At 49.7% G+C, this 53,466-nt stretch carries 61 protein-coding genes (1 of these 61 cut by a window edge); 43 read left to right on the top strand and 18 right to left on the bottom strand.

The genetic code is table 11. The features are described 5' to 3' along the window. The first annotated feature begins 357 nt into the window (after positions 1-357). The 3 genes from BCM14_RS15395 to BCM14_RS14600 all read left to right on the top strand — a co-directional run bounded on the left by BCM14_RS15395 (position 358) and on the right by BCM14_RS14600 (position 2,279). A complete protein-coding gene (locus tag BCM14_RS15395) occupies positions 358-798 on the top strand; it encodes an MFS transporter (protein ID WP_311042737.1) in 441 nt (146 codons plus the stop codon). Next, positions 702-1,595: an MFS transporter gene (locus tag BCM14_RS14605; protein ID WP_311042736.1), complete on the top strand. Its 894-nt coding sequence runs from the start codon at positions 702-704 to the stop codon at positions 1,593-1,595. Before BCM14_RS15395 ends, BCM14_RS14605 begins: the two co-directional genes overlap by 97 nt. Before the next feature lie 99 nt (positions 1,596-1,694). Further along, the gene (locus BCM14_RS14600; RefSeq protein ID WP_106228781.1) at positions 1,695-2,279 is read left to right on the top strand and encodes a uracil-DNA glycosylase family protein; all 585 of its coding nucleotides are present in this window, start codon (positions 1,695-1,697) and stop codon (positions 2,277-2,279) included. Positions 2,280-2,353: 74 nt separating this feature from the next. Here BCM14_RS14600 and BCM14_RS14595 read toward each other — a convergent pair whose 3' ends face one another. After that, positions 2,354-3,352, bottom strand: a complete 999-nt coding sequence (locus BCM14_RS14595) for a Bug family tripartite tricarboxylate transporter substrate binding protein (protein ID WP_106228780.1) — start codon at positions 3,350-3,352, stop codon at positions 2,354-2,356. A 308-nt stretch (positions 3,353-3,660) separates the two neighbouring features. Between BCM14_RS14595 and BCM14_RS15370 the strand changes: the two genes are divergently transcribed. The 4 genes from BCM14_RS15370 to BCM14_RS14580 all read left to right on the top strand — a co-directional run bounded on the left by BCM14_RS15370 (position 3,661) and on the right by BCM14_RS14580 (position 6,007). Next, the gene (locus tag BCM14_RS15370) at positions 3,661-3,801 is read left to right on the top strand and encodes a pyridoxamine 5'-phosphate oxidase family protein (protein WP_259673653.1); all 141 of its coding nucleotides are present in this window, start codon (positions 3,661-3,663) and stop codon (positions 3,799-3,801) included. Between the two features lie 181 nt (positions 3,802-3,982). After that, positions 3,983-4,489 carry an HPP family protein gene (locus BCM14_RS14590; RefSeq protein WP_106228779.1) on the top strand — a complete coding sequence of 169 codons (507 nt, stop codon included), beginning with the start codon at positions 3,983-3,985 and terminating at the stop codon, positions 4,487-4,489. A 144-nt stretch (positions 4,490-4,633) separates the two neighbouring features. After that, on the top strand, positions 4,634-5,197 hold the full coding sequence (locus tag BCM14_RS14585) for a DUF427 domain-containing protein (RefSeq protein WP_259673652.1): 564 nt from the start codon (positions 4,634-4,636) through the stop codon (positions 5,195-5,197). A gap of 54 nt (positions 5,198-5,251) precedes the next feature. Continuing rightward, a complete protein-coding gene (locus tag BCM14_RS14580; protein WP_106228778.1) occupies positions 5,252-6,007 on the top strand; it encodes a hypothetical protein in 756 nt (251 codons plus the stop codon). Between the two features lie 66 nt (positions 6,008-6,073). Here BCM14_RS14580 and BCM14_RS14575 read toward each other — a convergent pair whose 3' ends face one another. Then, a complete protein-coding gene (locus BCM14_RS14575) occupies positions 6,074-6,760 on the bottom strand; it encodes a glutathione S-transferase family protein (protein ID WP_106228777.1) in 687 nt (228 codons plus the stop codon). A gap of 368 nt (positions 6,761-7,128) precedes the next feature. On the opposite strand from BCM14_RS14575, the gene BCM14_RS14565 reads away from it, so the two are divergent. Both BCM14_RS14565 and BCM14_RS14560 read left to right on the top strand, forming a co-directional pair. Beyond that, positions 7,129-7,983: a hypothetical protein gene (locus BCM14_RS14565; RefSeq protein WP_106228776.1), complete on the top strand. Its 855-nt coding sequence runs from the start codon at positions 7,129-7,131 to the stop codon at positions 7,981-7,983. A 46-nt stretch (positions 7,984-8,029) separates the two neighbouring features. Next, the gene (locus BCM14_RS14560; RefSeq protein WP_259673651.1) at positions 8,030-8,620 is read left to right on the top strand and encodes a DNA-3-methyladenine glycosylase I; all 591 of its coding nucleotides are present in this window, start codon (positions 8,030-8,032) and stop codon (positions 8,618-8,620) included. Between the two features lie 7 nt (positions 8,621-8,627). Here the strand turns inward: BCM14_RS14560 and BCM14_RS14555 are convergent, their stop codons facing one another. After that, positions 8,628-9,206 (bottom strand): TMEM165/GDT1 family protein, encoded by a 579-nt coding sequence (locus BCM14_RS14555; RefSeq protein WP_106228775.1) that lies wholly within the window; start codon positions 9,204-9,206, stop codon positions 8,628-8,630. Between the two features lie 84 nt (positions 9,207-9,290). Then, the gene (locus BCM14_RS14550) at positions 9,291-9,857 is read right to left on the bottom strand and encodes a phosphorylase family protein (protein ID WP_106228774.1); all 567 of its coding nucleotides are present in this window, start codon (positions 9,855-9,857) and stop codon (positions 9,291-9,293) included. A 5-nt stretch (positions 9,858-9,862) separates the two neighbouring features. Between BCM14_RS14550 and BCM14_RS14545 the strand changes: the two genes are divergently transcribed. From BCM14_RS14545 to BCM14_RS14535, 3 genes are all read left to right on the top strand, one after another. Beyond that, positions 9,863-10,381, top strand: a complete 519-nt coding sequence (locus BCM14_RS14545; RefSeq protein ID WP_106228773.1) for an adenine phosphoribosyltransferase — start codon at positions 9,863-9,865, stop codon at positions 10,379-10,381. A gap of 87 nt (positions 10,382-10,468) precedes the next feature. Next, positions 10,469-11,635 (top strand): mandelate racemase/muconate lactonizing enzyme family protein, encoded by a 1,167-nt coding sequence (locus BCM14_RS14540; protein WP_106228772.1) that lies wholly within the window; start codon positions 10,469-10,471, stop codon positions 11,633-11,635. A 36-nt stretch (positions 11,636-11,671) separates the two neighbouring features. Further along, the gene (locus BCM14_RS14535) at positions 11,672-12,046 is read left to right on the top strand and encodes an MAPEG family protein (RefSeq protein WP_106228771.1); all 375 of its coding nucleotides are present in this window, start codon (positions 11,672-11,674) and stop codon (positions 12,044-12,046) included. Positions 12,047-12,073: 27 nt separating this feature from the next. Here BCM14_RS14535 and BCM14_RS14530 read toward each other — a convergent pair whose 3' ends face one another. Further along, positions 12,074-13,612, bottom strand: coding sequence for a hypothetical protein (locus BCM14_RS14530; protein WP_106228770.1), 1,539 nt, complete (start codon positions 13,610-13,612; stop codon positions 12,074-12,076). 97 nt (positions 13,613-13,709) lie between these two features. Then, the gene (locus BCM14_RS14525; protein ID WP_106228791.1) at positions 13,710-14,669 is read right to left on the bottom strand and encodes a sodium-dependent bicarbonate transport family permease; all 960 of its coding nucleotides are present in this window, start codon (positions 14,667-14,669) and stop codon (positions 13,710-13,712) included. 84 nt (positions 14,670-14,753) lie between these two features. Between BCM14_RS14525 and BCM14_RS14520 the strand changes: the two genes are divergently transcribed. Beyond that, a complete protein-coding gene (locus BCM14_RS14520; protein ID WP_106228769.1) occupies positions 14,754-15,650 on the top strand; it encodes a LysR family transcriptional regulator in 897 nt (298 codons plus the stop codon). Positions 15,651-15,694: 44 nt separating this feature from the next. Next, the gene (locus tag BCM14_RS14515) at positions 15,695-16,225 is read left to right on the top strand and encodes a cytochrome b (protein ID WP_106228768.1); all 531 of its coding nucleotides are present in this window, start codon (positions 15,695-15,697) and stop codon (positions 16,223-16,225) included. Between the two features lie 11 nt (positions 16,226-16,236). On the opposite strand, the gene BCM14_RS14510 is transcribed toward BCM14_RS14515, so the two are convergent. The 3 genes from BCM14_RS14510 to BCM14_RS14500 all read right to left on the bottom strand — a co-directional run bounded on the left by BCM14_RS14510 (position 16,237) and on the right by BCM14_RS14500 (position 18,734). Next, the gene (locus BCM14_RS14510; RefSeq protein WP_106228767.1) at positions 16,237-17,409 is read right to left on the bottom strand and encodes a hypothetical protein; all 1,173 of its coding nucleotides are present in this window, start codon (positions 17,407-17,409) and stop codon (positions 16,237-16,239) included. A 214-nt stretch (positions 17,410-17,623) separates the two neighbouring features. After that, positions 17,624-18,493, bottom strand: coding sequence for a BON domain-containing protein (locus BCM14_RS14505; RefSeq protein WP_106228766.1), 870 nt, complete (start codon positions 18,491-18,493; stop codon positions 17,624-17,626). A gap of 13 nt (positions 18,494-18,506) precedes the next feature. Next, a complete protein-coding gene (locus tag BCM14_RS14500; RefSeq protein WP_106228765.1) occupies positions 18,507-18,734 on the bottom strand; it encodes a CsbD family protein in 228 nt (75 codons plus the stop codon). A gap of 160 nt (positions 18,735-18,894) precedes the next feature. Between BCM14_RS14500 and BCM14_RS14495 the strand changes: the two genes are divergently transcribed. The 3 genes from BCM14_RS14495 to BCM14_RS14485 are packed head-to-tail and all read left to right on the top strand — an operon-like array spanning position 18,895 to position 19,965. After that, on the top strand, positions 18,895-19,209 hold the full coding sequence (locus tag BCM14_RS14495) for a hypothetical protein (protein ID WP_146129790.1): 315 nt from the start codon (positions 18,895-18,897) through the stop codon (positions 19,207-19,209). A 36-nt stretch (positions 19,210-19,245) separates the two neighbouring features. Beyond that, entirely contained in the window at positions 19,246-19,647 is a 402-nt protein-coding gene (locus BCM14_RS14490; protein ID WP_106228763.1) for a Rap1a/Tai family immunity protein, read from the top strand. 18 nt (positions 19,648-19,665) lie between these two features. Further along, the gene (locus BCM14_RS14485) at positions 19,666-19,965 is read left to right on the top strand and encodes a YMGG-like glycine zipper-containing protein (RefSeq protein ID WP_106228762.1); all 300 of its coding nucleotides are present in this window, start codon (positions 19,666-19,668) and stop codon (positions 19,963-19,965) included. A gap of 57 nt (positions 19,966-20,022) precedes the next feature. On the opposite strand, the gene BCM14_RS14480 is transcribed toward BCM14_RS14485, so the two are convergent. Beyond that, positions 20,023-20,178 carry a DUF3309 family protein gene (locus BCM14_RS14480; RefSeq protein ID WP_106228790.1) on the bottom strand — a complete coding sequence of 52 codons (156 nt, stop codon included), beginning with the start codon at positions 20,176-20,178 and terminating at the stop codon, positions 20,023-20,025. Between the two features lie 86 nt (positions 20,179-20,264). Between BCM14_RS14480 and BCM14_RS14475 the strand changes: the two genes are divergently transcribed. From BCM14_RS14475 to BCM14_RS14460, 4 genes are all read left to right on the top strand, one after another. Continuing rightward, positions 20,265-21,275, top strand: coding sequence for an HD domain-containing phosphohydrolase (locus BCM14_RS14475; RefSeq protein WP_106228761.1), 1,011 nt, complete (start codon positions 20,265-20,267; stop codon positions 21,273-21,275). Between the two features lie 93 nt (positions 21,276-21,368). Beyond that, positions 21,369-21,755: a eukaryotic release factor 1 family protein gene (locus BCM14_RS14470; RefSeq protein ID WP_106228789.1), complete on the top strand. Its 387-nt coding sequence runs from the start codon at positions 21,369-21,371 to the stop codon at positions 21,753-21,755. 58 nt (positions 21,756-21,813) lie between these two features. Beyond that, positions 21,814-22,623 carry an SDR family NAD(P)-dependent oxidoreductase gene (locus BCM14_RS14465; protein WP_106228760.1) on the top strand — a complete coding sequence of 270 codons (810 nt, stop codon included), beginning with the start codon at positions 21,814-21,816 and terminating at the stop codon, positions 22,621-22,623. Positions 22,624-22,672: 49 nt separating this feature from the next. Next, complete coding sequence (locus BCM14_RS14460) at positions 22,673-23,716, top strand: alpha/beta hydrolase (protein WP_106228788.1); 1,044 nt, start codon at positions 22,673-22,675, stop codon at positions 23,714-23,716. Positions 23,717-23,769: 53 nt separating this feature from the next. On the opposite strand, the gene egtB is transcribed toward BCM14_RS14460, so the two are convergent. Beyond that, a complete protein-coding gene (egtB, locus tag BCM14_RS14455; protein ID WP_106228787.1) occupies positions 23,770-24,987 on the bottom strand; it encodes an ergothioneine biosynthesis protein EgtB in 1,218 nt (405 codons plus the stop codon). A 10-nt stretch (positions 24,988-24,997) separates the two neighbouring features. Next, on the bottom strand, positions 24,998-25,948 hold the full coding sequence (gene egtD, locus BCM14_RS14450; RefSeq protein WP_106228759.1) for an L-histidine N(alpha)-methyltransferase: 951 nt from the start codon (positions 25,946-25,948) through the stop codon (positions 24,998-25,000). Between the two features lie 93 nt (positions 25,949-26,041). Between egtD and BCM14_RS14445 the strand changes: the two genes are divergently transcribed. The 11 genes from BCM14_RS14445 to BCM14_RS14395 all read left to right on the top strand — a co-directional run bounded on the left by BCM14_RS14445 (position 26,042) and on the right by BCM14_RS14395 (position 36,705). After that, positions 26,042-26,326 carry a DUF427 domain-containing protein gene (locus BCM14_RS14445; RefSeq protein ID WP_106228758.1) on the top strand — a complete coding sequence of 95 codons (285 nt, stop codon included), beginning with the start codon at positions 26,042-26,044 and terminating at the stop codon, positions 26,324-26,326. Between the two features lie 97 nt (positions 26,327-26,423). Beyond that, a complete protein-coding gene (locus BCM14_RS14440; protein ID WP_106228757.1) occupies positions 26,424-28,025 on the top strand; it encodes an ABC transporter substrate-binding protein in 1,602 nt (533 codons plus the stop codon). Next, positions 28,026-28,967, top strand: coding sequence for an ABC transporter permease (locus BCM14_RS14435; RefSeq protein ID WP_106228756.1), 942 nt, complete (start codon positions 28,026-28,028; stop codon positions 28,965-28,967). It begins immediately after the preceding gene. Continuing rightward, the gene (locus tag BCM14_RS14430) at positions 28,967-29,857 is read left to right on the top strand and encodes an ABC transporter permease (RefSeq protein WP_106228755.1); all 891 of its coding nucleotides are present in this window, start codon (positions 28,967-28,969) and stop codon (positions 29,855-29,857) included. The genes BCM14_RS14435 and BCM14_RS14430 overlap by 1 nt, the downstream gene beginning before the upstream one ends. Positions 29,858-29,871: 14 nt before the next feature. After that, on the top strand, positions 29,872-30,864 hold the full coding sequence (locus BCM14_RS14425) for an ABC transporter ATP-binding protein (protein ID WP_106228754.1): 993 nt from the start codon (positions 29,872-29,874) through the stop codon (positions 30,862-30,864). Then, a complete protein-coding gene (locus BCM14_RS14420; protein ID WP_106228753.1) occupies positions 30,857-31,867 on the top strand; it encodes an ABC transporter ATP-binding protein in 1,011 nt (336 codons plus the stop codon). Before BCM14_RS14425 ends, BCM14_RS14420 begins: the two co-directional genes overlap by 8 nt. Positions 31,868-32,011: 144 nt before the next feature. Continuing rightward, entirely contained in the window at positions 32,012-32,395 is a 384-nt protein-coding gene (locus tag BCM14_RS14415) for a VOC family protein (protein ID WP_106228752.1), read from the top strand. A 57-nt stretch (positions 32,396-32,452) separates the two neighbouring features. Further along, positions 32,453-33,508, top strand: coding sequence for a hypothetical protein (locus BCM14_RS14410; RefSeq protein WP_106228751.1), 1,056 nt, complete (start codon positions 32,453-32,455; stop codon positions 33,506-33,508). Next, positions 33,490-34,776 (top strand): MFS transporter, encoded by a 1,287-nt coding sequence (locus BCM14_RS14405; protein ID WP_106228750.1) that lies wholly within the window; start codon positions 33,490-33,492, stop codon positions 34,774-34,776. The genes BCM14_RS14410 and BCM14_RS14405 overlap by 19 nt, the downstream gene beginning before the upstream one ends. Before the next feature lie 43 nt (positions 34,777-34,819). Continuing rightward, a complete protein-coding gene (locus BCM14_RS14400; protein ID WP_106228749.1) occupies positions 34,820-35,830 on the top strand; it encodes a CorA family divalent cation transporter in 1,011 nt (336 codons plus the stop codon). 11 nt (positions 35,831-35,841) lie between these two features. Next, positions 35,842-36,705, top strand: a complete 864-nt coding sequence (locus BCM14_RS14395) for an ion channel (RefSeq protein WP_106228748.1) — start codon at positions 35,842-35,844, stop codon at positions 36,703-36,705. A gap of 21 nt (positions 36,706-36,726) precedes the next feature. Here the strand turns inward: BCM14_RS14395 and BCM14_RS14390 are convergent, their stop codons facing one another. The 4 genes from BCM14_RS14390 to BCM14_RS14375 all read right to left on the bottom strand — a co-directional run bounded on the left by BCM14_RS14390 (position 36,727) and on the right by BCM14_RS14375 (position 40,327). After that, positions 36,727-37,815 (bottom strand): YeiH family protein, encoded by a 1,089-nt coding sequence (locus BCM14_RS14390; protein WP_106228747.1) that lies wholly within the window; start codon positions 37,813-37,815, stop codon positions 36,727-36,729. A gap of 147 nt (positions 37,816-37,962) precedes the next feature. Beyond that, entirely contained in the window at positions 37,963-39,138 is a 1,176-nt protein-coding gene (locus tag BCM14_RS14385; protein ID WP_106228746.1) for a UxaA family hydrolase, read from the bottom strand. 15 nt (positions 39,139-39,153) lie between these two features. After that, positions 39,154-39,435 (bottom strand): UxaA family hydrolase, encoded by a 282-nt coding sequence (locus BCM14_RS14380; protein WP_106228745.1) that lies wholly within the window; start codon positions 39,433-39,435, stop codon positions 39,154-39,156. Between the two features lie 91 nt (positions 39,436-39,526). Continuing rightward, on the bottom strand, positions 39,527-40,327 hold the full coding sequence (locus BCM14_RS14375) for an inositol monophosphatase family protein (protein WP_106228744.1): 801 nt from the start codon (positions 40,325-40,327) through the stop codon (positions 39,527-39,529). A gap of 184 nt (positions 40,328-40,511) precedes the next feature. On the opposite strand from BCM14_RS14375, the gene BCM14_RS14370 reads away from it, so the two are divergent. The 4 genes from BCM14_RS14370 (at position 40,512) to BCM14_RS14355 (ending at position 46,197) form a co-directional block, all read left to right on the top strand. Then, positions 40,512-42,581, top strand: coding sequence for an O-linked N-acetylglucosamine transferase, SPINDLY family protein (locus BCM14_RS14370; protein WP_106228743.1), 2,070 nt, complete (start codon positions 40,512-40,514; stop codon positions 42,579-42,581). 63 nt (positions 42,582-42,644) lie between these two features. Further along, positions 42,645-43,769 carry a DUF3095 family protein gene (locus tag BCM14_RS14365; RefSeq protein ID WP_106228742.1) on the top strand — a complete coding sequence of 375 codons (1,125 nt, stop codon included), beginning with the start codon at positions 42,645-42,647 and terminating at the stop codon, positions 43,767-43,769. A 76-nt stretch (positions 43,770-43,845) separates the two neighbouring features. Further along, complete coding sequence (locus BCM14_RS14360; RefSeq protein ID WP_106228741.1) at positions 43,846-45,195, top strand: 2-hydroxycarboxylate transporter family protein; 1,350 nt, start codon at positions 43,846-43,848, stop codon at positions 45,193-45,195. 21 nt (positions 45,196-45,216) lie between these two features. Next, positions 45,217-46,197 carry a Bug family tripartite tricarboxylate transporter substrate binding protein gene (locus BCM14_RS14355; protein WP_106228740.1) on the top strand — a complete coding sequence of 327 codons (981 nt, stop codon included), beginning with the start codon at positions 45,217-45,219 and terminating at the stop codon, positions 46,195-46,197. A 29-nt stretch (positions 46,198-46,226) separates the two neighbouring features. On the opposite strand, the gene BCM14_RS14350 is transcribed toward BCM14_RS14355, so the two are convergent. Beyond that, positions 46,227-47,249 (bottom strand): alpha/beta fold hydrolase, encoded by a 1,023-nt coding sequence (locus tag BCM14_RS14350; protein ID WP_106228739.1) that lies wholly within the window; start codon positions 47,247-47,249, stop codon positions 46,227-46,229. Positions 47,250-47,398: 149 nt separating this feature from the next. On the opposite strand from BCM14_RS14350, the gene BCM14_RS14345 reads away from it, so the two are divergent. Both BCM14_RS14345 and BCM14_RS14340 read left to right on the top strand, forming a co-directional pair. Next, entirely contained in the window at positions 47,399-48,151 is a 753-nt protein-coding gene (locus tag BCM14_RS14345) for an alpha/beta fold hydrolase (RefSeq protein ID WP_146129789.1), read from the top strand. 13 nt (positions 48,152-48,164) lie between these two features. Continuing rightward, positions 48,165-48,677, top strand: a complete 513-nt coding sequence (locus BCM14_RS14340) for a GNAT family N-acetyltransferase (protein WP_106228737.1) — start codon at positions 48,165-48,167, stop codon at positions 48,675-48,677. A gap of 3 nt (positions 48,678-48,680) precedes the next feature. Here the strand turns inward: BCM14_RS14340 and BCM14_RS14335 are convergent, their stop codons facing one another. Next, positions 48,681-49,556 carry an alpha/beta fold hydrolase gene (locus tag BCM14_RS14335; protein ID WP_106228736.1) on the bottom strand — a complete coding sequence of 292 codons (876 nt, stop codon included), beginning with the start codon at positions 49,554-49,556 and terminating at the stop codon, positions 48,681-48,683. A 149-nt stretch (positions 49,557-49,705) separates the two neighbouring features. On the opposite strand from BCM14_RS14335, the gene BCM14_RS14330 reads away from it, so the two are divergent. The 5 genes from BCM14_RS14330 to BCM14_RS14310 all read left to right on the top strand — a co-directional run. Beyond that, positions 49,706-50,209: a cupin domain-containing protein gene (locus BCM14_RS14330; RefSeq protein ID WP_106228735.1), complete on the top strand. Its 504-nt coding sequence runs from the start codon at positions 49,706-49,708 to the stop codon at positions 50,207-50,209. Beyond that, positions 50,206-51,576 (top strand): MATE family efflux transporter, encoded by a 1,371-nt coding sequence (locus tag BCM14_RS14325; protein ID WP_311042735.1) that lies wholly within the window; start codon positions 50,206-50,208, stop codon positions 51,574-51,576. The genes BCM14_RS14330 and BCM14_RS14325 overlap by 4 nt, the downstream gene beginning before the upstream one ends. A gap of 5 nt (positions 51,577-51,581) precedes the next feature. Next, complete coding sequence (locus BCM14_RS14320) at positions 51,582-52,451, top strand: DMT family transporter (RefSeq protein ID WP_106228733.1); 870 nt, start codon at positions 51,582-51,584, stop codon at positions 52,449-52,451. A gap of 119 nt (positions 52,452-52,570) precedes the next feature. After that, positions 52,571-53,431 (top strand): methylated-DNA--[protein]-cysteine S-methyltransferase, encoded by an 861-nt coding sequence (locus BCM14_RS14315; protein ID WP_106228732.1) that lies wholly within the window; start codon positions 52,571-52,573, stop codon positions 53,429-53,431. 34 nt (positions 53,432-53,465) lie between these two features. Then, on the top strand, position 53,466 holds a 1-nt sliver of the coding sequence (locus BCM14_RS14310; RefSeq protein WP_106228731.1) for a substrate-binding domain-containing protein. Its footprint extends 788 nt past the window's final position; only 1 of the gene's 789 nt is visible here; only part of the start codon is in view: it crosses the right edge, with 1 base visible at position 53,466; its stop codon lies beyond the right edge, outside the window.

The raw sequence follows: 53,466 nt of genomic DNA, 5'->3' as shown, positions 1-53,466 counted from the left end.
CGCTGCTGTTGACCATGAGACATCAGCTCAAATTTGTACGCTTGCAATCGCTTCATGCTGTGATTATATACAGCAGTCTGTGTATTCACAAGATATCAACATCTAGGACAGCTACGCTGTCCGTGCTATTCATCCTCGCCCTGAACGCCGAGGTTTTCCGCACAATTTGATAAAAGACGATAGTTACGTTGGCAAGAAGCGTCGGAGTGATAAAAAGAGGAGGAATATATTTGTTTGGGAAACGATGGGAAATATATAAATGGCAATAATCACAACCACAGACCAATTGCGTGCCATCTACAAAGCACTCTTAGCAGGCTTGAAAGGCTCCCCCGGCAAAACCAAAGAGGCGCAGCGTTGAGCGTTCAGGGGCAAGTGCCCAGCAGCATTCACGACCCACTCCCGCCAGCTTTTCACAAGCTGGCGATCTCGAATTTATTGGCTCAATCTGCAGAGCAGTTGACCTTGGCTGCTGTGCCCATTGTGGCTGTGCTCATGCTTCAGGCAGGTCCCGGACAAATTGGTGTGCTTGCCGCAGTCCAGTCATTGCCTTTTTTGCTGCTCTCCATGCCAATGGGTTTGTTGGCCGATAGCATGTCGCGCAAAAAGCTCATGCTCTTCTCCGAAATACTTCGGGTGCTGGCCTGCTGCTGGATCAAATCAGTGTCGCCTTGTTGGCGACTGTCGGATTTTTTGCGGCTGTGGGAACGGTTGGTTTCAGTGTCAGTGCACCTTCCTTGGTGCCAGCATTGGTTAACAGAGCACATTTGGCCAAAGCCAATGGGCGCCTGGAGTTAGCAAGGAGCATGGCATTTGCGGGTGGCCCAGCCTTGGCGGGGGCCCTCATCGCTTGGATGGGCGCTTCGACGTCCTTCGTTTTGTCTTTCATGCTCTCTCTGGCTGCCGTAGGTTTCTTAAATCAAATCAAGGAACCCGCAAGACAAGCAGCGCCAGACAGACATCCTTGGCTAGAGCTCAAAGACGGGGCGCACTTTGTTTGGACTCATGAATTTTTACGACCCATTTTGTTCACTTCTGTGGCGTGGAATATCTCTTGGTTCGTGTTGCAAGCCATCTATGTTCCGTATGCCATTCGCACCTTGGGTATGAGTTCGAGTGCGGTGGGCCTCACCCTTGCTTGTTATGGCGCTGGCATGATTTTCGGATCACTCCTGGCGTCCAAAATTGTGGCGCGCATGGCATTTGGCAATGCCATATTGCTGGGGCCTTTTTTCTCGGTTTTGGCAGCTGCTGTCATGGCGGCTACTCATTTTTGGCCAGCGTCTGCAGTGGCTGGCTTGTCATATTTTCTTTTCGGATTCGGCCCAATCATCTGGACCATCACTTCCACCACACTCCGCCAGAGTGTCACCCCAAACACCTTGATGGGGCGAGTCACCGCCATCAACATCGTGGCGGGCACAGGCGCTCGCCCGATAGGCGCTTTGCTGGGTGGCTTAGTAGGCGAGACTTTTTCAGATTTAGCCAGCTTGCTGGTCGTCGTCGCAGGCTTTTCTGTTCAGGCAATTATCATCAGCCTTTCTAGAGTCAGGTCCCTTCAATCCTTAAGTGAACTACAAGAAAGATCAAACTAAGCGTGTGAGTGCAATTGAATTGACTGCTTAAATGAAATTTTCAGCAATGAATTTGAGGTCTTCTTACAATGCTCTTGAGTTCATCACCATTTATCTGACATGACCCAATCTCTCGCAAGGCTCGTTAAAGAAATTCGCTCTTGTACCTTGTGTACAGAGTATTTACCACTGGGGCCAAGACCCATTATTCAGGTTAGTAGCACGGCAAAAATTCTCATAGTTGGCCAAGCCCCCGGTAGCCGAGTTCATGAAACCGGAATTCCATTTAACGATCCTAGTGGCGATCGTCTTAGAGAGTGGATGGGTATCGATAAAGAAATTTTTTATGATGACAAGGAAATTGCTCTGGTGCCAATGGGTTTCTGTTTTCCCGGAACAGGTAAATCAGGCGATCTACCTCCAAGACCGGAATGTGCTGCTACGTGGCGAGTCCAACTATTAGAGCAACTACCCAATATCAAGTTAACCATTGTTGTTGGTCAATATGCTCAAGCATGGCATTTAGACCAAGGCAACAAAGCAAATTTGACTGAAACCGTCGTGGCATGGAAGAGCTATTGGCCTAAGGCAATTCCTTTGCCACATCCAAGTCCCAGAAACAATATTTGGTTAAAGAAAAATCCTTGGTTTGAGGAAGAGGTTTTGCCTTCACTCAGAAGGAAGGTGAAAGCTGTATTGAAGTAGGATCAGACATCTTCGGCGCGGGTCGATTCCGCCCCGGGCCACCCTATTATTTGTTATGTTGCCTGGGATTCCTTTCACTCCAGTTCAATATGGCGATCTTTGGCTACCTTGGTCCAGCGCGCAATGTCCTCTTTAATATAGGCATCAAATTGTTGTGGTGTCATGGGCATGAGCGTCATGGCCTCACTTGACATTTTTTCTGCGAACTCTGGGCTGGACAGTACTTTATTTAACGCTGCATTCAGCTTAATGACGATTGGCTCTGGGATATTCGCAGGGCCCGCAATGCCATACCATTGCTGTCCATTAAAGCCTGAGAAGCCTAATTCGTTGAACGTTGGAATGTTCGGTTCTGCAGGACTGCGCTGCTGACCAGTGACGGCCAAAGCACGAACACGATCTGACTTGAGATAAGGAATCGCAGCAAACAAAGTGGGGAGCATGGCGTCGGTTTGTCCACCAATCAAATCAGTAAAGGCTGGTGCAATACCGCGATAAGGCAGATGAACCATCAAGACATCAGCAGCCATCTTAAATTGTTCCATCCCAAGATGCGTGAGTGTGCCGGGACCTGAACTGCCGTAGCTCAGCTTGTCTGGATTCTTTTGGGCATAGCCAACGAACTCAGCCAAATTTTTCGCAGGTAACTTGGTATTTACAATCAATACATTTGGTGTGGCACCAATCATACCGATGGGTGTGAAATCTTTTGACGCGTCATAGTTAAGTTTACGAACGGCAGGATTGGTTCCGTGAGTGCCTGCATAGGCAATCATGAGTGTGTAGCCATCTGGGCTTGCTTTTGCAGTTGTAATAGAAGCAATAGCACCACCGGCACCGGATAAGTTTTCTACAATGACGCTTTGGCCAAGATTCTTAGAGAGGCGTTCCGCGACTGCTCGAGCGATATTATCGAGCCCACCCCCCGCAGCGACAGGCGCTATGAGCCTGATCGGTCTTACTGGGTAAGTATTAGCAGTTTGAGCATAAACGCTTAGGCTCAGCGTCAAGCTAAACATAGCGACGAATGCTGACAAAAAAATCGGCATTGGCTTGTTAATAGATGCAGACATGTCTTAGGTCCGAACAAGGATTATGTATTAATGTGGGCCGCCTTCAAAAGGCCTGAGGCAACAGTGTAATTGGATAGGGCGTGGTTATTGCCATCACCGGCTCCCAGCTAAAGAAAATTAAGAATTGAAGGTCTGTTCAGTAGCCCAAAGCCATATCACTTCAAATACCCAGCGCCAAAAGTTGGATGAAGTAAGCGACTTTGCTCAACGATGTGTTGGGCAGCGCACGGACGATGTGACGGCGCATCAGTAAAGTAAGCGATTGAGCACAACTTTCCCCATTTTCAGGGACCACGGAGCCAGCGGCCATGAACACAAACAACAGCAAGAAAAATTTATATGATGTAGTGAATGACTTTGATGTCGCGATGCTCGTGACACACACCGCCAACACAATCCACGCACGGCCAATGGCCATTGCGCAGATAGACGATGACATGAACGTATAGTGGTGCTAAGCGTGCCGCAGCAGTAATCAGACGCTGACAGTGCGAGTTCGCTTTCAGGGGCTCACTACACCACCACTGAATCCCAAAGCCTTAGCGTATCTTCGCTGGTTTTTTTTCTTTCACGGTCTTTGACTGATGGTGTGGCCTTTCGAAAGGACAGGACTGGCATTATCATTCTCGAATGAAAACCACACTACTTCGATTGATTTGGGTCTCCATCGGCGCGGGTGTAGCCATCACGCTAACTCTGCTCGCAACTAAAGCCACAAGCCCTCTGTTGCTCGCCTCGCTTGGCGGGACAACATTATTCCTGTTTGGCTTATCCACAACACCAGCGGCTCAGCCAAGAGCCGTTTGGGGTGGACACCTATTCAGCAGTTTGATTGGAATTATTTGTGTGCAATGCTTAGGAGATGCCACTTGGGTATCGGTCACAGCAGTCGTCATTACGATTTGTGTCTTACTCCTCACCCGTACCGTGCATCCCCCGGCAGGCGCCAATCCCTTGATTATGATTCAGGCGCACGCCAGCTTTAGCCACATCGGATTAACAGTGTTGCTGGGGATTAGTATCATTTCCGCTGTCGCCTGGATTTGGAGCCGCCTAGGTTTTGGTACAAAGAAATATCCGGTGTCATGGAGTCAACCATCTCCACCGACGATGAACTGGAGTATTTGGGGCGACTAGCAGCTAGCATTCTCAGACCATAGGTTGGACTTCATTCGTTTAAGTGAAAGCCGGATTGAAACGCTTCGACTCATGTTTGAAATGACCGTTAGTCATTATTGCTGTCGCTATCACTATGAATAAAACTTTTACGAACCGGGGCTAATGATGCAAACGAACGAGATCCCTTCATGGCTTCAAGCCGCTCGTGACGCTTGGCAGTGGCGCGGTTCAAGCAGGCCTGATTTTGCGCAATTACCTAAACCGGGCCAAGTATCCGTTTGGGACTTTCCGCGTCCACCTCAGCTGGTTCTGGATCAGCGCGAAGTGATTGTTGTCTGGGGCAATGTGGAAGTCGCTCGAACAAATCGTGCAGTGATGGCACTTGAGACAGCGCACCCACCTACCTTCTATTTACCCTGGGCAGACGTCAAGCAAAACCTATTCGAGTCAGCAGGTGGGGGTTCCGTTTGTGAATGGAAAGGGCCAGCTCAATACTGGTCTTTAGTTGATGGTTCGCGTTCTTTAGTCAAGGTCGCATGGAGTTATCCGCGCCCCTTGCCTGGCGCAGAGCAATTAAAAGATTGTGTGGCACTTTACGCAACGTCGCTGCAATGTACGGTTGGAGGTCAACCAGTAACCCCTCAGCCAGGTGGATTTTATGGTGGCTGGATTACGCCGGAACTTGTTGGCCCATTTAAGGGGGATCCAGGAAGCTCTGGCTGGTAATGAACGCATCTAAAAATCTTATCAATAGGAAGCAAATATTTTTAAGGATCTTAAATGATGCACCTGTTTATTTTGACTGCCTTGATTTTTGGTTTTTCATCAGCCCACGCCCAAACTGAGAGCGGCGCGAAAGATTCACTAATAGAAACAGCTCATTACAAGAATGGCGATATCGCGCCCTATGCCTTAACCACAATCGGGATTGCCAACCCAAAGTATGTTGTCATCTTGATGCCTGGCGGCGATGGAAAGCTTACCCCTAGAGTCTCACCAGATGGCCAAGGGGTGCTTTTTTTGAAACCGGGTAATTTTGCGATTCGTATTAGAACGCTCATTGCTGATCATGAATTTGTCACCGCAGAAACAGATTCAACTGTTTCCATTCCTTCAATAGAGCGTGTCAAAGTAATTATCGAAGACCTTCAATCTAAGTTTCCCAACGCAAAGATATATGTGCTTAGCACCAGTAGGGGTTCCCAATCAATTCAAGACTTGTCTATAGCAATGGACGGAAAGATCGCGGGGTTTATAAATACCTCATCGCTTGCAAGCGTCAATCATGAGTTGGACACTAGAGGTCGGAAAAGCAGATATCTATTGGTTCATCATAGATATGACAGCTGTAAATCAACAGGCTATGAAGGGGCTGTCTATAACCACAAAACGTATGGCACTGACCTGATTACGATGGAGGGTGGAACGATTGCCGGTAACGTTTGCGGCCCCCAGGCACATCATGGATATTTGGGCATTGAGAGCGAGACAGTGTTGAGGATCAAGGCTTGGATAAAACAAGACAAGCAGGATTAAACAGCCAAGGCGCTTGCAGTGCTTGCCCGGAGAAAGTGTCAGCTTTATGACAAAAAGCCAGTACCCTTATATCGTAGCTCGATAGTCGTTAATGACGGTACCCATGGTCAACACATCTGACTCGTGCGCGGCGTCACGCTGGGTTTCTGAAAGAGCCTCTTGTTCCCACTGCAGCATGGCCGGATGGGCCAACAATCGATCAACATAAGCCCGAGACTGCTCATTCAACGCGATATCGTAGGTGCGAAATCTGAACGCGACGGGGCCAAAGAAGGCATCTACCGCACTGAACTGCTCTCCGGCGAGCCAAGGCCCATGAAACCGCGCGAACCCATCCGCCCACAACTGCTCAATGCGCGCCAAATCGGCTAGCAAGGCGCTACTCGGTTCATGCAGACGCACGCGAACACCAAGACTCATTGAGCACTCGTTTCTGAGAGCGTGAAAGCTTGAATGCATCTCGGCGCAGGCGCTTCTAGCCCAGGCACGATTCGCTTTATCACCGGGCCAAACAGTTTCGTACCGCTCGGCTAAAAATTCAGTAATAGCGAGCGAATCCCAGACATGCAGCTCATTCTCAACAAGAACGGGCACTCTTGCACTGGGTGAGAATTGTTGAAACTTATTGGCGGTTTCTTTTCCATCAAAAAAGACCAGGTGTTCAACGAAGGGGATATCTAGTGCCTTCATTAGAAACCAGGGACGCAACGACCACGACGAATAGTTTTTATTGGCAATGTAGAGGTTCAGCATAGGGTACGCAGTCTCATTTTCAGTGAATAACGGTTATTTGGTTGTCACATCCCGTCTAAAACACAAGATAGCATTGCGAAAAAGAATTCGTCAATGCCTCGAGAAACAAGTAAACAAGCGTAAAGTCACTAGAGAAAGCCCTGGTGGCTGACATGGCACCTAAAGGATTAGCCGGCACAGCGTTTGGCTGGTTTAATTTAGTTACCGGTCTAATGCTCTTTCCTGCTTCTTTTATCTTTGGATGGATCTACGAGTCGATCGCACCACTCTATGCCTTCTTATTTTCCGGGAGCTGTGCCTTAGTGGCCTTTACCTTAATGGCGTTATGGGTTTACCAACGCTCGAGCGATTAGTCGTTAAGATATCGAATGCTTAAAAAATACTTCCCTCACATCATTGCAATGCTGTGCAGTGTGCACCCATTGGGCGCAAGCGCTCATGGTATTGCGGGCGATCGCTACTTCCCTCCAACCATTTCCGTTGATGACCCCTACGCAGCAGATGAGGTTCATGCAGTTGTTGGCAAAACACCCAAGGCGGGTGCTAACAATTCTTCGGACAACGCTAGCAATTTCTTGTTGATGGGTGGTGGCATAGAGCCGTTCAAGGGCTTTGGTATTGCCGTTGACGGTCTATACCGCAATCCCAATGCCAATCTCGCGCCACAAACAACCGGCTTTGACAACCTTTATTACACCGTCAAAAAAGAACTGATGATTAACGATGAACATGAGTTCGCGATTACGATCGGTATGAACGGACAAATTGGTGGAACAGGCGGGCCCGGTGCCGTCAACTACACCACCTACGCCCCAACTCTTTTTTACGCGAAAGGCTTTGGTGATTTACCTGACTCACTGAGCTTTTTAAAACCTTTAGCGATGACTGGCGTGTTGGGGTACCAGCTGCCTACCGATCAGGCTCAGCCTAAAACGTTGAACTGGGGTTTTACGCTTCAATACAGTTTTATGTATTTAAACGATCACGTTCAAAAAACTGGCTGGGGCGAGCCATTCAACCACCTGATTCCCGTTGTCGAATTCCCACTACAAACGTGTATGACTGGTTCTTGTAGTGGTCAGATTACGGGGTCGGTTAATCCGGGAGTCGTCTGGGTTGGACCAGAATTTAATCTCTCAGTCGAAGCCGTTTTGCCTATCAACAATCAATCCGGACAGGGAGTTGGAGCCTTGTTTCAGATTCATAAGTTCTTAGGTAACTAGCGTTAGATATTATCGACTTTCGTCGATACAGGCTAAAGTAACCGTGATGACAAACGAGACAACGACAGAACCTTCAATTAAACGTTGCCCCTGGTGCGAAGGTTTTGAGCTTTACCGTCATTATCACGATACCGAGTGGGGTGTCCCTATAAGGGATGACAGGACTTTGTTCGAACTTCTGATCCTTGAAGGCGCTCAGGCTGGGCTTTCGTGGGCAACAGTTTTAAAGAAACGCGAAAACTATCGTCAGGCTTTTGATGGCTTTGTGCCAGAAATTATCGCCAAATATGACGAAAATAAAATTGCTGAGCTCTTGAGTAACCCCGGCATTATTAGAAACAAATTAAAGATTGTCTCGACCATCACGAATGCGCGGTCTTATCTCAATCTGCAGTTGCAAGGCCAGTCATTTAGTCATTTCGTCTGGCAGTTTGTGAAGCACGAGACCTTTCAAAACAAACGCACTCTCATGACTGACGTGCCTGCTAAAACGGCTGAATCCGACGCAATGAGCAAAGCATTACTGGACGTCGGATTCAAATTCGTCGGTTCAACGATTTGTTATGCCTTTATGCAAGCATCCGGGATGGTTAATGACCATCTGGTCGATTGCCATCGCCACTCTGTCGGTCGGTAGCAGGCATTTAAAACAGCTTGTCAATCTTAAATAAAGTAAGCACACCCATCACTGCGAAAATCGCAGCCGCAATCGAGTGAACCAGCTTCATCGGGATTTTGTCAGCAAATTTGTCGGCGATAAAGACAGCGGGGACATCTGCGATCAACATGCCGAGCGTTGTGCCAACCACGACCAGCAATGGCGTGCCGTAACTTGCAGCTAAAGCAACGGTTGCGATCTGTGTTTTGTCGCCCATTTCAGCCAAGAAGAAGGTAATCAAAGTGGCGCCAAACACGCCATATTTGTTACCCATTGTCGTTTCTTCTTCTTCGATCTTGTCTGGGATCAGTGTCCAGATTGCCATGCCAATAAACGAGATGCCCAGTACCCAACGAAGGATCTCAGGACTCACTGCCGTGGTGATCCAGGCACCTAGGGCGCCAGCCAAACCATGATTGATGACCGTTGCAACCAAGATGCCCAAGACGATGGGTACGGGCTTTTTAAACCTCGCAGCAAGAATAAAAGCCAAGAGCTGTGTTTTATCGCCAATCTCTGCGAGCGCTACCACCCCGGTGGATACAATTAAAGCGTCGAGTGCCATAGGATGTTTCTAAACCTAAAAGTGTCAATAGTAACCAACTGTATCTGAATACTGATTTAATAGCTTCGCGTTCAATTTAGGCTGTTATGTTTGTTCGAGATGCATTTGCAACTTTTCTAAAAACAGGCTTTGCCCTTGACTTACTTGTTTTGTCCATTCATGACCAGATGACTCGTTGGCATCATCAGAGATGAACTTATAAGACACCCAGTCGACTTGATGTTCATGGGCTACCGAAGCGATTGCAAAGAGTTCCATGTCGACCACATCGATACCTTTTTGGATCAGCCACAGATCCTGTGTTGTCACGAAACTGTCCCCAGTGCCACAAACATATCCGCTGGCAATTGATCGCAGCTGATCGGGCTTTTTAGAAAAGGGCACAGACCCCCTTGGTGCCAAAGGCTCGGCAATCATGTCGCGCTGCACCACGGCGCCAATTTGTATTAAGCCGTTGAGGTGAGGTGTGATTTTCCCAACAGTGCCGAAATTAATAATTAAACTGGGGTCATATTCCTTGATCGCTTTAAATGTAGCAATCGTGGCGTTTATTTTGCCAATTCCTGAATAGATGATCGGGATATGCGAAGATAGTATCCCTTGATCAAGCTCGTCTTCGAGCGCAACGATTAACACTAAAGAATTTTTCATCACAAATGAATCTATTAGATTATTTACCTACGGTTCCCGATTTTCCGAAACCAGGGATTATGTTCAAAGACATTTCGCCATTGCTGGCGGATCACAAGGCCTTTGCTTATGCCATAGAGCAATTGTATGACCTCAGTCGAGGTTATAAGTTTGACTATCTGCTGGGGATAGAAGCGAGGGGCTTCATCTTCGCCACGGCTCTGGCTCAAGCAACAAAAAAAGGCTTGGTCTTAGCCCGTAAGCCCAACAAATTACCCAAACAGGTTTTCTCCAAAGCCTACGGCTTAGAGTATGGCCAGGATGCGCTGCAATTACAGCAAGATATATTGCCGCGGGATGCCAAAGTGCTTGTCATTGACGACGTCTTGGCGACGGGTGGGACGCTAATCGCTGCAGCAAATTTAGTTGAACAAGCTGGCGGGCACGTCGCGGGTGCAGTTGTTCTCCTAGAAATCTCAGATCTTCTGGGCTCTGCTAAATTAACCAGCGCCAATATCCAGTCTAAGTCTTTAATTAAAATTTAAACCGCGATAACGAAAGATCCACCTAAAACCAAAGAAAACCTAACAAAAATACTCGCCTACTCGCCTACTCGCAAAGATACAAAGCCTATGAGAATCACAGAAATCCGCGAAGTCACGCTACCGATCAGCTCATCTATTCGAAACGCCTATATCGACTTCAGCAAAATGACGCTAAGCCTGGTGGCTGTTATGACCGACGTCCTTCGTGACGGCAAACCAGTCATTGGCTATGGCTTTAACTCAAACGGTCGCTATGGCCAGGGCAAGTTAATGCGCGAACGCTTCATCCCAAGAGTGACAGAAGCAAATCCTGAATCATTGCTCGACGATAGTGGGCACAACCTTGATCCACATAAGATTTGGGCCACTTTGTACACCAACGAAAAACCTGGCGGCCATGGTGAGCGTTCAGTCGCAATCGGTACGATTGACATGGCAGTCTGGGATGCGGTCGCCAAAATTGAAGGCAAGCCACTGTTTCAGTTGCTCGCTGATCGCTATGGCGATGGCAAGCCAAATCGAAAAGTTTTCGTTTACGCAGCCGGGGGCTATTACTACCCCGGCCAAGATCATGAAAAATTAAAAGATGAGATGCGCAGTTACATCGATCGTGGTTACACCGTGGTTAAAAAGAAAATTGGTGGTGCCTCGCTTGATGAAGACTTGCGCCGTATTGATTCTGTTTTAAGTGTGCTGCAAGATGGCCAAAAATTGTGCGTTGATGCGAATGGCCGCTTTGACCGCGATACCTCGGTGGCTTATGCGAAAGCCCTGTCGCAGTACGATTTGTTCTGGTATGAAGAAGCCGGGGATCCGCTTGACTACGACCTTCAGGCAAACCTGCGCAACTACTACAAGAATCCGATGGCCACCGGTGAAAACTTATTCTCCATGCAGGATGCACGCAACTTGATTCGTTACGGTGGCATGCGCCCCGACCGGGACTATCTGCAATTTGACTGTGCCTTAAGTTATGGTTTGGTTGAATATCTGCGAACCCTTGAAATGCTTAAAGAGCATGGCTGGTCTGCCAGTCGTTGCGTACCTCACGGAGGACATCAAATGTCACTCAACATTGCAGCAGGCTTGGGCTTAGGTGGCAACGAAAGCTATCCAGACTTGTTTCAGCCTTTCGGCGGTTTCCCCGATGGCGTTAAAGTTGAAAATAGCCACATCACCATGCCGGATCTGCCAGGTATTGGTTTTGAAGGTAAATCCGATTTAATTAAAGTCATGCGTGAGCTCTCGGCTTAATTCAAATCGGTTTTTTTAATATACAAGGGCTTAGCTATGCTTTTAATTACCTCAATCGTCGCATCTGTTTTAACAATCATCTTTGTGAGACTTTCGTTAGCCGTTATTGGTTTGCGACGTAAAAACAAGGTGAGTCTAGGTAACGGCGGCCACGACGACCTCGAGAGAGCGATTCGTGCTCAAGGCAATTTTGCTGAGTATGTGCCGTTTGGTGTCATATTGATTGCTTGCTTAGAGGCCAATGGTGCGCCTGCGTTGCTCGTTGCTTTGCCGGGCATCAGCCTGATCGTCGGACGACTAATCCACGCTCAGGGCATCAAGATTGCACCGCCTGAGTTCAGCAAACGGATACTCGGGATGAAGCTCACGTTCTGGACGTTAATCGCCCTGGTCTTTCTAAACCTGAGTTGATCCTTATACAAGCTGGCAGCAGCTTCTTTAGGGCTTTAGCCCGTTTTTCGTGAAGACATAGACGGTTCGGGATCCGCAGCGCTTGACGAGCGTGGGCTCGCCACCTTTTCGAACCAGAGCATCAGGTGGGATTTGCCACGCATCATTTACGTTGCGCGAGCTGATAGCAAAGTCGTAGCGAGGCCTAAAAGACTTTGTTGAAGTAAAAAAATCGATCGGTTGAAGATCGACCGTGTATTGTGCAACACTTATTTTGAGCTTGCTAAACGTTTGCACATAGCGGGCATCCCAATACTGAGCTAACCCGTGGCGAGCATCCGTATCTTTTAGCGTTTCATCGATACAGGCGATATCACTCGAATACCCTGTCACAGGCGCTTGGCTTGACTGAACTAAATGATACGAGTCGATGCTCAAGCGCAACATCAAAAAAATAGATAAGGCCACGGCACACGGGGTAAACCAACCCTTGACGTCGTTGGTGAAGAATAAGAGCACGACAATCACCGGCCAGAAGAAGACGGGCAGCAAATAACGTGCGCCGATTTCAGGGATGTTGGTCAGTAGTGCCAAGGCGGTCACAGTTGATAAGACAGACAACAGCGAGAATACCGCTAGCCAAGTGAGCTTACTGGCATTGTCTGGTGATTTCAAAAAGCGAAACGCAGACGTGATCACAACAATGATGTACGACAAAAACACCAAGATAAAGATTGGATAAGTAGTGATCACCGATATGAAAATACTTGCCATCGCTTCAAGTCTTTTTTCACTGCCCGCTAGTCCCAAACTCGGGCTTGGCCGTGTGATCGTTGCAAGCAATAAGTCATTGCTAAAAAAGCCGGCTACTGAAGCCAATAAAGCGACAAGTAAAGGTATCACCTTGAGCCGCCAGGGCTTGCGTCGTTTCAACACAAACTGACTCAAAACCATCACAATTAACGGACTGATTGTTTGCGTCATAAAAAAACTATCCGAGCTGGTAGCTAAAAACGATAGTAAAGCCAGTAACGAGATCTTGAGATACCGCTGATCAGGCTTACTCAGGGCGTCTGTCGCTTTTAGCCACAACGGCAAGAAAATCAGTGTGCTTAAGAAGGCGCCGAAATGAAACACACTCACCAACAAGAGCACAAAGGGGCCGCCAGATATAAAGTCAAAGGGTTTGTTGTTTGCGAGCGCCAAATAGCTAAGTACTGCCAAAATGAACGTTGCAGCAAAAAACGGCCTGCGTATTGAAGTCTCCTTAGCAAGCGATCTCATTGCGATAAAAACGAGACCAAGCTGAACCAGTGCAACGCCAAGCAATTGAAGATCAGCACCCAAACCGGCAAGATACCCCAGCGTGAATGCAACCAGATCAGGAAAGAAATAGGGCGCCGCGGGAAGCGACCAGTCCGAAAAATGCCCTGTTCCCGCAAACACATCAGACAACAAAGCGGGATAAAAAAGCGTGTCGGAGTTCAAGATATGGCTTCGGATCTCTCCGCCACACAGGTATTGAACGAGGACGTTGAAAACGCAAATTACTAAGGTCGCGCAGGCAACAAGGTTTAAGCGTTTCATCACAGGTTATCGACTGGTTTCGTTGAATTGAGACGTCACTCATCCCAATTGACGGTATGCAATCATATCTTGCCAAAGGCCGCGACAATAGAAAATACTAAGCCATCGCTTTGGCAATGAAGATGTAGCTGGGGATACCCAAGATAATATTCAGAGGGAAAGTAATGCCCAGAGACATGCCCATATACAAGGCAGGCGTGACCTCAGGCATCGCGTGCCTGAGAACCGCAGGTACCGCAATATAAGATGCGCTGGCTGCCAAGATCATCAGAAGCACAGTGTCCCCAAGGGGCACGTACAACAGATGACATAAACCAAGCGCCAGCAGCGCGTGAAATGGCGGGGCGATTAATCCGTATAGATAGGTGACGGGAGGTTGATTTTTTAGATCACCAATACTTCTGGCTGCTACGAGGCCCATATCCAATAAGAAAAATGCTAACAAGCCTTTAAAGATATCGATAGAAAACGGGGCCATTACCTTATGGCCTGCGTCGCCAGAAATCAGCCCCACCACTAATGAACCCAATAACAAAAGCTGACCGCCATCGGTAAAAGATTCGTGGAGCACCTTACCTAAGGAGGTCCTGGGTGTCTCGCTACCGGAGCGCTGTTGGCGAATACGGTTTGCGAGCAAAATGGCGATGATGATGGCGGGCGACTCCATAAGAGCCATCGCAGCGGCCATGTGGCCACCATAAACGATACTGCCTTGATCCAAGACTTGTGTCGCGGTAATGAACGTGACAGCACTGATCGAGCCATACGTGGCGGCAATTGCAGCGGCGTCCAGTTTATTCAACTTCCACTTCAGCAGCTGATAGCCTATAAGGGGAATCGCAATCGCCAAGGTAATCGCAATCCCCAAGCTGATCGCAATTTCTGGCGTAAAGCCTGATTTATTTAAGGCGAACCCCCCTTTCAACCCTAACGCCATTAACAAATAAAGCGATAAGAAGCGCGAAATCGGCGCCGGGATTTCGAGGTTGGATTTGATTAAGCCGGCAAAGATACCGAACATAAAAAACAGGATAGACGGATCGAGTAGGTTAGTCATGAAGTGCTCCTTTGAGATCATCTTAAGAACATCAACATATAAAGTAAAATCGAATTTCTTATATTGATACATAGATAAATATCTATGAATATTACTTTCAGACAGTTGCGGCTGTTTCTTGCACTGGCAGAGACGGGTAGCGTGACAGCAGCCGCTCGAATGGTTCATGTCACACAACCTACTGCGTCGATGCAGTTAAAAGAGATGACGGACGCGGTCGGTGCCCCACTCTACGAAGTGATTGCCAGAAAGGTTCACCTGACACAGCTGGGGAACGACTTAGCAAACACCGCTAGACAGATTTCCAGTCAATGGGAGACGTTTGAACAACAGGTCAATGGCTTGAAGGGATTGACTCGGGGGAAGCTCAAAGTGGCCGTGGTGAGTACCGCTGAGTACTTTGTCCCGAGAATACTGGGTACGTTTTGCGCCAAGTATCCACAAATAGACATCACATTAGAGGTTCTAAATAGAGACGGTGTGGTCAAGCGCCTTGAAAGCAACCTGGACGACCTTTACATCATGTCACAGCCTCCCCTAAATCTGGACATTGACGACGAAGTCTTCATGCCGAATCCTTTGCTCTTGGTCGCATCAAAGCAACATATCCTTGCACAGAGAAAGCGCTTCGACCTCACGTCTTTAAAAAACGAGAAGTTCATTTTTAGAGAAAAAGGCTCAGGCACGCGCATGGCGACTGACGCCTACTTTAAAAAATTAAAATTTAAACCTGACGTGCGACTAGAGCTAGGCAGCAATGAGGCAATCAAACAAGCCGTCATCGGCGGACTAGGTTTGGCAGTCTTATCCAAATATTCTCTCGGCGATCAAGTTGAGAACAACGATGTGGCCATCCTGAAATGCAGTGGGTTTCCAATCGCATCGCGATGGCACATCGTTAGTCCGAAAGGTAAGAAATTGTCGCCAATTGCGATGATCTTCAAAGAACACCTATCGGCGCAGGCAGCAGAACAGACCTGACATATTAAATACTGTATAAAGTGACGATAGCCCAAGGAGCTAGCATGAATACAACCACCGTTTATGATTCGAAAGCGATTTTCTATCACTGGGTCAGTGCTGCCCTGATTTTGACGCTTTGGTTGCTTGGCGAAAATCTTGACTTTTTTGCTAAGGGCGACCCAAGGGTCTTTGCACGAAGTACTCACATTGCGCTGGGCTTTGTTCTTGCCATCATTTTGGCCCTTAGACTCAAATGGAAGATTGGCGGTGCGACCAAACTACCTCAAGCAGTGCCAGGCTTGATCGGCAAGTTAGCCGTTGGCACACATCACATCTTCTATTTGCTGATCGCTTGTATCATCGCCGTTGGTGTTGCGGCGGTCTGGGTGCGGGGCGATAACATTTTTAACTTGTTCAAGGTGCCGGCGTTTGATCCAAGCAATAAGCAGCTTAGAGAAGAAGTCGTTGACCTACACGGGCTGCTGGCTAACGCGTTGCTAATCTTAGCCGCAGGGCATTCGTTACTTGCAATCTGGCATCATGTCATTCTCAAGGACGGCGTTTTAAAAAGAATGTGGCCAAATTTAAAGTAGCGCCAAGTCCGTTAATGCAATTGAAATCCCACCACACAACAATGTGGGATTCTTGTCAGTCTCGCGATGAGTGCTACCGAAACAATCGATACAAGCAACAAAAATATTGATCGAAGGCTAAAGAGCTCATGTTCATGTTCATGAACTTGCCCGACCATTTGATTTTTAGCTTGATTTTTCAAAGGTAGCGCGAAATACGCAATCGTCAACAGGCTCGCGTTGATATAGATCCAGCGCCCCCAATCCGTTGCCATGACATATAGCGGCAATTGAGATAGCAATCCGATCAAAATAGGCACACCGAATTGACGCTCTATCTGGATGGCCAATGTCCGTCGTATTACCCAGTAGAGGGGTGCAAGCGACATCACCCAGCCTATCAGTAAGGAGGCGATTGCCCACCTGTCAACCAGCACCCCTACGTTGGCTACGCCCTGCCTCAAGGTATAGCGTAACGTCTCAATAGCGCCACTATCCCATTGAACGAAGTCTGTCGGACTGATGGCTTTAGCGATCGCGATCAGCATATTGTCAGTCACGGGAGGCTGCCAGATAACAATGCCTAAAAGTAGCAAGGCAGAGGGCAGGAGAATCAGACTCATCTGCAAGAAGCTATAGGGCTTTCGCCCAAACAGCAAAGCAACCAAGGCGAGCATTAAGGGATAAAAAAAGAACAGCCCTTCGTGCATCGGAGTAAGCAAGAAGAATGTCAGGCTTAGCCAGATCGACCTAGGCGCGGTTTTGCCATTTCTGGCAAGCAGTGCCCAAACGGTCAGGATTGCTAGAAGCAGGATTTCTTTGCGCCCCCCTCCCCATCGATCCAAAGCAGGAAAAAGAAAGGTACACGGCGATAGAAGCAATATCCAATCAAACCAAGGCCCGACCGTTCGACTTTGCAGTAAAACTGCCATGCCAATATAAACAACGCCAAAGCAGCTTATCTTTACGAAAAAGACCATGAGCTCAGGCGATAAACCAAGCAGATTGGCTGCATGGATCAATAGAAATCCATCAAGACCACGACGAGTCAAACCCCCGCCGTAATTGATGAGCCATTCGCCGACGGTGTATGAATCGAACTTAAAGGGCAAGCTTTGTTGCCAGGCAATCACGCTCAGATACCCGAAAGCCAGTACTAGCGCAATCTGTAATGCTGATTTTGAAAGTGGTGTGCTGCTTGGCATCGAAAGCGAACCCCTGTTAGGGAAGCAATTTTGCCACAGACAAAAATTCTTAAAGTTATTTTTCTGTCAGCGGGCAATTAAGATGCCCGATTTTAACGTAGATTAATGCGCCCTCACTCTTTATGAATGGGGCATGCGTTGAATATTAAACCAGTGGCGCGCCTCAGTGTCCTACACTGAGCGCGACACCCTAAAATCTTGAATCCGCGCTGACTTAAAACTTCAAAGCTGTCGAGTTGACGGCTTTTACACCGCGCACATTTTTAGCTAATTCAATGGCGAGTGAACGCTCGGCGCCGCTGCTGACTTTTCCATCTAAAGATACGACCCCCATCTTAGTTGTGACGGCGATATCGGATCCCACTACGTTGCTTGAGTACAGCAACGTCGATTTCACTTTAGTCGTAATCCAACTATCAGACACGGCTTGCTCAGCGTTCATTACCGCCGGAACAGGCTTAGCACTATCCATACTGCCGGCACGAGCCCCACTAACTTGCATGGCAACTACTTTAGGCGGACTAACAACCAAGCGATTGCTAACAGAGACAACCCCGCGCGTATTTGCAGCCAAACGCCCTGCCAACTCTTTTGCAGCGCCGCTGTCAGCGGTACCGGTCAACGTCACCCGACCCGCTTTGGTATCGACTTGCGTATTGAGTGCACTCGTGTATTTGCTCCACAGCAACTTTGAGGTTACGGCCAGCGTCGTCGTCACATCGTCAACAACCTCGCCATAATTTTGCATCGCCGTTGCATGCGATGCGAGCTCGTCTCCGTCGACGGTAATTTGATTATCGACTTCTTTGATGCCCTCAACACCAAGGGCAATGGCCTTGGCCAGGGCTTTATCTACTCCTTCAGGCACACTACCGGTCAGCGTTGCTTTACCGTCTTTAACACTGGCTTTTAAACCGCTCATGCGTAAATACGGATTCAATGTGTAGGTAGTCCAGATTTGAGCTTCTTGTCTGACATCTGTCATATTCTGCTCGAGCGTTTCAGACAGAACAGGCTCGCCGAGCGTCATCATCGCCAGCGCGAGCCCAGATGCGACAAATAAATTTTTCGAATATTTGTTCATGATGGTGTCGCCTTTAAAGTTTAATTTTTGCCATGAAATCTGCGACCTGCTGGTCAGCGATTTCGCGTGAAATGGCATAACGCTCTTGGATAATGCCAACAAGTTTCTGCGTTTGCCCCTGGGTTCGCAAAATTTCGTCGTCGGTCAACTTACCCCACAGGATTTTTGCGGCACCGACTTGCTGCTTCCAGATACCAGCAATTTCGTTACCGCTTGGGATCACGCTTTCTGAATGTTTCATGGTGTATGTCCTGGTTGTTGACAAAGAGAAGGAAATGCAACTGCGATCAGGGACTCATCATCTCTTGCCTTACTTTTGATGTCTGTTCGATATCGCACAGACTGCTTCGGCGAATCACCGCAAAGTGAGGGCGTACCCTAAACGCAAAAAGGATGAAATCATGAAAATCGTCAATCTCACTCGCTCTATGTCTTATTTGTCAATTGCCCTTGGCATGTTGGTATGTGGCACCTACGCGCATGCGCAATCCACTGTGAAAACAATGATGACGCAAGATCCCGCACGCTGGACTCAGGAAGATGTCACGCCCGCTCAGAAATTGAGCACCGCTAGAAAAGAGGCCGTCAATGCGCAACAGCAATCGCTTGATGACTGTAGAAGTCTTCCGTCAGCGAGAACAGCCGAATGCAGAGCCGAGGCTCATAAAAATTATCAAAATGATATGGCGGACATCAGAAATAGATTCGGTGTCTGAACCTGAGCTGTCAACTTACAAGCACCAAGGAACATCATGAAAAAACTGACTGCTGTACTTACCTTATTGCTGATGTCAGCGGCTACATCGGCTACGGCCGCTACAAACCAAGCGATTAGCACCGAAGAACTGGTTAGGGTTTGCGAAGAACGCCCCGGGTCTGAGCAGCACACTTACTGCGACGCCTACGGGCAAGGGGTCTATGACACTTACCTGGTCACCCGACATCCCAAGCAGGCGCCGTCGTTTATCTGCGTGGTTCAGCCTGCGCCATCACGGTCAGAGGTGATGGATCGCTTCATCGAATGGGTAAAGCTCAATCCTGTCCATCACAAAGCGCCGGCAGCTGACAGCTTATTGCGATTTCTGTCCATACGTTTCCCTTGCGAAACGCCAGCAATGGCTCCAGACACCCCCGCCAACAAAGTACGTCGTTAGAAGCATAAGGTGAAAACCATGAAAAAAATCGTTCTAGTATTTTCGACCGCTGCAGTGCTCGCGCTATCCGGTTGCGCAGATATGGACACGACTCAACAACGAGTCTTATCTGGAGCTGCGATTGGAACTGTCGCCGGGGTGGGCATTGGTGCCCTGACTGGTGGTGGCCTACTCTGGGGCGCTGTCGGAGGCGCCGCTGTGGGTGCGGCTGGAGGCTATGTTTATGATCGCTATGAAAACGATCAAGAGTATCAACGTCGGGAAAACAACCGATATCGCAAACCGCATAATACTAAGCCGGATAAAGATAGATATTAGAAAAATTTGCTCGCAACGAGGATTAAAACAGCCGCATCATGCGGCTGTTTTAATCGGCTAAATAATACCCAAGATCATTAAAACCACGATGGTGATCAGAACCAGGCCCAACCCGCCGCTCGGCCCATATCCCCAGCTCATGCTATGCGGCCAAACAGGGACTGCACCGACGAGCATCAAAATCAAAATGATCAAAACAATTGTTCGCAACATGTATCGCTCCTCAAAGTAAATAACCAGAGCCCACTGTACTTGCGCTTCGACAATCTGACTGTTCACTACCGCACCAAGAGGCCACAATGAACCCGTTCTCAGCACAAATTGATGCGACAACATCCGAGCTCCGTTATCGTCGCTTATTTGAAACGGCTCAAGATGGAATTTTGATTCTTGATTTCACAACCGGTGTCATTCAGGATGCAAACCCTTTCATTATTAACTTGCTTGGTTTTTCAAAAGAAGAACTCATCGGCAAGGAGCTTTGGGAAATCGGCGCAATGGTAGACAAGGCCGCTGCCATCACGGCGTTTACCGTGTTGAAAGATAAAGGCTATATCCGTTACGACGACCTACCACTTAAGCACAAGGAGGGCCGGATCTTAAATGTCGAGTTCATTAGTAATGCGTACGGTGTGCACGGCGATCGAGTCATTCAGTGCAACATCCGCGATATTTCTGATCGAAAAGCGCTAGAGGCCGAACTGCTCAAATATCAGCATTCGGTCACGATTGCCATGCGGGAAATGGTTGAAACCTTATCCCGTGTCGTCGTTGCAAGAGATTCATATACAGGCGGCCATATGAAAAGAGTCGCCCATTTATGCACCGCGATCGCAACTGAACTGGATTTGCCTTTTCACACAATCGAAGGGATCAATATGGCGGCACTCATTCATGACATCGGTAAGATAGTGATTCCCGCCGAAATATTGACCAAACTAGGTTCGCTGGCTGATTTTGAACGCAAGATGCTTCAAAATCACGTGCAAGCGGGTTACGACATGGTCAAACACATTCATTTTCCCTGGAACATTGCCCAGGGAGTTTTGCAACATCACGAGAGGCTTGATGGCAGTGGCTATCCCAACGCATTAATAGGAGATGTCATTTGCCTTGAAGCGAGAATGATTGCAGTAGCTGACACCGTGGAAGCGATGTCAGCAGACAGACCCTATCGCAAAGGGAAGGGAATCGCTGCAGCGCTTGAAGAAGTCGCGATGGGCAGGGGTCATCTTTTTGATGACGATATTGTTAACGCCTGCTTAAAACTCTTCAAAGAAGATCACTATTCGTTTCCTGAAAATCTCTGACAAATGTGCGCTAGCGTACAGACGATATTTTGACGCTTGTTGAGTATGGAGATTCAGAAAAACGAAAATCTATTTCGAAGAAGCGAGATACCTATGAACAAAAACCATGTTGTCGTCTGGATAGACCACAGAGAAGCTCACGTTCTGTTTTTTGAGGGAGCAAACGAATTCATTGGAAGCAATACAACTCACACACACCTGCATCACAAAGCCAACGAGATTGGGTCTGGCAATGCGCCAGAGGATCGAAAGTTTTTCGATGCAGTAGTCATCTCGGTTGCAGATATCAATGAAGTCCTGCTTGTGGGCCCGGGTTCAGGCAAAAACGACTTTGTTAAATACGTTCGTGAGCACTATCCAGCGCTTGCGAAACGGATTGTTGGCAGCGAAACGGTTGATCATCCAACCGATCCTCAAGTTGTGGCCTACGCAAAAAAATACTTTGCCCGGATCGACTCTGGCAAGTTTGCGCATACCTAGGGCAAACGCGTGGCAAAATAGATCCCAACGCCCAGTTTGAGGCGATGGGAGACAAGAAATGCAATTTGCTAACAAAGTAGCCGTCGTCACGGGGGCAGGCGGCGGATTAGGGATGGCTATCTGTGAGAAACTCGCTCGCGGGGGTGCGGCCGTCGTCGCGCTAGACTACTCGCAAGCGATGGCTGATGAGGCGCTCAACAAGATCCGGGCGTTAACGCCCCAAAATTGTTTAGCCTTGCAGTTCGATGTTGCCAGTCATCATTCGGTCGCCAACACGTTTCAATCAATTGACCAACAGTTTTCCCAAGTCGATATTCTGGTGAACTGTGCGGGTGTGCGCGAAGTTAAAACTATCTACGATCTGCCACCGGAAGAGTGGCTCCGGGTCATTGATATCAATCTGAACGGCCCTTATTTCTGCTCGCGTGAAGCTGCTCTGAGGATGCGTCAGTCAGGTGGCGGTTCAATCGTCAATATCGCCTCGGTCGCGGGAATAATGGGGCTTACGCATCGTCCCGCGTATAACTCAAGCAAACATGGTTTGATTGGCTTGACCCGAAATCTGGCGATGGATCTCGCACAAGACGGTATTCGCGTCAACGCCGTGGCGCCTGGCATCATCCGTACACCACTGACTGATGCTTACTATAGTGATCCACAATTTATTCAGGGTCTGAACGAGCTAGTGCCGATGGGTGCCGGCGGATCGCCCGAGGACATTGCAGATGCTGTTGGGTTTCTGTGCTCAAGCGACGCTAAGTTTGTGAACGGGATCGTGTTGCCGGTTGACGGGGGTTGGGCCTCAAGCAAGGGGTACACCACTGGCAAGGGGGCAGCTCAATTTACATCGGCTAAAAATCAGACCTGAGTCATGAGTGACTGAACAAGTAGTGATCCGTAAACAATCTGGAGACAATATGAAAATCAAAACAACGCTCTTGGCAGCGCTATTCGCCTTCATAGGATTTAACTCTGCCGGCGCTGCCGGAAAAATTGAAATGCAAGAGTACATGATCCCGAGCGACACGCCAGGCATCTCACTTTATGTTCGTAATAAGCACTTAGCTGGTATGAAAAAATTCACCCCGGCAAAAACACTTCTCTTTGTGCATGGCGCGACTTACCCCGCAGAGACTGCTTTTGATCTGTCGCTCGGTGGGACATCTTGGATGGAATACATCGCGGCACGAGGTTACGACGTTTGGCTGGTCGACGTGCGAGGCTATAGCAAGTCGACGCGTCCTCCTGAAATGGCTCAAGCAGCCGATCAGAATCCACCAGTTGTGCGCACCGACGTTGCAGTCAGAGATGTGGGGAGCGCGGTCGACTTCATTTTGAAGAAACGCTATATCGACAAGACCAACTTGATGGGCTGGTCTTGGGGTACAACGCTCATGGGTAAATACACCTCTGAAAATAACGAAAAGGTGAATAAGCTGGTGCTCTATGCACCCCAATGGATTCGTAAGCAAGGGGCGTCGCTAACTGACAACGGCGCGGCTCTCGGTGCCTACCGTATTGTGTCTGTTGCGGATGCCAAGAATCGCTGGCTAACTGGTGTACCTGAAAGTGCCAAAGCCAGCCTGATCCCCGCGGGTTGGTTTGAAAAATGGGCAGATGCAACGTTCGACACAGACCCTTGGGGCAAAACCCAAAGCCCCAAGAAATTACGCGCAACAAACGGCACTGTGCAAGACAGCCGCGAGTTTTGGTCTGCGGGCAAGGCTCTGTATGAGCCTAAAAACATCCGAGTCCCTGTCATGCTGGTGCACGCTGAATGGGATGCTGATCTGCCAAGCTATATGATGCAAGAGTATTTTACGAAGCTTGAAAATGCACCGTATAAAGAAATGTTAGAAATCAGTGAAGGCACGCACACCATCATCATGGAAAAAAACCGCATGTTAATGTTCACAGGCGTACAACAATTTCTGGATCACACGTTCAAGCCTGAGAAATAAATGCAAAGGGCGGCGAGCGTTTAAAGAGGGCATCTACGCCCTCTGCCGCAAAACTAGCTGCCATCTTTTGCCAACCGCAATCCTGTCATTTGCCAGCGTGCATGGGTGGGGAAAAAGTTGCGGTAGCTAGTACGACTATGCTCAGCCGTCGTGTAGGCTGAGCTGCCACGCAACACCATCTGGTTCACCATGAACTTACCGTTGTACTCACCTGCGATGCCCCCCCAGGGTTGATAACCGGGGTAAGGGCTATAGGGACTAGACGTCCATTGCCAAACCTCGCCAAACAGACTGTGCGCATATTGCCGTTGCGTCTTTGCGAAGACTTCCCACTCGAATTCTGTCGGCAATCTTGCGCCAGCGTAATGGCCGACAGACTCACTTGCCCATCGTGCAAAGGCATCAGCTTCAAAGAAGCTGATGTTAGTGACGGGCGCTTCAGGCTCAAGCGGTTGATTTCCAGTCAATGAGAAACAACTAGGTACTGAGCTATCGTCCGATGAGATCCAATACAGCGGCGCAATGATGTTCTCTCGTTGAACCCAGGCCCACCCTTCGTCTAACCACCAACGTGACTGTCGATAACCACCACTCTGGATGAACGCTAACCATTCATGATTCTTGATCAAGGTATTACTGAGCGAGTGCGGTTGCAAAAATGTCGTGTGCCGCGGGCTTTCGTTATCAAAATGAAAATCTTGCCCCGTGTAACCCACTTCGTGCAATCCTGATTCGCCAACAATCCAGGCAAACTGCGTTTTCACAGTTGATAGCCGATTAAGCGTTGAGTAGGCCGGATAGAGCGAATTGTTAAAAAACAAATGTTGAATATCTGTTAGCAGCAGCTCTTGATGCTGTTGCTCGTGGTTGATTCCCAGCTCTATTAGCCAGGCACAATCCGGGACGTGAGCGCTTGTTAGTAATGTCGTGATTCGCCGATCGATGTCACGGCGCCACTCGAGCACCTCTGTCAGACTAGGCCGAGTCAGTAAGCCCCGCTTGGGACGTGGATGCCTGTCACCCACCCCGTTGTAATAGCTGTTAAACAAGACAGCGTAATGAGGATTCCAGAACTTAAACGACGGTTCAAACTGTTTGAGCACCATCACTTCATAAAACCAGGTTACATGAGCTAAATGCCATTTTGCCGGGCTCGCGTCATCCATGGATTGCGCCTGACAATCTTCAGGGCTGAGATCGCGAATTAAATTTGTCGAGTGTTTTCTCGACGCCTGAAAACGATCAAGCAACGAAAGCCTAGCGTCGGTCATGGCTGCCCGCTCATTGTGCATAAATCACTGCGAAGTAATCTTGTGGATCGGTCCAGATATTAAATGCACGATAGCCCGCCCGCGTTAACAAGGCTTGAATCGAATCCAAGGTGTATTTGTGTGAATTCTCTGTGTGGATGAGTTCACCGCGTTTAAACGCCCGGCTATTGCCAGGCCAAGAGACAATTAGGTCTGACAAGGCTTCAAGGTAGAGCTCAACGCGATTCAATACCGTGTTTACTTTGATTGTGTGCCGAAAGTCTTTGACGTCAAAATCCGAACCGAGCAGTCCGTTCACGACTCTTAGAATATTCAAGTTGAAGGCAGCGGTCAGCTTAAGAGAATCGTCATAGGCGGTACGCAAGATATCCTCACCCTTCATTAGATCGACACCCAGTAGCAGGCCGCCCTTGTCGATTTGAGCCCTGATCTGCCGTAATAAGTGCTCGGCTTCAGTCGCAAGAAAATTACCGATACTCGAACCTGGGTAGAAGAAAGTGCGTTTTGCTTGTGGCACACCAACAGGCAACGAGAAGTTAGCTGAGAAATCCATCCCCACACCGTACATATCTACCTGAGGATATTTGTTCTGCAACTTCGGCAAGATCTCTTGCAGATATTCAATCGAAAAATCGATGGCGATATAAGACGTCGGCTTGAGGGATTCGAAAAGACTTTCAGCCTTTTGACAATTACCTGCACCCAAGTCAATGAGGCTCGAGTTTTGACCGACTACCTCGGCGATTTCATTTCTATATTGACCGAATATCTCATTTTCTATCCTGGTTGGGTAGTATTCAGGCAGCAAAGTAATCGCCGTAAAGAGGTGAGAACCAAGATTGTCATACAGAAATTTGGGGGATATCGATGCAGATTGTGCGAGCAAGCCAGTTTTAATTTCTTCGGCTAAATCCAATTGAATGAGCGGCTGACTGTCTGTCAAAAAAACCGGTGCTAGCATAGATGTCTGAGTCTTCGTTTCAAAAAATGAGTCTCTTTATACAGCATTGAAGCAAGCTTAGTTTCAATTGACCATTAACAGTAGGGGTAAGCCATGAAAGCCATCTGGAACAACCAAGTTTTAGCCAGTTCAAACAAAACCGAAGTCGTTGAAGGCAATCACTACTTCCCGCCAGCTGCTTTAGACATGCAGTTTTTTAAGTCCTCTGACAAGCACACAGTGTGCTCGTGGAAAGGCACTGCCAGCTACTATGACGTGACCGTTGGTGATCATGTCAATGAGGATGCCGCCTGGTTTTATCCTGATCCCAAATCTGCGGCGAGCAATATTACTGGCTATGTGGCCTTCTGGAAGGGTGTTCAGGTTGTTGCGGACTGATAACAACGTCACGCGGTGTATATTCATGCCAGCTAGGCACGTTTTTTGCTTCATCAGGGTAGTTGAGTCAACGTATTCACTTAGAGAGGGGTATTAAATGAATGTCAATCGTCGTAGTTTGTTGAAAGGTGCCGCGGGTCTTGGACTTGCCGCCTCGGGTATGGTTGGTGCACCAGCGTTTTCGCAGGCTTCGAGCCGAGTATTGAAGTTTGTACCTCAGGCCAATTTAGCGAATTTCGACCCGATCTGGGGCACGCAGTATGTCGTGCGCAATGCTGCATCACTGGTTTGGGACACACTTTATGGGGTTGACGACAAGTTGCAACCCAAGCGCCAGATGGTTGAGAGCGAAGAAGTCTCAAGTGACGGCCTGACCTGGACGTTCAAGTTACGCCCAGGCCTGAAGTTCCATGACGGCGAGCCGGTACGTGCTGTTGATTGTGTGGCCAGCTTAACTCGCTGGAGTGCCCGCGATCCAATGGGCTTGATGATCAAGGCGATACAAAAAGAACTCGTCGCAGTCAACGACACAACATTTAAATGGGTGCTCTCAGCACCTTATCCCAAAATGATGCTGGCTTTGGGCAAGACAGGCACACCAGTCTGCTTCATCATGCCAGAGCGCATTGCTAAAACAGACCCCTTCAAACAGATTGAAGAATACGTGGGCTCGGGCCCGATGAGCTTCGCTAAAAGCGAGTTTAAACCTGGTGCATTAGCCGTATTTGAGCGCTTTAAAGATTATCAGCCCCGCAATGAGCCAACCAACTGGATGTCGGGTGGCAAGATCATTCATTTTGACCGCATTGAATGGATCGTCATGCCAGACCCAGCTACCGCATCGGCTGCCTTGCAAAATGGTGAGATCGATTGGTGGGAAACTCCCCTTCCCGATCTGGTTCCCCTGCTTAAACGCAACAAGAACATTGCTGTCGATATCGCCGACCCACTTGGCAATATTGGCGTGTTCAGACTCAATCACATGTTCGAGCCGTTTAGTGACATCAAAATTCGTCGTGCGGTCCAGATGGCGATTAACCAGGAAGATTACATGCGTGCCGTTGTTGGGTCAGACGACAAGCTCTGGAAAAAACTACCCAGCTTCTTTACACCCGGCACCTCGGTCTCTTCCGACGCTGGCGGCGAGGTAATGAAAGGCTCAGGCAACATCGAGGCAGCTAAAAAACTGTTAGCTGAAGCTGGCTACAAAGGTCAACCCGTGACTTGCGTTGTCGCCCAAGACGTATCGATTACCAAAGCTCAGGGCGAAATCACCGCCGATATCCTTAAAAAGATTGGCATGAACGTTGACTTTGTCGCGACGGACTGGGGCACAGTCGGTCAACGCCGCGCCTCTAAAAATGAGCCTGGCAAAGGCGGCTGGTCGATGTTCCATACGTGGCATGCTGGCGCAGACTGCGCCACCGTTGCAGGCAACGTAGGCGTGCGGGCAAATGGCGAAAAAGCATGGTTTGGCTGGCCTAACAGCCCAGCCACTGAAAAAGGCGTCGAAGCCTGGTTTGCTTCATCAACACCTGAAACCGAAAAAGCGGCGATCGCTGCGATTAACAAAGCAGCCATGGAAGACGTGGTTTATATCCCAACTGGTTTCTTCTATTCTTACCAGGCTTGGCGGACCAATCTGTCAGGCGTCGTTGCCGGTCCCCTACCTTCGTTTGCCGGCGTTAAGAAAACCTAGATGTTTAGCTATATTGTTAGACGGGTACTCGCGACCATCCCTGTGATGGTCATCGTTGCCCTATTCGTTTTTAGCCTGTTATACATCGCGCCGGGTGACCCGGCTGCGGTGATAGCAGGGGATCAGGCGAGCCCCGAAGACGTAGAAAAAATACGCACTAATTTGGGGCTGAACCGCCCGTTCCTGATCAGATTCGCTGAGTGGTTCTTTAATTTGCTGCAAGGTGATTTGGGTACCTCCATGTTCACGGGCATGAAGGTCACTGAGTTAATTGGTCAACGCATCGAGCCAACCCTATCCCTGATGCTGCTTACTTTGATCATTGCCGTCACCATTGCGGTGCCGATTGGTGTGCTGGCTGCCTGGAAATCCGGCACCTGGATTGATCGCTGCATCATGGCGCTCTCGGTTGCGGGATTCTCAGTCCCGGTATTCGTTGTTGGTTACCTGTTATCTTTTTTCTTTGCACTTGAACTCGACTGGTTTCCGGTACAAGGCTATGTGTCTTTCGCCAAGGGCTTCTGGCCGTGGTTTGAAACGTTAGTACTGCCAGCGGTTGCCCTTGGCTTTGTCTACATCGCCTTGATCGCACGCATTACCCGCGCGACGATGCTCGAAGTTCTGTCACAAGACTACATCCGCACCGCCAAGGCAAAAGGCATGAGTCAGATGGGGATCCTGTTTATTCATGCGCTTAAAAACGCTGCGGTACCGGTTGTCACAGTGATCGGCATCGGCATTGCTCTCTTGATTGGCGGTGCGGTCGTGACCGAAAGCGTCTTTGCTATTCCCGGACTTGGCAGATTAACCATCGATGCGATCCTGAGACGAGACTATCCGTTGATACAAGGTTTAGTCGTCGTGTTCAGCTTTGTTTATGTACTGGTGAATCTATGTGTCGATGTTATCTACACCGTGGTTGACCCGAGGATTCGCTACTGATGACTCAATACGCGGCTGCCCCCGAGTTACCCGACATCCTGCCCGTCGTTCGTATTCGCAAAGGTTGGGTAGGCTTTATCTTAAATCACCCTACCGTTGCAATCGGTTTGGGATTGATCTTACTAATGCTGTTTCTTGCAATCGCGGCACCCTGGCTTTGGACAGTTGACCCTACGGAGCTAGCCCCTATCAAGCGCAATCGTGAGCCTTCTTTGCAATACTGGTTCGGCACCGATGCGTTGGGTCGCGATATATATTCACGTGTCTTGTATGGCGCGCGGGTCTCTCTGATCGTTGGCTTCGCCGTCGCGTTACTGGCATCACTCAGTGGCTTGGCGATTGGTTTGATTTCAGGGACATTTCGACGCAGCGACGCCATCATCATGCGAATCATGGACGGACTCATGTCGATACCGCCCATTTTGCTGGCAATCGCCCTCATGGCATTGACTCGGGCGAGCGTAGAAAACGTTGTCATGGCCATTACGATTGCTGAGATTCCCCGCGTCTCACGTCTCGTGCGTGGCGTTGTTTTGACCTTACGCGAGCAACCCTATGTTGATGCCGCGATCTCATGCGGTTCCAGGACGCCGATGCTGATCTGGCGTCATATTCTGCCCAACACGCTGGCACCGTTAATGGTTCAGGCAACCTACATCTGTGCGTCAGCCATGATCACAGAATCGATTTTATCTTTCATCGGTGCAGGCGTACCACCCATCATCCCGTCATGGGGAAACATCATGGCTGATGGCAGGACGCTTTTCCAGATCAAGCCCTACATTATCTTTTTTCCAGCCATATTTTTGTCGGTGACGGTGCTGGCTGTGAACCTTGTTGGTGATGGCTTTCGCGATCTGCTTGACCCGCGCAAATCAAAAGCGACATAAAACGGAGATTTCTTTTGGCATTGCTTGAAGTCCAGAATTTGCAAACGCACTTTCGCACACCCGACGGGATCAACCGCGCAGTGGATGGTGTGAGCTTTGTCGTGAACGAGGGCGAAACGCTTGCCATCGTTGGCGAATCGGGTTGTGGCAAGTCTGTGACGGCAATGTCGATTCTGCGGCTCATCCCAGAACCGCCGGGCAAGATTTCAGGCTCTATCCGTTTCATGGATCAGGATTTACTGGCCCTCTCTGAAAAGCAAATGAGGGCGATTCGAGGGAATGCGATCTCGATGATCTTTCAAGAGCCCATGACGAGTCTCAATCCAGTGCTAACGATTGGGCGCCAATTGCGGGAAACCTTGCGTTTGCATCAACCCATCAGCCAAGTACAAGCGCAGGCGAGAGCACTCGAGATGCTCGATCTGGTTGGAATCTCGGAAGCAGCCCGTCGCTTGAACGAATATCCACACCAGCTTTCGGGTGGTATGCGCCAGCGCGTCATGATAGCGTTAGCGCTTGCTTGCAACCCCAGACTGTTGATTGCAGATGAACCGACGACTGCACTGGATGTAACGATTCAAGCTCAGATTCTTGATCTCATGACCGATCTTAAAAAGAAGATTGGTGCAGCCATCGTGTTGATTACCCATGATTTAGGAGTAGTCGCTGAAGTGGCTGAGCGCGTGATGGTTATGTACGCTGGTCGCAAAGTGGAGGAAGCCCCAGTTGATGAGTTGTTCGCACGCCCCCTGCATCCGTACACACAAGGCCTGCTTGGTGCAGTCCCCAAGCTTGGCGGTTCGGCCCAAGGTCATACCTCTCGCCTGAGAGAGATACCCGGCCTGGTGCCAAGCTTGAAACAAAAGATAAAAGGCTGTGTCTTTGCCTCGCGTTGTCCGCTTGCGAAAGAGCCCTGCCACGAAATCGCCCCAGCCCTGCAGGATAAGGGCAACGGGCATTGGGTAACCTGTCACTTTGCCGGCGAAAGCGCTTTCTCCCATGACTAACGCTTCTCAACATGCCCAATCAGCCAGCAGTGACACATCGGTGTTGCTGGAAGTTCGCGGGCTAAAAAAATTCTTCCCGATCAAAACCGGCTTATTCGGCAAAGTAACGGGACGCGTGCACGCAGTTGATGATGTTTCATTCAGTATCAGCAAAGGCGAAAGCGTCGCGCTCGTGGGCGAGTCGGGTTGCGGCAAATCGACCGTTGGCCGCTCGGTGTTAAGGTTGTTCGATCTGACTGCCGGTGAAGTCTGGTTGGATGGCGTGAGGATTGATTCGCTGAGTGCTAGTGCGCTCAGACCCTTGAGAAAGCGGATCCAGGTAATTTTTCAAGATCCCTTTTCTAGCCTTAATCCACGGATGAAGGTGCGCGATATCATCGCTGAACCAATCCGCAATTTTGGTCTCGCAACGGATGAAGCCGATATTGAGGCCCGGGTAGCCAAACTATTAGAACGGGTACGTTTAGGCAAAGACGCTGGTGGTCGCTGGCCTCATGAGTTCTCAGGTGGCCAACGGCAGCGTATTTCGATTGCCCGTGCCTTGGCAGCCGAGCCAGACTTGATTATTTGCGACGAAGCCGTATCCGCGCTTGATGTGTCAGTGAAGGCTCAAATCGTGAACCTGTTGCAAGACTTGCAACAAGAGCTCGGCTTAGCCTTGCTCTTTATTAGTCACGACTTGGCCATCGTTGAACATATGGCGCATCGGGTTGCCGTCATGTACCTTGGCAAGATTGTCGAGCTTGCAGAACGAACTGAACTGTTTTCAAGTCCGCTACATCCCTATACAAAGGCATTGCTCTCGGCAGTTCCTCTACCGGATCCAACAATAAAGACGCGTCGCATTGTTTTGCAAGGGGATGTGCCCAGTCCGATCAACAGGCCGAGCGGCTGTCATTTTCACACCCGCTGCCCAGCAGCGATTGCGCGTTGCAAAACTGAAATGCCGACGCTTCAAACACTCGCGTCGGGGCGCTCGGTGAGTTGTCATTTAATCGAATGAGTCAAAGCAAAAAGATAGGCTATAAGCGATGCGCCGTGTAGCGACAGTTTTTTGACTGAGTTCAGCAGACAGGTTACAACGGTACTGCAACCAAAATAAGAGCCGGCAGACCGCTATTTTTTATCAATGAACGGAGGAGGAATCATGTTCAGTCACGTAATGATCGGTGCTAACAATTTAGAAGCTTCAAGAAAATTTTATGATGCGGTTTTGGGGACGCTGGGGATGGCTCCCGGTGTCATGAACCGGGATATCAGGTACTTTTATCGCGGTCCCAAGGGCGTCTTTTCATTCACCCTTCCCATTGACGGTCAAGCAGCAACGCCTGCTAATGGCGGCACCATCGGCTTTGCAGCTGAGTCTCCCGAGCAAGTCATGGCTTTTCATGAAGCAGGGATTGCCAATGGTGGCACAACCTGTGAGGATCCGCCAGGCTTTCGCGAAGGTCCGACAGGCAATTTATTTCTGGCTTATCTTCGTGACCCAGCGGGCAACAAAATCTGCGCGCTGTACAGACAACCGAATTGATTGGCTGAGAACGATCGGGAGCGAGTGCTCTACACTCGCTAGTAAAGCTGCTTATCCATGATCGAGAAAACGACAACCAACGAACCCGTTCAAGCGTGGCGCGCGGTAGCGCAGTGGTATCACGCTTACTTTACCGGCATCGTGCTTTATACGGTATCGCGTAAAGGTGCGGATGAGGCTGCACGACTCGTGTATGAAATTTTCTCCAGACAAAGGCACGAACGCTTTTTGCCAGGGCTGAGAAAGCTGGGGCTCGAGCAACTGCCCCACGCAATGGCGGCAGCTCAATACCACTATCTCTCAAACCAAATCGGTGGCGTTTCAGTTGAATATATGCCCGAGAGCAATCGCAAAGCGTGGATTCGCTATGCCGCACCGCGATGGATCTGGTCGGGCACCGCGCTTTGCGGCATCCCGCCAAAAGTATCGACTGCGATGCTCGAAGGCTGGCATGCGCAGAACGGGGTCATGCTGCAAAATCCCCGACTCGGCTTTGTCTGTACCAAACAAACCGTTGACGGCCAGGCCGGTCTGGAAGGCTACTACTACGAATATGATCAAGAACTCGCCCCGCATGAGCGCTTGCGATTTGCGCGGGATGAAGAGGCGCCTGAGTTCGACGCGCAACTGGCTCCCGTTTTACCGATCGACACATGGCCACCCTCTCGACTAGCAAAAGCTCATCGCAACTATGCCATGGAGTACGTCAAATCCACCTTCCCCACAGCGCTCCAGCTTTGGGGACCCGATGAGGCTGAGCATCATCTTCGCATGGCTGGCAAATTAATCGGCATGCAGTTCTATCACGAGACTGCCCAGAGCCTTAACGGGGATTATGGTCGCGATGCCTTCGGGTTTGCACGTTTTATTGCAGACCTTGGAGCAGCTCACGGCGACAAGACTACCTTTGCCAATACAGGGACGAGCTTTCGCGTTAATCAGGAAGGTTGGGCATTGATGGACGGCATCGAGGATACCGCTTGCGTCTTGGCGAGTGCTTGGAACGGTCTCCTGGAGGGCGCTATGCAAGCACACAATCATCGATTGCACTTGAGCTTCAGTCACGAACGCTCAGCACAGCATTGGTCGCTTTCATGGCAAATCAAAGCGTGACCCCTTCAACGAGCAACGTACCGTTCGTTTCACCGAAGGATGTGCAACGTACGGCCCTAAGCGTCCTGTTTTTTTGTACCTTAATCAGTGCACTCTCAAGAGGAGTCAGTGAGAGCTTTGCAGTATTTTTGCTACCAATCGCGCATGAGTTCAAAGCTGACCGAGGGGCGCTGACCGCAACGTATTCAATATATATGGTCGCGCTCGGATTCATGTCGCCGATTGCGGGCACGGTGTTCGACCAACTAGGCGCACGTCTTTGCTACAGCGTCGGTCTCTGCGTAATGGGGATCTCTTACCTCTTGGCATCGCAAGCCAGCTCCCTTTGGCATTTGTACCTTTTGACTGGCCTGGGTGGTGCAATTGGGGTTGCGATGATTGGGATGCTACCAGCATCGAGCTTAGTCAGCAGATGGTTCCAAAAAAAATTGTCAACCGCCATGGGTGTCATCTCTGCCTCAATCGGAACGGGCGTTCTCGTATTCTCTCCCTTGATTCAATCATTGGTTGAACATCACGGCTGGCGTACAGCTTTTCAGTTTCTCGGTGTTCTATTACTGACCGTCATGCTCGCCATACAGTTTTTGCCCTGGATGCTCATATCCAAAGGATCGCCTGAAATTGCAGCCTTACGGGCAAAACGCGCGAGTGAGGGTAGCGCATGGACACTAAGTCGGGCAATGCGAACACTGGTGTTTTGGGCTCTGTTTGCAGTTATGTTTTTCACTTCAGTCAGCACTTATGCGGTAACCGTGCAGCTTGTTGCTTATCTTGTGCATTGCGGCCTGTCGCCCCTGCAAGCAGCGACCGTGTACGGTGTCGCAGGCATGGCATCTATCGGGGGCATTATTGTGTCGAGCATCTTGGCCGAAAAGATTGGTGAGGTTCGTGTTGCGATCGTTTCTTATGGTTCAACCATCGCGGGTCTGGTTGCACTGGCTTTTTTCTCAAATACCCCCTCGCTGCTTGTTTTAGGTCTGTTTGTATTACTTTTTGGAACGATGCAGGGTTCACGCGGCCCACTCGTAGCGGTCTTATCATCCCGTAATTTTGCAGGGGGTCGACAAACCGGCATTTATGGGTCGGTCCTATTTGGCATGGGTATGGGCGGTGCACTGGGTAGTTGGGGCAGCGGCATACTTTACGACCTGACCGGTGGTTACCTAGCCAGTTTTATCCTGTCAGCTTCAGGAGCAGCTTGCGGTATGCTGCTTTTTGTAACGGTACCCGGACTTGGAGGCGGAAAAAAGCAGGTAAACAAAGTTTGATATATTTCTAGTCACATATGTAAATTCTACTTACACTCGCTTGATGACTGATCAAACCCCACTGACCATCCCTACCGATGGCGTTGTATTTGCCTGGGGGATGACCTCCTCGGGCGAACAGCGCGAAATCAAACTCGAAGATATTGGACAGGTCATTGCCGAGCAAACGCTTTCGGTATGGTTGCACTTGAACCTGTCTAACACTCACGTCCAGCGCTGGCTTGAAAAAACATCTCTTGTGCCAGACCGCGTCGTTGAGCTGATTAAAGAGGGCGTTACTCGAAGTCGCCTTGAAAAGGTTGAGCGTTTTGAAGACTGTCTGGTGATGGTCATGAACGATTTCCAGCATGAGTTCGGTTCGGACGACCTGTCGGCGCCGCTGGGCACACTCTGGGCGATTCTCACGCCACATCTCATGATTTCGCTGAGGCAAAAGCCTCTGCACACTACCGACACCCTTCGCTCTGAATTGCGAACCGGGCAACTCAAACCTACTTCCTCAGTTGAGTTGTTTCACGAGCTCATCGATTCACGGGCTGAGTTTCTACGGAGCATTTTGTTTCAATTATCTGAGCAAATGGACGATCTTGAAGAAACCCTACTCAAAGGGTTTGAGTTACCAGAGCACGAGACCTTAAGGCGAATTCGCATCCAGTGCAGTCGTTTGAGAAGGCAGTTTGCACCCGAGCTCGTAGCTTTGCACCGATTGCAAAAGCACTTACCGAATTGGTATTCAAGCCACGACAAGGCAAAGCTCATCGATGATCAAGATCTGCTTTCGTTTCTGGTTCAGGACATCAACCATTTATACGATCGGGCAAAAATTTTACAGGACGAGCATGCCGCTCGCATGGCAGAGTCCAACGCACGAAATTTGCAGGTACTCTCAGTCATGACGGTCATCTTTATGCCAATGACCTTGATTACCGGCATCATGGGCATGAATATGGAGGACCTGCCAGGCCTCAAAGAATCCTTCTTGATCGTCATGATTTTGATGGGGTTATCAGGATCGCTCGTTTTCGGCATTTTGAAATATCGAAAAATCATTTAGTGAGTATCTGAATGTCTTCAAACCAGGATCCGCTCAACCATGCACCGCGCAAATCGACGACGAGCGCCTTTTCAGCTACCTTTGGTGATTTTTATCACTCAGTGGTACGGATGTCATGGCCAAAATTTTTAGCATCTTTTGTCGTGCTATTTTTTTTGAGCAATCTGCTCTTTGGCACCTTGTATTCTTTGCAAGCGGATTCAATTGCAGGGATCAAGGATCAACACTTTATCGAATACTTCTTCTTCAGTGTGCAGACCCTCGCCACCATTGGCTACGGTTCACTCTATCCGCAATCCATGTATGGCCATCTGCTTGTAACCTTCGAGGCAATGTTCGGGCTACTTGGGCTGGGCATGTTTGCCGCCTTGGCTTTTGCGCGACTATCCTTGCCTCGAGCGCGTGTATCTTTTAGTGATACCGTCGTGGTGACAACCTTTGATGGTGTGCCAACGCTTATGCTTCGAGTCGCACAAGCGAGAAACAATCGCATCATTGGTGCAGAGGTCAACCTGAGCATGCTGCTGCGTCAAACAACAAAAGAAGGCACAAGCATCAGGCGTCTTTTTTATTTGAATCTGCAGCGTAACCGGATACCGCTGCTTAGCCTGACCTGGCTCGTCATGCATACCATTGATGAAACCAGCCCTCTGTACGGCCTATCCACAGAGATACTTGAAGCGCGCGATTTCGGGTTGATCGCCATGATAAAAGGGATTGATGAGACAGTGTCCCAAACCATACATGCCAATCATATTTATCGTGCAGCCGATATTAAATGGGGTTACCACTTCGTGGATATGCACCGCAAGCATGCCACCACCGGCGAAACGATGATGGATATGACTGTTATCAGCGATACTGCTCGCGACTAATTTAAATCTGTCACGTCAAACTCACAGCGTGCCAATTCCAAAGACGAATACACCGATTAAAACGAAACTTGCGATAAATACAGTCTCGCCAACCAGCATCAGTACTGGTTTCCATCCCAGGGTCATCAGTTCTTCAAACGATGTTTTGACCCCTGCAGCTGCAATTGCTGTCACCAGCATCCAACGCGAGGCATCACTGGCCGTCGCAATCATGACCGGATTCAGCACACCTACACTGGAAAGTAGCACCAGCACAATAAAAGCCAACATAAAAGTCGGGATGAGTGGCACAGCAGCCTTTTTGGACTTCTTATCAGTGTTGACATCAAAGAAAGTGCCTTCGACATTATTTTCAGCTGCGTTTTTTTCCTCTTGCTGGCGAACTTGTTGTTGAAAGAGAATCGAGATAATGACCACGGCCGGCATCAACAACATGACTCGAAAAAGCTTCACGACGGTTGCCGTGTCGCCCGCGACTGGGCCTAACAACATGCCCGCGGCAACCACCTGCGCGACATCATGAATCGTCCCACCCAAGAAGACGCCTGATTGCAAAGGCGTTGCCTCGAGCAGTCTGAGACCGAATGGATAAATAACCATGGCGACAGTTGATAAAACGGTTACTCCGACAACTGTCAAAAGCGTGAAGCGCTCGTTCTCTTTACTCTGGGGCAATACTGATGACACGGCCAACGCAGCTGAGGCCCCGCAGATCGCGACTGCACCACCCGACAGCACGCCTTCGGCAGCCGGCCGCTTTAGCCATCGCGACAGCAGATAGCCACAAAATATAGTGGTGGCTAAGCCCAACATAATCAGCAAACCGGTGGACCAGCCCAGCTTACCCACTTGGCTTAATGTTATTCGTGCGCCCAAGAGCGCGACGCCACCCCGTAACACCGTCCGACCACAGAAACCAATACCAGGACCCACCTGGGGGTTACTTGCCAAAAAATGAAAAGCTAAACCCATCAGCAAGGCATACAGTAACTGTGGGCCACCATAGTGCTCAGATACAAAGGTCGCTGCAAGCGCAATCACGCCACAGACTAAGCTGCCTGGTAGATTCTTCGTAACGAAAGTGCGGGCAGTACCCAGTGAGAATGTCATACATAAATCTATTTAATTGCAGCCACGACGTGGCGACGGCAAACAGTGTAAAAACAAAGAAGGCTGTGGTTCTTCACAGCCTTGTTGCGGCGACTCGCTTACCCTCGACAAGGTAATCGGGTCAGGTCAGCGCCGCGGCCTATTGCATCAAGCGCTTTCGAACAAGCGCGTCATGACAAACTCACGGTGACCGAGCGCCTCGGCAGCGGTGAAGCGACCATTAATGGTACGCATCATCACTTCGAGCAACTGGTCACCGGTTTGATCCATCGTACGCTCGCGTTGCAACAGACCTGAACAATCCACGTCAATATGTTCACTCATGGTGCGAACCGTGCGAGGATTAGCGCAAATCTTGATCACGGGCACAATGGCATTACCAATGACGTTACCTTGCCCGGTGGGGAAGAAGTGCACCACAAAGCCAGATGCGGCACAGAGCGTCACCATCTCGGCTGCGGCCGAGGATGAATCCATGAACCACAAACCAGAATGGCTAGGTACCTCTGCCTTGTCGATGACCCCATCAACGGTACATTTTTTGCCAATCTTCTGGATGTTACCCAAAGCTTTTTCTTCAATGGTCGTCAAACCACCGGCGATATTGCCCTTGGTAGGCTGTGACTCTGATAAGTCAGTCGTCTTGTTGCGATTGATCATGTCTTGATAGCGATTGAACATGCCCATGAACTGATCACGAACTTCTGGCGTTTTGCATCGTGCTGCGACGATATGCTCGCCACCGGTGATTTCAGACGTTTCACCAAAAACCAGTGTCGTGCCCAACGCGTGTAGGGTGTCGAAGGCATTACCAACGGTCGGATTGGCGCCGCAACCGGATGTGGTGTCAGATTCACCACATTTGGTGGATACCCACAGATCTGAGATGGGGCATTCAACTCGTTGCTTCTCAGAGGCCCATTGAACGTACTCTTTAGCAGCCCTGCTCGCACGCATGATGGTCTCGTGGTCGCCGTGGCCTTCGATACCAAAACCCACTACTGGCTTGCCCGTTATGGCGATGCCATCGACCACTTTTTTTGTCCAGCCATCTTCGATGCCGATGACGACGACAGCCGCAACGTTGGGATTGCAACCTGCACCGATCAACGTGGCAAAGTGCAAATCCAGGTCAGCGCCAAACTGCAGACGACCGTATGGATGCGGGATTGCCATGGCACCCTTGATATTGTGCGCAACAGCTTCGGCTGCGGCGTTAGACAAATCATCCAAAGGCAGGATGATGACGTGATTGCGCACGCCCACGCGGCCGTTTTCTCGGCGGTAGCCCCAGAAGGTAGCGTCTTGAGTCAGAAAAGACATGAAATGATTCCTTATTTACCAGCGTTTTGTTTTGATGTTGTGCACATGGGCGTGGTCGCCGGCTTTGATATCAGCCACCACTTTGCCGATATCGATGCCGTACTTGATCACCGTGGTTCCTGCAGGCATATCCTTCATGGCAACTTTGTGGCCAAGCGGGATATCTGCTTTACAAGGTACAGTGATCGTACGATCTTCATCAAGAATCAGCGCGGTCAGCTGTTGGCCAGCTTTAACGCCTTCGGTGACAACAACAGCGACGCTGTCGTTAGGGTCGTGCAATACGCAGTGAATCATTGGCGCTCCTCCGGGGTTTAAATTTGAGCCGGTCAGTTTTGTTGTCTAGCTCGTTTCGAAAAACTTTGTTGTTCAAAAAAATAACGATACATCATTTGGTCAAAAGGGTTCTCCAAGTCTCGGCAAGCCGTGGTGTGGCCGCTGCAATATGGTCCGACAAAAGTATCGGCTGACCATCAAGTGAAAAAACCATTCCGCCAGCTTCTTCAATCAATAAAAGGCCAGCCGCAGCGTCCCACGGCCCCATCGCACGCTCCCAAAATACATCACAACGGCCCGCTGCAAGATAAGCCATTTCAAGCGCCATACTGCCAGACCGGCGCACCCCTCCGACTTGACGCATGACTAATCCAAGCTGGTCCAAATAATCAGCCATGAACGTCGCAGTGGGTTTGGGAAACACCGTCGCCGCGAGTGCTTCAATGAGTGCAGTGGTCTCTGAGACTTTAATTAACTGCCCGTTTAACTGCGCGCCATGACCTTTTGCGGCAGAAAAAATTTCATCGCGACAGGGGTCTGCAACGCAGGCAGCCACAGGCTTTCCGTCAATCACCAAAGCTAACGAAATACTATATTGTGGATAGCCATGAACGAAATTTAAACTCCCATCGATCGGATCAACAATCCAGACAGCATGGTTAACCGGCCAGCTGCCACCGCCTTCTTCACCAAGAAAAGCGTGTTCGGGAAACCGCTCGTGCAAGCGACGTCTAAAAAAGGTCTCGATTTTTCGGTCAAGCTCAGTCGACACATCACCCGCAGCTTTGGTCTGAATATCCCCAACCTCGCGTTGACTTCCCTCGCGCAGGATCTGCATGGCCTCACGCGCAAGCCCCACGGCAAAGTCGCAGGCAGTAATGGACAAGGCTTGGTGAGAGGACTTAACAGTCATGGGCAGAGAATAACCTTTGCAGAAGACGCAACCCCTTGGTCCAGATCACGAAAGGCGGGTGCGTCACCAGCTTAATCGATAAGCGCACAGACAAGCGCAGCACTCAGTGTTAAAAAATATAGCTGGCACCCCTAAAGTTGGTTAAATTAGGGTCATCTTCCGACAAATCATAGGAAATGCCTCCATGCCTGCTGTGCCCAACCCGCCCACAGACAACGACCTCAGCTCTGAAGAGAAACAGAAACTACTGCTCAAACAAATACAGTCGCTACAGAAATTACAGACTGCATTTGAATTGCACCAAAAGGGGCAATACGAACAGGCTCGCGAATTCTATGAAACGGTAATTGAAGCTGATCCGAATCACTTTGACGCCTTGCAATTACTCGGGGCGTTAACGAGTCAGACAGGGGATTACGAAAGGGCTATCGAATGCCTGACGGCTGCGATTAAAATCGAGCCCACCTTCGCCGAAGGCTATAACAATAGGGCTTGTGCTTATCGCAGCTTAAAGAAATACGAGGAAGCTCAAGCCGACTTTAACCATGCCATCGCGCTTAAACCCTTCTATCTTGACGCGTATTACAACCAAGCCAACTTATTGCACGAACTCAAGCAATTTGACGACGCCTTAAATAGTTTCAACCAAGTCATCACGGTGAAGCCCGATTACGCGCTTGCGCACTTCGGCCGAGGTAATGTGTTTCACGAAACAAAGCAATACGAGCAAGCGCTTGAATGCTATGAATTGGCGATTACGCATCAACCAAACTACCCTGAGGCGTACAACAACGCCAGCATGGTCTTGGTCGACCAGCGACAGTGGGCCGCCGCCATTGCAGTCGGCTCAAACGCCCTTTCTCTCAGACCAAATTACGATTTTCTGCGCGGCATTCTTCAACATGCAAAGATGAATATCTGCGACTGGGGCGATTATGCTGCAAGTATCAAGGAAATCGTTTCGCGCATTGAATCAGGCGAAAAAACCTGCAGCCCCTTCGGTTTGCTTGGTTTAGTCGATGACCCGGTCATTCAGCAACGCTGTGCAGCCATTTACACGCAGTCGAAGTTTCCCGCGAACGATGTTTTAGGTGAGATCCCACAACGCCCACGATCAAGCAAAATTCGCATCGGATACTACTCAACAGAGTTTCATAACCATGCAACGGCTTATCTCATTGCAGAGTTTTTTGAGCTACATAACAAAGAGCAATTTGAACTGATCGCCTTTTCACTCGGGCTAAATAAGCAAGACGAAATGCGTGCGCGCTTGAGTGCGTCGTTTGATCAGTTTATCGATGTATCAGATCAAACCGATTTAGACATTGCGAAGCTCAGCAGAGCACTTCAAATCGATATCGCGGTTGACCTAAAAGGCTACACGGCAGATCGTCGAACTGGTATTTTTGCTTTCCGTGCAGCTCCGATACAGGTCAGCTATCTCGGCTATCCAGGCAGCATGGGGGCGGATTACATTGACTATATTATTGCCGATCGCGTGGTCATCTCTGAAGCAGCGAGCCAGTATTATTCCGAGAAGATTGTCTATCTGCCTCATAGCTATCAAGTCAATGACAGACAACGGGCCATTGCAAAAAAGGTGTTCACCCGAGCTGAAGCTGGTCTACCCGAGAAAGGTTTTATCTTTTGTTGTTTCAACAAGAACTACAAGATTACGCCAGATACGTTTGATAGTTGGATGCGCATCTTGAAAGCAACCGAGGGAAGTGTTCTATGGTTGTTTCAAGGTGATCCTGCAGCATCCGAAAATCTCAAAGCAGAAGCTCAAAACCGCGGGGTGTCGAGCGAACGCCTCGTCTTTGCCAAAGAAATACCCTTAGCCGAGCATCTGGCCCGCCACCACCTGGCCGATCTATTTTTAGACACGCTTCCCTACAACGCTCACACCACTGCGAGCGATGCCCTGTGGGTTGGACTACCAGTCCTGACGCTCATCGGCTCTTCCTTTGCAAGCCGTGTCTCGGCAAGCTTGCTTACTGCGATTGGCCTGCCTGAATTAATTACCTCTACTGTGGCTGATTATGAGGCGTTGGCGATTGAGCTCAGTCAAGATCCTGCGAAGCTGCAGACGCTTAAGCAAAAACTATCAAACAACAAGTTGACCATGCCGCTTTTTGATACGCCAGACATCACGAATCATATTGAAGCTGCTTACCTGCAGATGATGACAAGATACTGGGACGACTTAGACCCAGCCAATATTGTGATTGAGCCAAACACGGCTGAAGGTTAAACAACGAAGAGGGTTACCGTGACAAACCTTGCCACAAGTAGTAGCTGGGATTTTTATAGAGAAATGACCAGCATTCAATCTATCATTGATGTGACCAACATTGATCGGTACTCGACCGTACCCGAAGACTGGTCAATCTTTATTACTGACGTAGTCAGCTCCTCAGCAGCCATCGCGGCTGGGCAATACAAAAGCGTGAATATTGCAGGGGTAGCGACAATCACCGTCATACAGAATCTATGCAAAGATCTTGATCTGCCCTTTGTTTTTGGTGGTGACGGTGCTGTGATCCTGGCCCCGAACGAATTCACCTCAAAGATTCAACACGCACTCGTTAGCTTGGCTCAACTGGTCGAACAACAACTAAAACTGACGCTGAGAGTAGGTTGTATCCCCATGCGCGCGATTCGTGCGCTTGGGTCAGATGTCTTAATAGCCAAGTTCGAACCAAGCCCGAACAACCGACTCGCTATGATTACTGGTGGTGGCATACAAATAGCAGATGGCTTGTTAAAACAAGACGATAGTCCTTACCTTATCCACAGCAATCAGCTATTGCCAATCTCGTTTCAGGGGCTGGAATGCCGTTGGAACGAAGCCAAGTCAGTTAACGGTCAAATCATGACTTTGATCATTCTCGGGGCTTCAGGTGCACTAACCCCCTATGGTGAAATCATTCGGCAGATAAAGGCAATCGCGCCAATGTCGCGCCCACTCAGTCATGACAATCTTCCGCTGAGCTGGCCACCGAAATTTATCATGGCAGAAATGCGGCTTAAAGCAAAGAACATCCTGAGCCGTTGGTTGCAGCTAGCAAAATTCACCCTGCTGACAGGCCTTTTCAAGCTAATTGTTCAGGCTCAAAAAACCAATCGGAATTCAGTGACGGGTAAGTATATTGACCTCATGATCAAAAACACCGACGACATCAAAATCGACGACTATTTGCGTATGGTCATTGATGTCAGCGCCTCACAAAAGAATGAAATCATTCATTTTTTAGATCAGCTTGAAAGCGAAAACCAAATCAAATACGGCGTTCACTATTCTGATTCAGCGGTTTTTACCTGCCTTGTCTCATCACTAGACGTACACACGCATTTTATCGACGGCAACGACGGGGGTTACAGTATTGCCGCAAAAGGCCTCAAAAATAAATTAGTCCCGCCTGGCCCTTCATTAGGGTAAGACATAGTATCTACCGGCAATGGGCTGTGAAATGGCGTTATATCATTGCGCAAACGAATAAGACGCGGAGAAGACCATGGGATCAGCCCCCAACACCTCAGCTACCGAGACGACCAAAACTAGTTTTTGGCCGCAAGGCTGGTGGAAGCTAATGGAGTTCAGGATCGGTATATTTCCGTTCCCCGTGTACGTTCTCGCTGGCTGTTTAATCGCTGGCCTGGTCGCGATGGACAAGCTACCTAACGAAATATCTATTGCAATCGTTATGTTTGCTTTCTTTGGCTTCACGCTGGCAGAAATCGGAAAGCGTATCCCTATCATCCGCAACATCGGGGGTGCAGCAATTTTTGCAACGTTTATCCCTTCAGCATTGGTTTACTACAACCTATTGCCGCCAAGTATCGTCAAAGTAACCTCAGACTTTACAAAGTCAACCAACTTTCTTTACTTGTTTATTGCCAGCATTATTGTGGGCAGTATTTTAAGTATGGATCGTCAAGTGTTAATCAAAGGGTTTCTGAAAATATTTATCCCTCTCGCTGCGGGCACCATCGTGGCAGGCATAGTAGGAACACTCGTCGGCACCCTGTTGGGACTCGGAACTCACCACACTTTCTTTTTTATTGTTGTACCGATTATGGCCGGCGGCGTAGGCGAAGGCGCGATACCTTTGTCAGTGGGCTACAGTCAAATTTTGCATCAGGATCAAGGTGAGCTTTTCGCAACGGTATTGCCATCTGTCATGATTGGCAGTCTCACTGCTATCATCTTGTCAGGAACTTTAAACTTTGTTGGCAAGCGCTACCCTCGGTTCACGGGGGAAGGGAACCTGCAACCCGGCAGTGACGATACGCCGGCCAAACCTTTACAAGAAGACAATTCAATCAAAACAGACGTGACTCACATTGCCGCCGCCGGTGTGACTGCGCTGGTTCTTTATATTGTTGGCATTATCTGTTTTCGGTTATTTGATTTACCTGCGCCCGTTGCAATGCTTTTTTGCGCGGTGGCGGTGAAGTTAAGTAAGGCTGTTTCGCCTCAATTAGAGGAAGGTGCCTTCGTCGCCTACAAGTTTTTTTCCACTGCTGTGACCTATCCGTTGCTGTTCGCAATCGGCGTATCAATGACCCCTTGGGATAAGCTGATTGCTGCTTTTAACTTTGCCACGCTCATCACCATTGTTGCTACGGTCTTCACATTGATGGCAGTGGGGGCTCTAGTGGGCTATTGGCTAAAAATGTATCCGATTGAGACCGCAATTGTGAACGCCTGCCATAGCGGTCAGGGTGGGACAGGGGACATTGCAATTTTGACTGCAGCGAATCGTCTGTCTTTGATGCCTTTCGCTCAAATTGCGACTCGCATTGGTGGGGCAATCACCGTCACCGTCGTGTTAATTATCCTCTCGCATATCTCTAAACCATAAAACAATTCCAAGGCAAACGACATGAGAACCTCTATCCCATCCACGCTCTTGAAGATCATTGCCTTTGTGCTTTGCTTTAGCGCTCAGTCAACTGCCAACGCAGGCACATTCCCCGACCAGCCAATCAGGATTGTGGTTCCCTTCTCACCGGGCGGCGGCACAGACTTCGTTTCACGTTTGGTTGGTACCAAGCTCGCCGAACTAACGGGCTGGCAGGTGATTATTGAAAACCGGCCTGGTGCAGGCGGCAATTTGGCAGTGGATGCTGTTGCCAAAGCCCCTGCTGATGGCTATATGTTAGTCATGGCACAACCCGACAATGCCAGCTTGGGTCCTTGGTTGTATTCAAGCGTCAGTTACGACACCGTTAAAAGTTTTAGCCCTGTCATCCAAGTTTCGATCACTCCCGAGGCGATTGCTAGTTCAGCCAAATCCACAATCAAAACGCCAGAAGATCTTGTTGCAAAGGGCAAATCGTCGCAAGGATTGAAGTGGTCAACCGCAGGCGCTGGCACCATGGGGCACCTGATTGGAGAAGACTTCAAGACGCGGACCCAAATTAACTTGCTGCAAGTGCCTTACAAAGGTGCATCACCTGCGTTAACTGACGTGATGGGGGGAAGCGTAGACGTTTACATCGGCACGTTAGCCTCTACGGTTGCGCTGGTTGAAAGTGGGCGCCTTAATCTGGTTGCGGTTGCAACAGCCAAACGCTCACCCCGATATCCCGATGTGAAGACGCTCGATGAAACCGTTTCAAAAGGCGTAGATTTTGGAGTGTGGATGGGTTTGTTAGCACCAGTTGGCACCCCACCCGAGGTCGTCGCGTTGTTAAACAAAGAGATTAACCGTGTCCTTCAACTACCCGATGTCATCTCGAAAATGGCAGAGACGGGTGTCGAGCCTGTGGGAGGTTCTTCTGCTGACTTCGCAGCCTTCGTTAAAAAAGATTACGAACGCTGGGGTGCTTTAGCAAAAACATCAGGCGTCAAACTCGACTAACCCGCAGACACCAGCTGATCTGCTAGCAATTACCGATGTGGTCTTGTGATCGCATCGAGTAACACTTTATTAAACATCGCCGGATCTTCAATCTGAGGCGCATGCCCAAAGCCCGGGAAATCAATTAATGCCCCCTTGGGAATGAGCTTGATCACCTGTTTGCCCAATTCGTTGTAATGACCAAGCTTAGCCTTGACCTCGGGTGGTGCGATATCGCTTCCGATCGCGGTCGTATCCTTATCCCCCAGCATCAAAGTCGTGGGCACGGTGAGCCTTGAGAACTCATACACCACGGGTTGAGTGAATATCATGTCGTAAATCAGTGCTGAATTCAACGCAACCAGCTTGTGCCCCGGACCGCGATTCAGGCCAGCCAGCATATCGACCCACTTTTCATATTCGGGTTTCCAGCGGCCGACATAATAGACATTTTTCTCATAGTCCCTGATGCCCTGAGCCGAGACCTTCAGTTCGCGCTCCACCCACTGATCCACCGTGCGACTGGGCACACCAAGCGCTTTCCAGTCCTCCAGCCCGATAGGATTAACCATCAATAATTGCTCAGTATCTTTTGGATACATCAACGCAAACCTGGTCGCCAGCATCCCGCCTGTCGAATGGCCCAACAGGATGACGCGAGACGCATCGATGCTTTGCAATAGCGCAAACGTATTGGTCGCCAATTGCTGAAAGCTGTATTGATAGTGTGGCGGTTTCGTTGACGCACAGAAACCAATCTGATCAGGCACGATGACGCGGTAACCATTGTGCGATAGCGCTGCGATGGTGGTTTCCCAAGTCGCGCCACAGAAATTCTTGCCATGCATCAGGACGACCGTATGCCCGTTGGGCTTGCCCTCAGGACTCACATCCATGTAAGCCATCTGCATGGGCTGACCCTGCGAGACAAACCTGTAGTGCATCAGCGGGTAAGGATATTGAAAGCCTTGTAATTCGACGCCGTAGGTTTTTTCCTCGGCCATCACCTGACCACCAGCCAGGCACACGGCGAACATTAGCGACCTAAAAGATTTACTGATCAGCGTGCGCATTAAAAAGACTCCCATTTATACATGCCGGTAACTTGCTGCCTGAATCGATACCTGTACCCAACCCAGCAATTTCTCGTATAGTTGCTTGGCAGATCGAGACGATCTGCAAGAATTATCACATTGAAAAGAGCTTAACAGAGGTCATTACCATGCCGTTTTTCGAAAAAGGCGCAGTTCGCATCCATTACGAAGAGGAAGGCTCAGGACCACCGCTTCTCATCATCCCAGGGGGTGGTCTTGATTCATCGCGCGCTTTCTTTTCAACGCTCTCGCCATTCGATCCGATGCAAGAATTTAGAGACAGTTATCGCTGCATCACCATGGATCTGCGCACCGCTTACAGTGGCAAATCAAATGGTCCGCTGGAAATCGATCGCCCTTGGGATTCGTTTACAGATGATCAACTTGGCTTGATGGATCATCTCGGGATCGATAAATTCTTAATTATGGGATTTTGTATTGGCGGCCCCTTTATCTGGAACCTGCTCAAGCGTTCGCCTGAGCGAGTCATCGCAGCAGTGACTGCGCAACCCAGTGGCTGGCGACACGAAAAGCCTCGCTTGGGCTACGAGAGCAATATGGCAAAGTGGGGACCGACGCTTTGCGCGCAACGGCCCGAATTAAACATGACCCTGGTTGAAGCGTTTCTCAACAATATGTATCTGAAGCGTGGGGATTTTGTCTACACTGTCGATCGTGACACCGTGCGCAATTGCCACACGCCCGTGTTCGTCATGCCTGATGACAGCCCTCCTCATCCCTATGACATTGCGATGGAAGTCGTCAGCTTGGCGCCTAAATCAGAGGTCAGCATTTATCCCTGGAAAACATCGCCAGAGCTGATCCCTGTAGCGGTTGCGCAAGCACGCGAATTTTTAGCCCGTCATCGACCCGTCGCCTAGGGAAACTCAAAGAATGGAAATCAGAGACGCTTTACCTGCCGATGCTGCCAGCATCATGGAAATCTATAACGACGCAGTGATCAACACCACCGCCATCTGGAACGACATCACGGTGGACACGCCTAACCGTGTCAATTGGATGGCCGATCGCAACAAGCTCGGCTATCCCGTCCTGGTTGTTGTCGACGGGCAGAACAAGGTGCTGGGTTACGCAAGCTTTGGTGACTGGCGTCCCCATGATGGCTATAAGTACACGGTCGAGCACTCGGTTTACGTACACAAGGACGCTCGTGGGTTAGGGCTGGGGCTTCAAATGATGAAAGCCTTGATTGTCAGGGCACAAGCAATCGGCAAGCATGTGATGGTTGCAGCAATCGAGGCTGGCAATCAGCCCTCGATCGAACTTCACAAAAAACTGGGATTTGTTGAAGTGGGCCTGATGCCTGAAGTCGGCACAAAGTTTGGCCGATGGCTTGACCTGGCTTTCTTGCAGCTCAAGCTCAGTGAAGGTCCACCCGCTGCGTGATGGTCAGCGTCCTTTTTTTAACCAGTCCAGAAGAAGTTGAGTGACTTGTTCTGGTTGCTCGCGATGCAAAAAGTGGCCAGCCTGATCGACCAATTTAAAGTCATATTCGTTGGTGAAGTAACGCGCTTGATCCTGCATCAACTCAGCACGCAAATCATCCGCGCCGCACAATGCCAGTGTCGGGACGCTGATGGGTCTGGCCATTAACTCTCTTAAGCCCATCAGTGACGGATCTGCCTTACTGAGATCAAACATGGCGCGGTAATAACCCAGCGTTGCGGTGAGGACGCCTGGTTGCTTGAGTGTGTTCTTGATCTCACGGATATGCGCTTCATCGTTATGCCCGGGTGTTGTCCAATAACACCACAGGTAATCAATGAAAGCCATATCGTTTTCAAGCAGCGCTTTTTCAGGCAGCTCAGGCAACTGAAAAAACCACCAGTGAAATGACCGATGAATATGCTTGGGGTCAGTCAGACTTGCCGTGACCTGCCCAGGATGCGGCACCGCCATCAACACTGCCCGTGCAATGAGCTCCGGGTGCGAAGCCAAGACGGCGTATCCAATGATGGCTCCCCAGTCTTGTCCAACCAGATAGACCGGCTTGTTTTGCCCGAGCAGCTTGATCAGGGCAACAATATCTGCCGTATGCGTGGCTTTGTCATAGAAGCCGTGTGCAGGTACTTCTGTGGGCGGGTAGCCTCTTAGATAAGGTGTAATGACCCGGAAGCCTTGCGCCACCAAAGGGGGGATTTGATGGCTCCAGGTGGTGGCGATGTCAGGAAAACCATGCAACAGCATCACTGTGGGGGCCGTAGCCTCACCATGTTCATGGTAAGCAAATTTCACGCCGTTGGCGTCTATGTATTTTATTATCATGGTTTATTTCTTCCCCTTCGCATCACTCCGTTCAATCGGAGCTTATTCATCGACACTTTAGCAGGACTTACATTAGCAACGCTGGGATGTAGAATCTGAAGATCGGATTGCATACATGGATCAAAAATCCAATTACAGGAGACTTCCGCATGAGTTTGACCTTAGAAGAATTTGCCTCACAATGCCGCTCGACGCTCAAAGCCCAACCGGGCTCTCAGGGTGTCACCGAAGTCGCCAAGTTGCTCTCGCACGCGCTGAAAGACGCTCAGTTCGTTGATCGTTGCGTCAGTGCAGAAACCTCAGAGCGCAATGTGATTTATCAAGATCCCGAGCTCGGTTTCTGTATCGTCGCCCACAACTACGACAGTGCTAAAACTGCCCCGCCACACGACCATGAAAGCACTTGGGCCATATACGGACAAGCGCGTGGTGAAACAGAAATGTTTGATTACGAAATCGTCGAGTCGGCCACGATGGACAAACCCGGCAAAGCAAAAATGACCCGGTCTTATGCACTGACGCCCGGCGTTGCTCACGCCTACCAGGTTGGTGACCTGCATTCTCCCAAACGCACAGGCCCCACCCAACTCATTCGCATCGAAGGCAAAAATCTCGCTGGTGTTAAACGAATGGCCTACGACATCATCGCGTGAGTAATGCCCGAACGGCCCGCCTGGAGGCCATGCTCTCTGGGCCAATTTTAGTAACCCTGATCGGTCTTGCCTGGCCGAACGTGCTGATGATGGTGGCACAGGCCAGTACTGGTCTCGTTGAAACCTGGTTTATCTCTCATCTGGGTGTGAGCGCGTTAGCGGGTGCCGCTGTCGTCTTACCCATCATTATGCTGATGCAGACCATGTCACAGGGTGCCATGGGTGGTGGGATTTCTTCTGCCATCGCGCGGGCACTTGGTGCGAAGGATAACGAACTGGCGAACCGCCTGGTCTTGCATGCCGTCGTGCTCAATGCGGGCTTGGGTGTGACTTGTGCCAGCCTGCTGTTACTGTTTCGGCAACCGCTTTTCAAGCTGATGGGAGTCACCGGCGAGGCGCTTGATGCCGCCATGGCTTACTCGGGTGTCGCGTTCACGGCCTTGGTTCTCATGTGGATCATGAACGCATTAGCGAGCGCGATCCGCGGTTCTGGCAATATGTTTGTTCCAGCCGCTGTCAACCTGGTTGGCGCTTTGTTACTGGTCCCTATTTCACCTTGCTTGATCTTTGGTCTTGGCCCTTTCCCCGCGCTTGGTATCGCTGGCGCTGGCTGGGCTTTTGTTCTGTATTACGCCGCAGGCACGTCAATTTTTCTCTGGTACTGCCTGTCAGGTCGCAACCTGGCGCGGTTACAACGATGCGCCCTGAAATGGGGTCCCATGCGCAACATTCTGATCGTGGGCGGCTTTGCCATGATCAACCCCTTGTTGACCAACGGCTTAATTGCCTCGACGACCGCCCTGGTTGGTTCGTTTGCAGGGACGGCTGCGCTGGCAGGCTATGGCATCGCGGCAAGACTTGAGTACTTTATCTTCCCGGTTGCTTTCGGGATTGGGGCACCACTGGTTGCCATGGTCGCCTCCAACCTCGGGGCCAAACAACCCGAAAGAGCGCTCAAGATTGCGCTGACCGGTGCTGCGCTGGCGTTTACCTTGGCTGAAGTGGTCGGCCTTTTGGCGGCCATCTGGCCAGAGGCATGGATGAGCCTATTTGGAGCTGAACGGCAAATGATTGAAGCGGGCGCTTTGTTCCTGCGCATTGTCGGCCCTTTCTTTGGTTTCTTCTCGATGGGGTTCGCGCTTTATTTTGCATCTCAAGGTGCGCAGCGGCTGTTTTGGCCTTTAACAGCGGGTATTCTAAGACTGTTCATTGCAGCCGTCCTGGGCTGGTTTGTTTTCCAGTGGACGCAATCGCTTCAGTGGTTTTTCGCGGTGAGTGCCTTCGCTATGTGCACTTATGGCACCATCATCGCCACTGCGGTCTATCGGCGAACCTGGTTTAAGGAAACCGGGCTGAGTCGTCGTTGAACACAATGACGCGGCTACAAGCGCTCCTGGCGATTCATTTGGTCGCCTTTTGTTTCGGCATGACCGGCGTTCTCGGTGAGCTGATCCAAGCTGATGCCATCACGATCACCTGGGCTCGCGCCCTGTTTGCAGTGATATTTCTTTCAATCGCAAGCCCCGTCATGTTGCGACAAAACACGCTTTCGCTGAAGAATCTGGGAAAAAAGTGGCAAGCTATCCTGCTCTCTGGCTTTTTTCTGACTGCACACTGGGGAACGTTTTTTCAATCAGTCAAAGTGGGTGGCATCGCGGTCGCCACCTTAGGGTTTGCAAGCTTTCCCGCTTTTATCACTTTGATCGAGCGGTTCATCTTGAAAGAGCAGGTCAAGCGCGACGAATGGCTACGTTTGCTCGTGGTGACTGTTGGATTAATACTCGTGACGCCGTCATTCACGCTGGCCGACCGTGCCACCGAGGGTTTGCTTTGGGGGCTTTTATCGGGAGCCACGTTTGGCATACTCGCCGTCATCAACCGCCATGCCCTAAGTGGTGTCAACGCGTTTCAAGTGGCCGCCTGGCAGAACATGACCGTCTTTCTATTACTCAGTCTGTGGGCCATCCAAAGTGTCGACACAATCAGCCTAGCCAGCTGGGGCTGGCTCCTGGTGCTGGGACTTGTGTGCACTGGGCTCGCGCATCTGCTCTTTATTTTGAGTCTAAGGGTATTACATGCGCGAACCGCAGGCTTGATTGTGTCGCTTGAACCCGTCTACGCCATCGCGTTCGCTTGGGTGCTCTTTCATCAAATTCCCTCTTTGAGAACACTAATTGGGGGGCTGCTCATGATTGGCGCGATACTAAGCGCCAGTATGTCCGTACAAAAGCAGTCATCCTAGCGATTGTTCAGAAAGCCAGTGAATCGCAAGAATCGGGTTTTATTTTTACTGTGATCTGTTTATCCTTTGATTACGAAATGTTCTGCCGATCAAAATCCAGATTCGTTTAGGCCATCGATATGACTGAGCTCAAGCAACAGTATCAACACTATCAAGTTGTCGAAAAAGCAATCCACTTTATTAAGCAGCATGTGGATGAGCAACCTTCGCTTGCGGAGATTGCTCGAGCGGTCGACTTAAGTGAATTTCACCTGCAGCGCGTATTTACCGCTTGGGCGGGGATTTCACCGAAGAAATTTTTGCAATATCTAACAAAAGAACAGGCGCTCGCCAACTTGCAATCGTCCAAAAATGTCCTGACTGCAGCTTGGGATAGCGGCTTATCGGGGACTGGCCGTTTACACGACTTAATGATCATGGCAGTTGCGATGACACCCGGCGAAATCAAGGCGCTTGGCAAGGATGTTTTGATCGAGTATGGATTTATGGAATGCCGTTTTGGGCTTGTACTGATTGCCTGGACCTCGCGCGGTATCTGTCATCTGGCGTTTAATGAAGACAAAGCTGAAGCGCTGACAGAGCTCATTAGCCTCTGGCCACGAGCCACGCTATCCGCAAACGCAGACCAAGCCAACCACTACGGTCAATATATATTTGAGCCCTCTGGTGAAAAAAAAGAAATCAAACTCTTGCTCAAGGGCACAAACTTTCAACTCAAAGTTTGGGAGGCCTTAATCAAAGCGCCGCTAGCCAGTGTCGTGTCCTATAGTGATCTGGCTTGCGCGATCGGGCAACCCAAGGCTCAGCGGGCGGTCGGCAGTGCAGTTGCCAAAAACACCCTCGCCTATTTAATCCCCTGCCATCGTGTTATCCGCGAGTCAGGTGACTTTGGCAACTACCGCTGGGGCATCGATAAAAAAGCCGCATTACTGGCTTGGGAGACGGCTCAAGCGGGTATTGAAACCGGCGCCCCGTTGTAAATTACAGCGATCACCCAAAATACTGAGGATAAAAA

The sequence above is a fragment of the Jezberella montanilacus genome, assembly GCF_003003055.1.
Classification (GTDB): Bacteria; Pseudomonadota; Gammaproteobacteria; order Burkholderiales; family Burkholderiaceae_B; genus Zwartia; species Zwartia montanilacus.
Note: the sequence above shows the minus strand (reverse complement) of the source record. Positions and strands in the feature narration are given on the sequence as shown.

What these genes read in the sequence shown, in the direction of transcription:
- BCM14_RS14600 (WP_106228781.1), top strand. Translation starts at nt 1,695, where the DNA reads ATGACCCAATCTCTCGCAAGGCTCGTTAAAGAAATTCGCTCTTGTACC.
- BCM14_RS14595 (WP_106228780.1), bottom strand. Translation starts at nt 3,352, where the DNA reads ATGTCTGCATCTATTAACAAGCCAATGCCGATTTTTTTGTCAGCATTC.
- BCM14_RS15370 (WP_259673653.1), top strand. Translation starts at nt 3,661, where the DNA reads ATGAACACAAACAACAGCAAGAAAAATTTATATGATGTAGTGAATGAC.
- BCM14_RS14590 (WP_106228779.1), top strand. Translation starts at nt 3,983, where the DNA reads ATGAAAACCACACTACTTCGATTGATTTGGGTCTCCATCGGCGCGGGT.
- BCM14_RS14585 (WP_259673652.1), top strand. Translation starts at nt 4,634, where the DNA reads ATGATGCAAACGAACGAGATCCCTTCATGGCTTCAAGCCGCTCGTGAC.
- BCM14_RS14580 (WP_106228778.1), top strand. Translation starts at nt 5,252, where the DNA reads ATGATGCACCTGTTTATTTTGACTGCCTTGATTTTTGGTTTTTCATCA.
- BCM14_RS14575 (WP_106228777.1), bottom strand. Translation starts at nt 6,760, where the DNA reads ATGCTGAACCTCTACATTGCCAATAAAAACTATTCGTCGTGGTCGTTG.
- BCM14_RS14565 (WP_106228776.1), top strand. Translation starts at nt 7,129, where the DNA reads ATGCTTAAAAAATACTTCCCTCACATCATTGCAATGCTGTGCAGTGTG.
- BCM14_RS14560 (WP_259673651.1), top strand. Translation starts at nt 8,030, where the DNA reads ATGACAAACGAGACAACGACAGAACCTTCAATTAAACGTTGCCCCTGG.
- BCM14_RS14555 (WP_106228775.1), bottom strand. Translation starts at nt 9,206, where the DNA reads ATGGCACTCGACGCTTTAATTGTATCCACCGGGGTGGTAGCGCTCGCA.
- BCM14_RS14550 (WP_106228774.1), bottom strand. Translation starts at nt 9,857, where the DNA reads ATGAAAAATTCTTTAGTGTTAATCGTTGCGCTCGAAGACGAGCTTGAT.
- BCM14_RS14545 (WP_106228773.1), top strand. Translation starts at nt 9,863, where the DNA reads ATGAATCTATTAGATTATTTACCTACGGTTCCCGATTTTCCGAAACCA.
- BCM14_RS14540 (WP_106228772.1), top strand. Translation starts at nt 10,469, where the DNA reads ATGAGAATCACAGAAATCCGCGAAGTCACGCTACCGATCAGCTCATCT.
- BCM14_RS14535 (WP_106228771.1), top strand. Translation starts at nt 11,672, where the DNA reads ATGCTTTTAATTACCTCAATCGTCGCATCTGTTTTAACAATCATCTTT.
- BCM14_RS14530 (WP_106228770.1), bottom strand. Translation starts at nt 13,612, where the DNA reads ATGAAACGCTTAAACCTTGTTGCCTGCGCGACCTTAGTAATTTGCGTT.
- BCM14_RS14525 (WP_106228791.1), bottom strand. Translation starts at nt 14,669, where the DNA reads ATGACTAACCTACTCGATCCGTCTATCCTGTTTTTTATGTTCGGTATC.
- BCM14_RS14520 (WP_106228769.1), top strand. Translation starts at nt 14,754, where the DNA reads ATGAATATTACTTTCAGACAGTTGCGGCTGTTTCTTGCACTGGCAGAG.
- BCM14_RS14515 (WP_106228768.1), top strand. Translation starts at nt 15,695, where the DNA reads ATGAATACAACCACCGTTTATGATTCGAAAGCGATTTTCTATCACTGG.
- BCM14_RS14510 (WP_106228767.1), bottom strand. Translation starts at nt 17,409, where the DNA reads ATGCCAAGCAGCACACCACTTTCAAAATCAGCATTACAGATTGCGCTA.
- BCM14_RS14505 (WP_106228766.1), bottom strand. Translation starts at nt 18,493, where the DNA reads ATGAACAAATATTCGAAAAATTTATTTGTCGCATCTGGGCTCGCGCTG.
- BCM14_RS14500 (WP_106228765.1), bottom strand. Translation starts at nt 18,734, where the DNA reads ATGAAACATTCAGAAAGCGTGATCCCAAGCGGTAACGAAATTGCTGGT.
- BCM14_RS14495 (WP_146129790.1), top strand. Translation starts at nt 18,895, where the DNA reads ATGAAAATCGTCAATCTCACTCGCTCTATGTCTTATTTGTCAATTGCC.
- BCM14_RS14490 (WP_106228763.1), top strand. Translation starts at nt 19,246, where the DNA reads ATGAAAAAACTGACTGCTGTACTTACCTTATTGCTGATGTCAGCGGCT.
- BCM14_RS14485 (WP_106228762.1), top strand. Translation starts at nt 19,666, where the DNA reads ATGAAAAAAATCGTTCTAGTATTTTCGACCGCTGCAGTGCTCGCGCTA.
- BCM14_RS14480 (WP_106228790.1), bottom strand. Translation starts at nt 20,178, where the DNA reads ATGTTGCGAACAATTGTTTTGATCATTTTGATTTTGATGCTCGTCGGT.
- BCM14_RS14475 (WP_106228761.1), top strand. Translation starts at nt 20,265, where the DNA reads ATGAACCCGTTCTCAGCACAAATTGATGCGACAACATCCGAGCTCCGT.
- BCM14_RS14470 (WP_106228789.1), top strand. Translation starts at nt 21,369, where the DNA reads ATGAACAAAAACCATGTTGTCGTCTGGATAGACCACAGAGAAGCTCAC.
- BCM14_RS14465 (WP_106228760.1), top strand. Translation starts at nt 21,814, where the DNA reads ATGCAATTTGCTAACAAAGTAGCCGTCGTCACGGGGGCAGGCGGCGGA.
- BCM14_RS14460 (WP_106228788.1), top strand. Translation starts at nt 22,673, where the DNA reads ATGAAAATCAAAACAACGCTCTTGGCAGCGCTATTCGCCTTCATAGGA.
- egtB (WP_106228787.1), bottom strand. Translation starts at nt 24,987, where the DNA reads ATGACCGACGCTAGGCTTTCGTTGCTTGATCGTTTTCAGGCGTCGAGA.
- egtD (WP_106228759.1), bottom strand. Translation starts at nt 25,948, where the DNA reads ATGCTAGCACCGGTTTTTTTGACAGACAGTCAGCCGCTCATTCAATTG.
- BCM14_RS14445 (WP_106228758.1), top strand. Translation starts at nt 26,042, where the DNA reads ATGAAAGCCATCTGGAACAACCAAGTTTTAGCCAGTTCAAACAAAACC.
- BCM14_RS14440 (WP_106228757.1), top strand. Translation starts at nt 26,424, where the DNA reads ATGAATGTCAATCGTCGTAGTTTGTTGAAAGGTGCCGCGGGTCTTGGA.
- BCM14_RS14435 (WP_106228756.1), top strand. Translation starts at nt 28,026, where the DNA reads ATGTTTAGCTATATTGTTAGACGGGTACTCGCGACCATCCCTGTGATG.
- BCM14_RS14430 (WP_106228755.1), top strand. Translation starts at nt 28,967, where the DNA reads ATGACTCAATACGCGGCTGCCCCCGAGTTACCCGACATCCTGCCCGTC.
- BCM14_RS14420 (WP_106228753.1), top strand. Translation starts at nt 30,857, where the DNA reads ATGACTAACGCTTCTCAACATGCCCAATCAGCCAGCAGTGACACATCG.
- BCM14_RS14415 (WP_106228752.1), top strand. Translation starts at nt 32,012, where the DNA reads ATGTTCAGTCACGTAATGATCGGTGCTAACAATTTAGAAGCTTCAAGA.
- BCM14_RS14410 (WP_106228751.1), top strand. Translation starts at nt 32,453, where the DNA reads ATGATCGAGAAAACGACAACCAACGAACCCGTTCAAGCGTGGCGCGCG.
- BCM14_RS14405 (WP_106228750.1), top strand. Translation starts at nt 33,490, where the DNA reads ATGGCAAATCAAAGCGTGACCCCTTCAACGAGCAACGTACCGTTCGTT.
- BCM14_RS14400 (WP_106228749.1), top strand. Translation starts at nt 34,820, where the DNA reads ATGACTGATCAAACCCCACTGACCATCCCTACCGATGGCGTTGTATTT.
- BCM14_RS14395 (WP_106228748.1), top strand. Translation starts at nt 35,842, where the DNA reads ATGTCTTCAAACCAGGATCCGCTCAACCATGCACCGCGCAAATCGACG.
- BCM14_RS14390 (WP_106228747.1), bottom strand. Translation starts at nt 37,815, where the DNA reads ATGACATTCTCACTGGGTACTGCCCGCACTTTCGTTACGAAGAATCTA.
- BCM14_RS14385 (WP_106228746.1), bottom strand. Translation starts at nt 39,138, where the DNA reads ATGTCTTTTCTGACTCAAGACGCTACCTTCTGGGGCTACCGCCGAGAA.
- BCM14_RS14380 (WP_106228745.1), bottom strand. Translation starts at nt 39,435, where the DNA reads ATGATTCACTGCGTATTGCACGACCCTAACGACAGCGTCGCTGTTGTT.
- BCM14_RS14375 (WP_106228744.1), bottom strand. Translation starts at nt 40,327, where the DNA reads ATGACTGTTAAGTCCTCTCACCAAGCCTTGTCCATTACTGCCTGCGAC.
- BCM14_RS14370 (WP_106228743.1), top strand. Translation starts at nt 40,512, where the DNA reads ATGCCTGCTGTGCCCAACCCGCCCACAGACAACGACCTCAGCTCTGAA.
- BCM14_RS14365 (WP_106228742.1), top strand. Translation starts at nt 42,645, where the DNA reads ATGACCAGCATTCAATCTATCATTGATGTGACCAACATTGATCGGTAC.
- BCM14_RS14360 (WP_106228741.1), top strand. Translation starts at nt 43,846, where the DNA reads ATGGGATCAGCCCCCAACACCTCAGCTACCGAGACGACCAAAACTAGT.
- BCM14_RS14355 (WP_106228740.1), top strand. Translation starts at nt 45,217, where the DNA reads ATGAGAACCTCTATCCCATCCACGCTCTTGAAGATCATTGCCTTTGTG.
- BCM14_RS14350 (WP_106228739.1), bottom strand. Translation starts at nt 47,249, where the DNA reads ATGCGCACGCTGATCAGTAAATCTTTTAGGTCGCTAATGTTCGCCGTG.
- BCM14_RS14345 (WP_146129789.1), top strand. Translation starts at nt 47,399, where the DNA reads ATGCCGTTTTTCGAAAAAGGCGCAGTTCGCATCCATTACGAAGAGGAA.
- BCM14_RS14340 (WP_106228737.1), top strand. Translation starts at nt 48,165, where the DNA reads ATGGAAATCAGAGACGCTTTACCTGCCGATGCTGCCAGCATCATGGAA.
- BCM14_RS14335 (WP_106228736.1), bottom strand. Translation starts at nt 49,556, where the DNA reads ATGATAATAAAATACATAGACGCCAACGGCGTGAAATTTGCTTACCAT.
- BCM14_RS14330 (WP_106228735.1), top strand. Translation starts at nt 49,706, where the DNA reads ATGAGTTTGACCTTAGAAGAATTTGCCTCACAATGCCGCTCGACGCTC.
- BCM14_RS14320 (WP_106228733.1), top strand. Translation starts at nt 51,582, where the DNA reads ATGACGCGGCTACAAGCGCTCCTGGCGATTCATTTGGTCGCCTTTTGT.
- BCM14_RS14315 (WP_106228732.1), top strand. Translation starts at nt 52,571, where the DNA reads ATGACTGAGCTCAAGCAACAGTATCAACACTATCAAGTTGTCGAAAAA.